This window comes from Sphingomonas sp. CFBP 13733 (assembly GCF_014841795.1).
Classification (GTDB): Bacteria; Pseudomonadota; Alphaproteobacteria; order Sphingomonadales; family Sphingomonadaceae; genus Sphingomonas; species Sphingomonas aerolata.
This window is the reverse complement of sequence record NZ_JACYUP010000002.1, coordinates 858892-916562: the sequence shown is the minus strand read 5'-3', so window position 1 is coordinate 916562 and position 57671 is coordinate 858892. Positions and strand designations below refer to the sequence as shown.

Below are 57671 nucleotides of genomic sequence, written 5' to 3'. Positions count from 1 at the left end.
TCGAACAACGGCGTATTGATCGGCAACACGGTGACATTGCCGGCCGCGTCGACCGACGTTGGGAAGACGGCGGTCGGCAATGGCTTGGTGATGCCGAACAGGCTGCCGATCTGCGCGTAGATGGTCGGGCGAAGCCCCAGTTCGCGCGCGCCAGAGCCCAGCGGAATCTCGATTTCGGCACGAGCCAGATAATAAGCCCGGCCGCCAAGCGCGTCGTCGACGATCTGGTTGCGATCGGTCACTACCGTCTGCGTACCATCGGCCGCAGTGACATATTGCTGGCGCAGGACCCGCGGACCGACGCCGCGAATGTCGAAACCACGGAACTGCGGTTCGCCGAGATAGAAGCGGTCGGTGATGCGGACGCGGTCGACACCCTCGCCACGGCTCTTCTCGAGCGAGTGGATATAGCCGCCCTCGGCGATGATCGAGCCGATAAAGCCGCTGCCGAGGTTCCAGAACTTCGATCCTTCGGCGCGCGTACGGATATACTTCACGTCGCCGCCCAGACCGGCAAAGTCCTGGCTGAACGAGAAGCGCTGCCCGGCGGTCGGACGCAAACGGCTGTTCAGCGTATCGTAGATCAGCGAATAGCCGATCGACGACGTCCAGCGATTGCCGAGCGCTTCGCAAAGATAGCGCCCGGCCTTGAGCGGATCGCAGACGCCGTTGGTGAAATAGGACGCCTGGTCGAGGCCGACCTCGTCATAGGACAGGCCGTAGCGGCCCGACAGCGACCAGAATTCGGTCAGCGGCACACCGGCACGGATCTGGAAGCCCGTCGAGACCTGTGAATAGGTCGTTTGGCGGTCGTTCCCGACATAGTTGAACGAATTGTAATCACGCCGGAATATGTCGCCACCGAGCGCGATGTTCTTGTCGAATAGATAGGGCTCGGTGAAGCCAAGCTCGATCGACTTGGAATAGCTCGAATAGTTCACGCCGGCGCGCAGTTCCTGGCCCTTGCCGCGGAAATTGCGCTGCGTGATGTTCGCCTGGATGATGAACCGCTCGAGGCTCGAATAGCCCGCCGACAGCTGCAATTCGCCCGTCGAGCGCTCTTCCAGATTGGTTTCAAGGATGACGCGGTCAGGCGCGGAGCCTGGCGTCTGCTTGATTTCCATCTTGTCCTGGAAATAGCCGAGCGAGTTGATGCGATCCTGCGAGCGCTTCACCTGAAAGCTGTTGAACGCGTCGCCCTCGGCAAGACGGATCTCGCGACGCACGACCTTGTCCTGCGTCTGCGAATTGCCGTTGATCTCGACCCGCTCGACATAGGTGCGCTTGGCTTCGGCGATGTTGAAGTTGATACCCATGGTCAGGGTATCGACGTCCTTCTGGAACTCCGGGTTCACCTCGGTGAACGCATAGCCGAAGAGGCCCGCGGTCTGGCTCAAATTGTCGACCGAATCCTCGACGAGCTTCGCGTTATACCACTCGCCCTTCTTGAGCGGCAGCGTCGAGGCGAGCTTCTTGTTGTCGAAGTCGCGGATCTGGCTGTCGACGGTGACGTCACCGAATTTGTAGCGCTTGCCCTCCTCCACCACGTACGTGATGATGAAGTCCTTCTTGTCCGGCGTCAGCTCGGCGACCGCGGACGTTACGCGGAAATCGGCATAGCCCTCAGTCAGGTAGAACTGGCGCAGCTTCTGCTGGTCGTAGCTCAGGCGATCCTGGTCATAGCTGGTCGCCGAGGACAGAAGGCGGAACAGCCGCGCCTGCTTGGTCGCCATCTGGCCGCGGATCTTGTCGTCCGAGAACACCTCGTTGCCGAGGATGTTGATCTGGCGGACCTTGGACTTCGGCCCTTCGCTGATCTCGAACACGACATCGACGCGGTTCTGGTCGAGATTGACCATCTTGGGATCGACCACCGCGGCGAAGCGGCCCTGGCGGCGATACAACTCGATGATCCGCGCGATGTCCTGACGGACGGCGGTGCGCGTGAAGATCTGGCGCGGCGCGAGCTTGATCTCCTTGGTGATCTTGTCCGCCTTGAGCGCCTTGTTGCCCTCGAGAATCACGCGGTTGATGATCGGATTCTCGCGGATGCGCAGGACGATATTGCCGTCCTCGACCCCGGCGATCGAATAATCCGCAAACAGGTCGCTCGCCTGCAGGTCCTTGAGCGCCTGGTCGAGCGTTTCCGCCGTGTACGGAATGCCGACGCGGAGCTTGGTGTAGCTCAACACGGTCTCGGGCTCGATGCGCTGCGAGCCTTCGACACGCAAAGTCTTGATCAGAGTCTGGGATACAGGCGCCGCTACGGGCGTTGTAGGAACAGATGCAGGGGCAGCCGCCTGTGCACGCGGCGGGCCGGATCGTGCCTGAGCCGCGGGCGCGGCGCCCGCAGGCGCGACCTGTGCCCAGACCGGCACGCCGGACAGCATCGTACCTGCCAGGAGCAGGGCGCCGTTACGCGCCAAAGTGTAACCGTTGATTGCTGTCACCAAACCCACCCCAAGAAACTTGCATACGCAAGGGCGCGCCCGCCCTGCCCTAACCGCGTCAGCCGATCAAGCCGGCCAGATTCTTCCACAACCCGAAATTGCCGAGATCGTTGAAGGTCACGAGAAGCATCAGTGCGAGGATCGCCGCAAGCCCGCCGCGATACGCCCATTCCTGAACGTCGGGACCGACGGGCTTTCGTCGGACTGCCTCTATCGCATAAAATAGCAAATGTCCGCCATCAAGCATCGGCACTGGCAGCAGGTTGATGAACCCCAGATTGATGGACACCAGCGCAATCAGAAAGACATAGGCATCGAGGCCGAGCGACATCTGCTCGCCCGAGACCTTGGCGATACTGAGCGGTCCGCCTAGCTCCTTGACGGAGCGACGGCCCGAAATCACCTGGCCCAGCGTCTCGACCATCATCGAGACGATCTCGCCGGTCCGCTTCACCGCGACGGCCGGTGCTTCGAGCAAGCCGACGCGAACGACGACGGGTTTGCCACCGGCGATCCCGAGCCGGCCGATCCGATATTCATTCCCGAACCGGTCGCGCTGTAGCTCGGTACCGATCACGACATCGCGCGACACCAGTCGTCCATCACGCAGTACATCAATGCTGGTGCGCTCTCCCGCACGGATCCGGGCGTAGCGTGCCATGTCGTCGAAGGTTTCGACCGAACGCCCGCCCAGCGCGGTGACCCGGTCACCCTGTTGCAGACCAGCGAATGCCGCCGCGCTGCCCGGAACGGTCGCCCCGATCACCGGCGGCATCCGGACGTCGCCATAAGCGAGCGCGAATCCCGCGAGGATGACGATTGCGACGACGAAATTGACCACCGGACCTGCGGCAACGACGATTGCGCGCTGCCAAACCGGTTTCGACTGGAATGTCCGCTGACGTTCGTCGGCAGGCAAGGCGAGCCACTCGGCGGAGGGCTGGCTTGCGGGGGTCATGTCCCCGGCGAATTTCACATAACCACCAAGCGGCAGCCAGCCGAATTTCCAGCGGGTGCCACGACGATCGGTAAAGCCGGCGATCTCGCGTCCGAACCCGATCGCAAAGGCGTCGGCCTTGATCCCGAATATCCGTCCAGCAAGATAATGGCCCATCTCGTGAACGAACACGAGCGGTCCGATGACGAGCATAAAGGACAGGATCGTCAGCAGGATACCGGGCGTTTCGATCAAACCACGCAATCCTTCACACGCTCGCTCGCAAGGCGCCGCGCCTCGGCGTCGATGGCCAGAACGGCATCGACGCTATCCGGTGCGGCCGGATCGTAGCGTATCAGCGTATCCTCCACGATTGCGGCAATTTCGAGGAAGCGGATCCGGCGGCTGAGAAAGGCGTCGACCGCCACCTCGTTCGCCGCGTTGAGGATCGCCGGGCGCGCCCCGCCCGCGTCCAGTGCTTCGCGTGCCAGCCGCAATGCGGGAAACCGCACCGGATCGGGCGCCGCGAAATCGAGTCGGCCGATGCCGACGAGATCGAGCGGCGCCATCGGTGTCGCCATCCGGTTGGGCCAGGCCAGGGTATGTGCGATCGGCGTGCGCATGTCGGGCGGGCCGAGCTGTGCCAGAACCGAGCCATCGACATAGTCGACCAGGCTGTGGATCACCGACTGTGCATGGATGACGATCTCGATCCGGTCGGGCGCGATCGGGAACAGCCGGGCCGCCTCGATCAGTTCGAGCCCCTTGTTCATCATCGTCGCCGAGTCGACCGATATCTTGGCGCCCATCGACCAGTTAGGATGCTTGACCGCCTGTTCGAGCGTCACGCCGCGCATCTGATCGGTCGTCCAGTCGCGGAAAGGCCCGCCGCTGCACGTCAGGATAATCCGCCTTATGCCTTCGGGCCGCGCGGCATCAAAGCATTGGAAAATTGCGTTATGCTCGGAATCTGCCGGGAGCAGGGTCGCCCCGGACCGCGCAGCTGCGCGCAAGATGACGTCGCCCGCGGAGACCAGCGGCTCCTTGTTCGCGATGACGACCGTCCCGCCCTGCTCGATGGCCGACAGGACGGGCTTGAGGCCCGCACAGCCGACGATCGCCCCCATCGTCCAGTCGGCGCCCGATGCGGCGGCCTCGGCGATCCCGTCCGCACCGCCACCGGCGCGGACACCCGTTCCCGCCAGCGCCGCCTGCAGATCTGGCAGGCACTGCTCGTCGGCAACCACTGCGAATTCGGCGCGGGTCCGGATCGCGGCCGCGGCGAGCCGCGCGACGTCACAATTTGCGGTCAGCGCGACGACGCGAAAACGATCGGGCTCGCGTTCCACGAGATCGAGCGTCGACGTACCGACCGACCCGGTCGCACCGAGAATCGTGACGCTTTTCATGAGTATAAGCTCGGCAACATGATGAGTAACGCCGCGACCGGGGCGACCGGGACAAGCCCGTCGAGACGGTCCATCACGCCGCCATGACCGGGCAGCGTATTGCCGCTGTCCTTGACGCCTGCGACGCGCTTCAACCAGCTTTCGTACAGGTCCCCCATCTGCGCCAGCGCCGCGAGAAACGGCGTGGCGAGCGCAAGGTGGAACGGCAGCTCATATTCGACGTGAAGGATCGCCGCGACGATGCCCGCGAGCACCACGCCGCCAATCAGGCCCGACCAGGTCTTGTTCGGGCTGATCACGGGTGCAAGCTTGGGTCCGCCGAGTGAGCGTCCGGTGAAGAACGCGCCGATATCGCACGCCCATACCAGCGACAGCGCCCAAAGCGTCAGGAGCACGCCGTCCTCCTGACGCCGGATGATCATCAGCGCGAGCACGGGCAGCCCGCAATAGATAATTCCGAGCGCCAGCGGAGGCTTACGCGTGGTGATGACGACGAAGAACGCCGCCCCCGCGAGCAGGCCCAGCGTGAAGAAGTCGTGCACGACGAGGATCAGCGAGGCCGGCGCCATCAGCGCGAGCGGCACGGACAGCGCGAACTGCGTCATGCGCCTGGTTTTCGCGTCGGCGCCCTGCAGCATCGCCCATTCGGCCATCATGAACAGCGCGGCCACCACGCCCAGCAGCCAGAAGGCGATCCCGCCCAGCGTCAGCGCGATGCTCGCGACGACGATCATGCCGACGCTCGCGATCATCCGGAGCTTGAGGTTGGACGGTGTGCGAAGCGCCTGATCGGGGGCCCGTTCGGGATCGGTAAGCGTCACAGCCCACCGTAGCGGCGTTGCCGCACGCCAAAGGCCGCGACGGCCTCGGCGAGCGCGTCGCCGTCGAAATCGGGCCAGAGCGTGTCGACGAACAGCAGTTCGGCATAGGCCGCCTGCCACAACAGGAAATTCGACAGGCGTTGTTCACCCGAGGTGCGGATCATCAGGTCGAGCGGGGGAAGATCGCGCGTGTCGAGTTCGCCCTCGACCATTGCCGCGTCGATGCTCGCCGGATCGAGCACCCCGTCGCGCGCGCGTTCGGCCAGGCGGCGGGCGGCGAGCACGAGTTCGGCATGGGCGCCGTAGTTGAGTGCGATCGCGAGCAGCGGACCGGTATTGGCCGCGGTCCGCGCGATCGCATCATCGACCATCGCGACCAGATCGGGCGAGAAGGCGTGGTAGTCGCCGATGACGCGCAGACGGACATTCTCGCGGGTCAGCTCGTCGAGATCGCTGCGGATGAAATGCCGCAGCAACCCCATGAGATCGCTGACCTCTTCCGCAGGACGGCGCCAGTTTTCCGACGAGAACGCATAGAGCGTGAGCGCCTCGATCCCCATCGCGCGCGCCGCGCGGGTGACGTTTCGCACCGCATCGACGCCCGCCTTGTGGCCGGCAAAGCGGGGGAGGAAGCGCTTCTTCGCCCACCGCCCATTGCCGTCCATGATGATCGCGACATGGCGCGGCACCGCGCCGCCCCCAGGAACGGCGACTAGCGACGCAGCCTGGGAGGCTCCGGCCGAAGCAGCGCCAAGCGGCCTCACTTGCCCAGGATTTCCTTTTCCTTGGCGCCCGCGGTCGCATCGAGATCGGCGATCGTGCTGTCGGTGAGCTTCTGCACCTCGACTTCGTGACGCTTGCGCTCGTCCTCGCCGAACACGCCCTTCTTCTCATCGACCTTCAGCGAATCCATCCCGTCGCGGCGGACGTTACGGACTGCAATGCGGGCCTTTTCAGCATATTGGCCGGCGAGCTTGGCGAGTTCTTTGCGACGCTCCTCGGTCAGATCGGGAATCGGCAGACGCAGCGTCTGACCGTCGACGATCGGGTTGAGACCCAGCCCAGCGGAACGGATCGCCTTGTCGGTCGGGCCGACATTCGACTTGTCCCAGACCTGCACCGACAGCATCCGCGGCTCGGGTGCCGACACGGTCGCGACCTGGTTGAGCGGCATCGACGAGCCGTAGACCGTGACCATCACCGGATCGAGCAGCGCGGTCGACGCGCGGCCCGTGCGAAGGCCCGCCAGATCATGCTTCAGCGCTTCGACGGCACCCGCCATGCGGCGTTCCAGGTCGCTCTTGTCATACGCTGCCATCTTAACTCTCCTGCTCGTTCTGGACGATCGTCGACACGCCATCACCCGCCAGCACCGCGGCAAGATTGCCGGGTTCGCGGATGTTGAAGACGACGATTGGGATATCATTGTCGCGGCACAGAGCGATCGCGCTCGCGTCCATGACCTTGAGGTCCTCGGACAGCACCGTGCTGTACGAGATCGTCTCGTAGCGCGTTGCGTCCGGGTCCTTTTTCGGATCGGCGCTGTAGACGCCGTCGACCGACGTGCCCTTGAACAGCGCGTCGCACTTCATCTCGGCAGCACGCAGCGCGGCGCCCGAATCGGTGGTGAAATAGGGGCTGCCGACACCGGCGGCGAAGATCACGACGCGGCCCTTTTCGAGGTGCCGTTCGGCGCGACGCCGGATGAAGGGTTCGCAGACGCTCGCCATCGGGATCGCCGACTGGACTCGCGTGTCGATGCCGATCTGCTCGAGCGCGTTCTGTACCGCGAGCGCGTTCATCACGGTCGCGAGCATGCCCATATAATCGGCAGTCGCGCGCTCGAAGCCCTTGGCGGCAGCGGCGAGGCCACGGAAGATGTTGCCACCCCCGACGACGATGCAGATCTCATAGCCCTTGGCGCGGACGTCGGCGATCTCGCCGGCGACACGTGCGGTGACGGTGGGATCGATCGAAAGACCGGCGGGTCCCATCAGGACTTCGCCCGACAGTTTGAGCAAAATGCGTTTGAAGCGCGGAGGCGTCATAAATCTCGAATTGTGATTGGCGGGGCGGCGCGGACCTTAGGCGGCGAGGCCGGGGATGTGAAGCGCTGCGACGTGCCTGTGTGGACTCTGAGCGGTCAGGAGACGGAAAATCGTCGACCGCAGGAGGGCGCGCGAGGGGAAATGCCGTCATTTTCGCGGATATTGAGGGGCTGGCGTCGCGAGCGACACCGACCGCCTAGGGTCTGGATCCCCGCCTGCGCGGGGATGACGGAGTAGCGCACGGCTACTCCGTGATCCTTCTCCCCTCGGGGAGACGGTTGCCCGGCGGGGGACGGGCGAGGGTCTAGACCTCGCCACGCCACTCACCCTTCCCGCGGCCAGGCGACCGCGGGCTCCCTCTCCCCGGAGGGGCGGGGGAGAGTGGGGTTACGCCTGCGGAACGCCCGAGGCGGCAGCGACTTCGGCGGCGAAGTCGGACTGTTCCTTCTCGATGCCTTCGCCAAGCTGGAAGCGGACATAGTCCACCAGCTTGATCTCGGCGCCCGCGTCCTTGCCGGCCTTGGCGACGACGTCGGAGATCTTGGTCTTGCCGTCCATCACGAACAGCTGGCTGACCAGAGCATGCTCCTTGCGGTACTTGGCGATGCCGCCTTCGACCATCTTTGCAATGATATCGGCAGGCTTGCCCGATTCGGCGGCCTTCTCGGTCGCGATCGCGCGCTCACGCTCGATCTCGGCTTCGTCGAGATCAGCCTCGTTCAGCGCCTTCGGGAACGCCGCTGCGATGTGCATCGCGAGCTGCTTGCCGAGCGTCTGGAGCACTTCGTCAGACGCCTCCGACTCGAGCGCGACGAGCACGCCGATCTTGCCGAGGCCCGGCGATGCCGCATTGTGGATGTACGGAACGACCGCACCCTTGCTGACTTCGAGCGTGCGCGAACGGCGCAGCGACTGGTTCTCGCCGATCGTCGCGACGTTGTTCGTCAGGACTTCTTCAACGGTCTTGCCCGATGGCATCGCCTGCGTCTTGAGCGAGTCGATGTCGCCGCCGGTGGCGAGCGCGATCTGCGTCACGTCACGGACAAACGACTGGAACTGATCGTTCTTTGCGACGAAGTCGGTTTCCGAGTTGACCTCGACCGCAGCACCCTTGGTGCCCGAAACGGCGACGCCGACCAGACCCTCGGCCGCGGTGCGGCTGGACTTCTTGGCGGCGGCGGCGAGACCCTTGGTCCGCAGCCAGTCCATCGCCTGCTCCATGTCGCCGGCGTTCTCGCTGAGCGCCTTCTTGCAGTCCATCATGCCCGCGCCGCTCTTTTCGCGCAGATCCTTGACCATTGCTGCCGTGATATCAGCCATGTCCGTAAATCCTCTTTAGTCTGAATGTAGTTGCGGGCGAGGTAAGGCCAGATGCCCTACCCCGCCCGCATGACGGTTCGGCGACGACGCTTATGCGTCGATCTGGCGCTCACCCTCGGCCGCGAACTCTGCGGCGGTCTCGGCATTCGCCGCAACCTGCGTCGTGTCGGCGGTCGGCTCGACGGTCGGCTCGGCGATCGCCTCTTCCTTCGGCGGCTCGACCATCGCACCGATGTCGGCACCGGTCCGGCGCTGCTGCTCCTGGCCTCCACGAGTCGCTGCAATTGCAATGGCTTCGCAGTAGAGGCGGATGGCGCGGGCGGCGTCGTCGTTCGCGGGCACCGGGAAGGCGATGCCGTCCGGCGAGACGTTCGAATCGAGGATCGCGACGACGGGAATACCCAGCGTGTTGGCTTCCTTGATCGCCAGCTCTTCCTTGTTCGCGTCGATCACGAACATCACGTCGGGAATGCCGCCCATGTCGCGGATGCCGCCGAGCGAAAGCTCGAGCTTGTCCTTCTCGCGGGTGAGCTGGAGCACTTCCTTCTTGGTCAGGCCGACAGTGTCACCCGACAGCATTTCCTCGAGCGTCTTCAGACGCTTGATCGAACCCGAGATGGTCTTCCAGTTGGTGAGCATGCCGCCCAGCCAGCGATGGTTGACGAAGTGCTGGCCTGCGCGACGTGCGGCGTCGGCGACGGGCTCCTGCGCCTGGCGCTTGGTGCCCACGAACAGGACCTTGCCACCGCCGGCGACGGCCGACGAGACGAATTCGAGCGCGCGCGCGAAGAGCGGCACGGTCTGCGAGAGGTCGAGGATGTGGACGCCGTTGCGGTCACCGAAGATGTAAGGCTTCATCTTGGGGTTCCAGCGATGCGTCTGGTGACCAAAATGTGCGCCCGTTTCAATGAGCTGCTGCATCGAGACGACTGGTGCCGCCATAGGATATGTCCTTCCGGTTGTGCCTCTGGGAAGCGGATGACGTGCCGGCCGAATGACCGAAACGCACCGGGCTATGATGCCTCCCATGCGGGGTTAGAGGCGCGGCCCTTAGCCGGGGATCGCGCCAAATGCAACGGCTTACCGCCGACTTGACAAAAGAACGCAATAAGAACATAACGGGGTCAGAACAGAACAGAGCTTCGACTCGGCGCAGAATCACCCCGGAACGGCGGTGATCCAAATGCGACGAACGGAACGATGTTTTCGACCGGGTGTTGCGAACCTTAACACAATGTTCGCATTTGCAGGGAAGGCGAGCGGGAAGATGAGCGGGATGATGATAGTGAGCTTCATGGTGTTCTCGGGGTCGTTCGCAGTCGCGACCGCGGTGATCCTGACGTCGATCGCACCGCAATGGTCGCGCATCGTCAGCCTGGCATCGGGCAATGTCGAGCCGGCCTTCGCCCCGCTGCAGACGCTCGCGCGCGCCGAGCGCCGGATCGCGGTCCGCCGCTGGTCTTCGACCGGCATGCCGCAGCCGTCGCAGCGCTGGAATGCTGCCGCCTGAACTTTGGCGGTTTGACCTGGGCGCCTGATCGACAGGCGCCTTGCTGATCCACGGGCGTGGCCGGCTAGCGGATTACACGGGGTCCGCCTGGGGATCGAACGCCCCGGGTCAGCAGTCCCGGGGCTTGATCGGCCGGATCAAAGACCCGGCTTGGCGGACGTCTCGCCGCTACGGACGCCGGCGCGCTGGCGGCGGACCTTGGCATAGCTGGCGATGCTGAACGGCATCGAGACGATATAGAGAAGGCAGATGACGCTGAGCGTGTGCCAGGGAGCGCTGACGAGCGCGGCACCGAGCAGGACGACGAGCGCGATCGCCTCGAACCGGACGTTGCGACGCAGCTTGAGCGAACTCCACGACCAGGTCGCGATGCTCGACACCATCAGCAGCGCGACGAATGCGATCCAGGGTGCGACGATATAGGGCGAGGCGAAGAACGGTTCGTCGGTCCAGAACCAGAAGAACATCGGCATCAGCGCGAGCCCTGCGCCGGCGGGCGCGGGCACACCGGTCAGGAAGCCCGCGGATTTGTGCGGCTGATGGCTCTCGTCGATCTTGGCGTTGAAGCGTGCGAGGCGGAGCGCGCAGAACACGGCGAAGATCAGCGCGCAGATCCAGCCCATCCGCGGCAGCGCAGCGAGCGACCAAAGATAGACGATCAGTGCAGGCGCGACCCCGAAGGAGATCGCATCGGACAGCGAATCGAGTTCCGCGCCGAACCGGCTCTCGCCGTGGAGCATGCGTGCGATCCGGCCGTCGAGCCCGTCGAGCACGCCGGCGACCATGATCATCGCGACCGCGCTTTCCCATTGGCCGCCGATCGCGAACCGGACGCCGCTGAGACCCGAGCAGAGGGCGAGCGCGGTGACCGCATTGGGTGCGACCGCGCGGAGCGGCAGACCGCGACGCGGCCGGCGCGCCCGCATCGCGCGGCCCGCCGCCTGCGACTCGTCCGCACGGTTGGCGGACCCGTAAGACGTCCCGTCCCGATCGTTCACCGGACCATCATTCAAAGGACCATCATGCTCTGGTCGATCATTCGAAGGACCATCGATCGCAGGACCATCGATCGCAGGACCATCGATCACTGGGCAATGCCGCCGACGGGCACGCCGCCGACCCGGCCGAGCACGGTTTCGCCGGCGATGCTGCGCTGGCCGAGACAGACCTGGGGGACGACATGATCGGGAAGATAGACGTCGACGCGGCTGCCGAATCGGATGAGCCCGATCCGCTGGCCGACCGCGACCATGTCGCCCGCCTTGACGAAGCCCAGGATGCGCCGCGCGACGAGCCCGGCGATCTGGGTGAAGCCGATCCGCATACCGTTGCGATCCTCGACCACGAAATGCTGGCGCTCATTCTCCTCGGACGCCTTGTCGAGATCGGCGTTAAGGAACTTGCCCGAGATATAGACGACCTGGCGGATCGTGCCCGCGATCGGCGTGCGGTTGATGTGCACGTCGAACACCGACATGAAGATCGACACGCGCACCAGCGGTGCGTCGCCGAGACCATTCTCGCCGGCGAGTTCGCGCGGGATGGGGACGCGCTGGATCATCGTGATCAGCCCGTCGGCGGGGGCGACGATCAGCCCCTCGCCCTGCGGCGTGGTGCGGACGGGGTCGCGGAAGAAGGTCGCGACCCAGATCACGACGCCGACCATCGGCCAGAACAGCACATGGCTGAGCATCGTCAGCAACAATGTGATGCCGGTCGCGATGGCGACGTATTTATAGCCTTCCGGATGGACTGCGGGAAATCGCCATTTGACCGTGGAGGTCGTGACGGGCGGCTTGTCGAGCGATGCCATAGCGTGCGGGTCTATCCGTGCCGGACGCGCGATACAACGATGAACAGCCTTTTCCCGACAGCACCGGGGGTTGCGCGAGGTTGCTCAAGGTTGCTTCGCGCGACATTCGGCAGTCGATCGGGGCGCGCCCGACGGTTGATCGGCGGGGCCGGCTCCCCTAGACGCTCCCCCAACCCCCTCCCCCGAAGGACGATATATGGCGAAGATCAAGGTTAAGAATCCGATCGTGGAGATCGACGGCGACGAGATGACCCGGATCATCTGGGAATGGATCCGCGAGCGCCTAATCAAGCCGTATCTCGACATCCAGCTCGATTATTACGATCTCGGCGTCGAGCATCGCGACGCGACCGACGACCAGGTGACGATCGACAGCGCGCTCGCCACGCAGAAGCACGGCGTCGCGGTCAAGTGCGCGACGATCACGCCCGACGAGCAGCGCGTGACCGAATTCGGCCTGAAGAAGATGTGGAAGTCGCCGAACGGCACGATCCGCAACATCCTGGGCGGGACGATCTTCCGCGAGCCGATCGTGATCAAGAACGTCCCCCGCCTGATCCCGGGCTGGACCCACCCGATCGTCGTCGGCCGCCATGCGTTCGGCGACCAGTATCGCGCGACCGATTTCCTCGTCCCCGGCCCCGGCAAGCTGCGCCTGGTGTTCGAAGGCGATGACGGCGCGACGATCGACCGCGAAGTGTTCCAGTTCCCGTCGGCGGGCGTCGCGATGGCGATGTACAATCTCGACGACTCGATCCGCGATTTCGCACGCGCCTCGATGCATTACGGGCTGAACCTGAAATGGCCGGTGTACCTGTCGACCAAGAACACGATCCTGAAGGCCTATGACGGCCGCTTCAAGGACCTCTTCGCCGAGGTTTTCGAGAGCGAATTCAAGGACAAGTTCAAGGAAGCGGGCATCGTCTACGAGCATCGCCTGATCGACGACATGGTCGCATCGGCGCTGAAGTGGAACGGCGAGTTCGTGTGGGCGTGCAAGAACTATGACGGCGACGTCCAGTCGGACCAGGTCGCGCAGGGCTTCGGCTCGCTGGGCCTGATGACCTCGATCCTGCTGACCCCGGACGGCAAGACCGTCGAGGCCGAAGCCGCGCACGGCACGGTCACGCGTCACTTCCGCATGCACGAGCAGGGCAAGGCGACCTCGACCAACCCGATCGCGTCGATCTTCGCCTGGACCGGTGGTCTCAAGTATCGCGGCAAGTTCGACGACACGCCGGACGTGACGAAGTTCGCCGAGACGCTCGAGCGTGTCTGCGTCCAGACGGTCGAGAACGGCCACATGACCAAGGATCTCGCGATCCTGATCGGGCCGGACCAGCCCTGGATGACGACCGAGCAGTTCTTCGAGCAGGTCCGCTCGAACCTCGAAGCCGAAATGGCCAACTGGGCGTGACGGACGGCCCCTCCCGGAAACGGGAGGGGCCTTTTTTTTGGGTGCGGGTTGGGGTGTCAGCCTTCCGTGACGCCGCGCGCTCGCGGCTCTGCGAGGCTCGGCCGGCCCGGCGTCCAGGGCCCTCCCGGCTCTCCGACTCCCCTGCTTTAGCTTTCCGGTCCTGGCCCTCTCCGCCGTCATTCTGACGAACGTCAGGACCTAGGGTTACGGGCGGCGCGCTGCTTGGCTCTGGATCCTGACTTTCGTCAGGATGACGGGTTGGGGGATGAGGCGTGGGTGGTTGCCGAGTAGCGGGGCTTGGCTTTGCGCAGCTTCGGTTTGCGCTGGTCAATCGCTGCCTGCTCGGCGCCGCGCCCCCACCCCGCCCCGCCCCGCCCCGCCCCGCGTCCCGCCCTGGGCCCCGCCGCCGCCGTCATCCTGATGAACGTCAGGACCCAGGGTTACGGGCGGCGCGCTGCTTGGCTCTGGATCCTGACTTTCGTCAGGATGACGAGTGGTGGTGGTGTGGATGTTCCATACCTGGCATTGCTCGGCTGGGCCCGCCTCGACCTAACCCAGCCCGGCTCGCCCCGCCCCCCGCGCCCGCCGCACTCAGGAGCACGAACCGCGCGGGCGGTGGGGCGGTATTATTCCCTGACGAATCGGGGAGGCGTCGCCTAAGGTCGGGGGATGGCATTACGGCTCGACAATCAGGGTTTCAGCGACACACTCGTCATTCTCGGGGCGGCGGGGCTGGTGATCCCGGCGTTTGCGCGGTTCAGGGTCAGTCCGGTGATCGGGTTCATCCTGGTCGGGCTGCTGGTCGGGCCGGCGGGGCTGGGTTCGCTCACCGGGGCGGTGCCTTGGCTCTATTACCTGACGATCTCCAACCCCGAGGCGATCGAGCCGTTCGCCGAGTTCGGGATCATCCTGCTGCTGTTCTCGATCGGGCTCGAGCTGTCATTCCGACGGCTCTGGTCGATGAAGCGGCTGGTGTTCGGGACCGGGGCTGCCGAGCTGATCGGGTCGGCGATGATCATCGCGGTCGCGCTGCATTTCATCGGGCAAGGCTGGGCAGGCGCGATCGGCCTGGGCTTTGCGCTGGCACTGTCGTCGACCGCGCTGGTGCTGCCGCTGGTCGGGACGACCGGCGCAGTCGGGCGCGGGGCGTTTGCGATGCTGTTGTTCGAGGATCTGGCGCTGGTGCCGCTGATCTTCGTGCTGGGGGCGCTCGCCCCGACCGCGACCGCGGACGGGTGGAGCAACCTGGCAGGCGTGGCGCTGCGCGGCGCTGCCACGGTGGTGGCGATGTATGTCGGCGGGCGGCTGATCCTGCCGCGGCTGTTCGGGCAGGCAGCGCGGACCAAGAGCCCCGAACTGTTCCTGGCGGCGTCGCTGCTGGTGGTGATCGTGGCGAGCGTGGCGACGACCGCGGCGGGGCTGTCGCCGATCGTCGGCGCGCTGCTCGCCGGGCTGCTGATCGCGGAAACCGAATATCACAGCGAGGTCGAGGTGATCACCGCGCCGTTCAAGGGGCTGGCGCTGGGCGTGTTCCTGATCACGGTGGGGATGAGCCTGGACCTGCGGCTGATCGCGCAGAACTGGCCGTCGCTGCTGCTCGCGGTGACGGGGGTGGTGGCGACCAAGGCGGTCGTGACGTTCCTGTTCCTGCGCGTCGCCAATTCGCGGCGCGGGGTGGCGGCGGAGACCGGGCTGCTGATGGGCAGCCCGTCCGAGACGACGCTGATCGTGCTGGCGACCGCGGCGCAGGCGCAGCTGATCCTGCCGTCGACCGCGAGCTTCTGGCAGACGGTGACCGCGATCGGTCTGACGATCACGCCGCTGCTCGCCAAGCTCGGGCGCACCGTGTCGCGTCAGCTCGAGAGCCGGTCGACCGCGGATACGGGCGATATCGAGATCGACGAGGAGGGTCCGGGGACGGTCGTGATCGGCTTCGGCCGGGTCGGACGGATGGTCGCGGACATGCTCGCGGTGCACGGTCAGCGCTATGTCGCGGTCGAGGCGGATATCGATTCGGTCGAGGCCGCGCGGGCGCAGGGGCATCCGGTGCTGTTCGGCGACGTCGCGCGGCCCGAGCTGGTCGACCGGCTGAAACTGGATACCGCCAAGGCGCTGATCCTGACGATGGACGACCCGGTGCTGACGGTGCGGCTGGCGCGGCGGGTGCGGCTGCTGGCGCCCAATTTGCCGATCGTCGCGCGCGCGCGCGACACCGCGCATGCCGCCGAGCTGTACCGCGCAGGCGTGACCGATGCTGTGCCGGAGACGCTGGAGAGCTCGCTGCAGCTGGCGGAGGCGGTGCTGGTCGACCTGGGCGTCGCGATGGGGCCGGTGATCGCGTCGATCCACGAGAAGCGCGACGAACTGCGCCAGGAGATCAAGGCGGCGGCGGACATGCTGGTCGAGCCGCGGGTCCGCAAGGCCAAGCGGACGCCGCGGAAGGTTTAAGGGGGCGTCAGGCGTCGGTGAGGGTGAAGTCCCTGAACCGTTCGCGCAGTGCGGTCTTCAGGAGTTTGCCCGTCGCGGTGTGGGGCAGTTCGTCGACGAAGACGATCGCGTCGGGGAGCCACCATTTGGCGACGTGCCGGGCCAGGTGATCGCGGATCGCGGTGTCGGTGACGGTGCTGCCGGGCTTGCGGACGACGATCAGCAGCGGCCGCTCGTCCCATTTGGGGTGGTGGATGCCGATCGCCGCAGCCTCCGCGACGCCGGGGCAGCCGATCGCGGCGTTTTCGAGATCGACCGAACTGATCCATTCGCCGCCCGACTTGATGACGTCCTTCGACCGGTCGGTGATCTGCATCGTGCCGTCGGTGTGGAGCATCGCGACGTCGCCGGTGTCGAACCAGCCCTCCGCATCGACCGCGTCGCTGTCCGCGCCGAAATAGCGCTGCACCACCCAGGGGCCGCGGACCTGGAGCGAGCCGGCGATCGAGCCGTCGCGCGGGAGCACCTGCCCCTGATCGTCGACGATGCGCAGTTCGATGCCGAAGGGGACGCTGCCCTGTTTGGTGACGAGATCGAGCTTCTCGTCATGCGTCATCATGTCCCAGTGCGGCGGCGCGAAGCCCGCGGTGCCGATCGGCGAGGTCTCGGTCATGCCCCAGAGATGCTTGACCGACGCGCCCATGGTCATGATCCGGTCGATCATCGCGCGCGGGGCGGCCGCGCCGCCGATCGTGACGAGTTTCAGATGCTCGGGCGCCTCGCCAGTCGCGTCGATATGCCCGAACAGCGCGAGCCAGACGGTCGGCACGCCCGCGGAATGCGTGACGTGCTCCTGGTTCATCAGCCGGCACAGCACGCCCGGATCGTTGATCGCCGAATAGACGACCTTCGCCCCCGACAGCGCGCAGGCGAAGGGCAGCCCCCAGGCGGCGGCGTGGAACATCGGCACGACCGGCAGCACGACCGCGCTGGGGGATAGATCAAACACCCAGGGCGCGACCTCCGCCATCGCGTGGATCAGCGTCGAGCGGTGCGTGTAGAGCACGCCCTTGGGATTGCCGGTGGTGCCGCTGGTATAGCAGAGCATGCACGGATCGCGCTCCGGCCCCTCGACCCAGGCATAGTCGCCATCCTGCTCGTCGAGCAGCGCGCTAAAGCCGTCGGGGCCGAGATCGTCGAAACAGACATAGTGGCGGATGCTCGACCATTGGCCGCGCAGCCGGTCGACGATCGGCTGGAAGGCCTTGTCGTAGAGCATCACGCGGTCTTCGGCGTGGTTGGCGATATAGACGAGCTGTTCGTCAAATAGCCGCGGGTTGATCGTGTGGATCACCCCGCCCATCCCGATCGTGCCATACCAGGCGATCAGGTGGTGTGCGTGGTTCATGGCGAGGGTCGCGACGCGGTCACCCGGACGGACGCCAAGGTTCTCAAGTGCTTGCGCGAGTTTCTTCGCGTCACGTGCGATCCCGGACCAGTCGGTGCGGGTCTCGCGGCCGTCCGCCCAATAGCTGACGATCTCGCGGCGGCCATGTTCGCGTGCGGCATGGTCGATCAGCCGGGGGACGCGAAGCTCGAAGTCCTGCATTCCACCCAGCATTCTCGCTCTCCCAAGCAATTATCCGACGAGAGCCAGCCGCGTTTCCGAGGTCTTGAGCTCCACCTTTGTCACACCGTGCAACGACTCGATGTGCTCTGCAAGCTCGCCGTCGAGCAGGAAATCGCGGCCGAGCAGGATGCTGACCTCGCCGTCGGGAAGCATCGCGCGGACGCGCACCTCGCCGCGCGCGCCGCGGTGATCGGCGAGCAAGGACGCGAGCCCGGCGAAGGCGGCCATGTCCGAGATGGTCACGACGACCTGGAAGCGCGCGATGTTGGCGAGCCCCTCGAACGGCTGGATCCGCTTGATGCTGACGCGCGGCGTGTCCTCGCCGGGCTTGCGGTCGAGCTCGACGGTGATGAGGCCGCAGCCGCCCGCCTTGGCGGCGTCCTCAAGATCCTTCGAGACCTGATCGTCGAAACAGGTCGCCATGAACTGGCCGCTGGCGTCCGAGCATTGCGCCATCATGAATCGCTTGCCGCGGGCGGAGGTGCGATAGCGCGCATCCTCGACCAGCACCGCCATCGTCGCGCCGGCGCGGCTGCCGTCGTCGGGAATGTTGAGCTCCGACAAGGCGGTATAGGCGCGCGCGCCGTGGCTGTTGGCGATGTGGCGGTGGCGGTCGACCGGGTGCGCGGAGAAGTAGAAGCCGAACGCCTCCTTCTCCTGATCCATCCGCTGGCTGAGCGTCCAGCGGACCGACGGCGGCAGCTTGATCGCGTCGCCCGCGGGTTCCGCATCGCCGAACAGACCGCCCTGCCCGCTGGTCTTGGCGGCGTGGGTGCGCGCGGCGATCGCGAGGATCGTCTCGGCGGTGGCGTGGATCCCGGCGCGGTTGGGCTCGAACCCGTCGAACGCGCCCGCGGCGGCGAGCGTCTCGAGCTGGCGCTTGTTGAGCAGGCGCGGGTCGACGCGCTTGGCGAGATCGTCGAGCCCGGCGAACGGGCCGTTCTGGACGCGCTCGACGATGAGCTTCTCCATCGCGCCTTCGCCCACGCTCTTCAGCGCGCCGAGCGCATAGCGGACCGCCAGATTGTTTCCCCGCGAAGGCGGGGACCCAGTCTGGGCACCCGCCTTCGCGGGTGAACAGTCTTCTTCCTCGGTGTCGGGCAGCACCTCGACGTCGAACTCGGCCTGGCTCGCATTGATGCAGGGCGGCAGCGTGGCGATGCCGAGACGGCGCATGTCGTCGGTGAAGATCGCGAGCTTGTCGGTCTGGTGCAGGTCGTAGCACATCGACGCAGCGAAGAATTCGTGCGGGTGATGCGCCTTCAGCCACGCGGTCTGGTAGGCGAGTAGCGCATAGGCGGCGGCGTGGCTCTTGTTGAAGCCATAGCCGGCGAACTTGTCGATCAAGTCGAACAGCTCATTGGCCTTGGCCTTCGGGATGGCGTTCACCTTGGCGCAGCCCTCGACGAAGATCGCGCGCTGCGCGTCCATCTCGGCCTTGATCTTCTTGCCCATCGCGCGGCGCAGCAGATCGGCGCCGCCGAGCGAGAAGCCGGCCAGGATCTGCGCGGCCTGCATGACCTGTTCCTGGTAGACGAAGATCCCGTAGGTCTCCGACAGGATCGATTCGAGCGCGGGGTGCGGATATTCGATCGTCTCGGTGCCGTTCTTGCGGCGGCCGAAGGACGGGATATTGTCCATCGGGCCCGGTCGGTAGAGCGAGACGAGCGCGATGATGTCGCCGAAATTGGACGGGCGGACCGCGGACAGCGTGCGGCGCATGCCCTCCGATTCGAGCTGGAACACGCCGACCGTGTCGCCCTTCTGAAGCAGCGCGTAGACGCCGGCGTCATCCCATTCGAGCGCGTCGAGATCGACCTTGATCCCGCGCTTGGCGAGCAATTGCACGCCCTTCTGGAGCACCGAGAGCGTCTTGAGGCCAAGAAAGTCGAACTTCACGAGGCCCGCGCCCTCGACATATTTCATGTCGAACTGCGTGACGGGCATGTCCGAGCGCGGATCGCGGTAGAGCGGGACGAGCTGCGCGAGCGGGCGGTCGCCGATCACCACGCCGGCGGCATGCGTCGACGAGTGGCGCGGCAACCCCTCGAGCTTCATCGCCAGATCGAGCAGCTTTCGCACGCCATTGTCGTTGGCATATTCCTTGGCGAGTTCGCCGACGCCGTTCAGCGCGCGCTCGAGCGTCCAGGGATCGGTCGGGTGGTTGGGGACGAGCTTTGCCAGCCGGTCGATCTGGCCATAGCTCATCTGGAGCACGCGGCCGGTGTCCTTCAGCACCGCGCGCGCCTTCAGCTTACCGAAGGTGATGATCTGCGCGACCTGATCGCGGCCATATTTCTCCTGGACGTAGCGGATCACCTCGCCGCGGCGGGTTTCGCAGAAGTCGATGTCGAAATCGGGCATCGACACGCGTTCCGGGTTCAGGAAGCGCTCGAACAGGAGCCCCAGCTTGATCGGATCGAGATCGGTGATCGTCAGCGCCCAGGCGACGACCGAGCCTGCGCCCGAGCCACGGCCCGGACCGACCGGAATGTCGTGATCCTTCGCCCATTTGATGAAGTCGGCGACGATCAGGAAATAGCCGGGAAAGCCCATCTGGACGATCACGTCGACCTCGAAGGCGAGACGCGCGCGATAGACGTCGCGCCAGCCGTCCTCGGCCTCTCCGTGGAGTTCGGTGATGCGCGCGAGACGCTTTTCGAGCCCGGCCTCGGCATCGTCGCGGAGCAGCTTCGCCTCGCCCTCGATATCGCCGGCGAGGCTGGGGAGGATCGGCTTGCGGTAAGGCGCCATCACCGCGCAGCGCTGGGCTACGACCAGCGTGTTGGCGATCGCCTCGGGCAGGTCGGCGAACATCTCGTGCATCACCGGCGCGGGCTTCATCCACGCTTCGGGGCAGCTGCGGATGCGGTCCTCGGTCTCGACATAGGTCGAATGCGCGATGCAGAGCATGGCGTCGTGCGCGTCGCCGAACGCGCTTTCGGTGAAGCAGCACGGGTTGGTCGCGACGAGCGGCAGGTTGCGTTCGTAGGCGATGTCGATCAACGCGTCCTCGGCGGCGATCTCGGTCGCGTCGCCGCGGCGTGACAGTTCGATGTAGAGACGGTCGCCGAACAGGTGCTGGAGGCGATCGAGATAGGCGCGGGCGCGGTCGGGCTGGCCTTCGGCGAACAGCCGGGCAAGACCGCCCTCGCCGCCTGCGGTCAGCGCGATCAGCCCGTCGGCATGGCGCTCGAGCGCTGCGAAATCGACATGGGCTGGCATCTCGATCGGGCGGTCGAGATGCGCCATCGAGACGAGTGCGCAGAGATTGTCATAGCCCTTGGCGTTCTGCGCATAGAGCGCGATCCAGTCGAACGGGGTGGCGATGCCGTCGGGCATGTCGGGGCGGCTGACGCCCAGCATCACGCCGATCACGGGCTGGACGCCGTCCTTCTTGGCGGCGTCCGAATAGGCCATCGCGGCGTAGAGGCCGTTGCGGTCGGTCAGCGCGGCGGCGGGGAAGCCGAGCGCACGCGCCTGCTTGGCGATCGCCTTGGGATCGATCGCGCCGTCGAGCATGGTGTAGCAGGAAAAGACGCGGAGCGGGACGTAACCGGAATGCATGGGTGAGAGGTAGGCGTTGCGGCGTGATTCGACCAGACGCGATGGCGGGGGGTGCGGGGTGGGACGCGATGAGTTGAGTCTGTGCGTGTGGGTTTTTGGTTCGAGGCTGTTCTCCCGCGAAGGCGGGAGGCCAGTCTGGGCCCCCGCCTTCGCGGGGGAACAGTCTTGTGTTCCGGGTGCTGCCTACAGTTACCACCCCGGCGGAGGCCGGGGCCCAGTGGGGGGACGTTGCTCACTGGGGTCTGCGCTTCGTTACTGTGGCCTTTCCAACTGGGCCCCGGCCTTCGCCGGGGTGGTAGGAAAGGAGGTGGGAGTCCGGGCTGGGTCCCTGCCTTTGCGGGGGAACAGTCTTTTCGCGAGGGTGCTCCCCACAAGCACCTCCCCGGCGGAGGCCGGGGTCCAGTTGGGGGACGTTGCTGACTGAGGTCTGCGCTTCGTTACTGTGGCCTTTCCAACTGGGCCCCGGCCTTCGCCGGGGTGGTGGAAAGGAGGTGGGCGCCCGGGCTGGAGTCCTGCCCTTGCGGGGGACCAGTCTTGTGGTGCGGGTGTCGCCCACAATTACCACCCCGGCGGAGGCCGGGGTCCAGTTGGGGGACGTTGCTGACCGAGGTCTGCGCTTCGTTACTGCGACCTTTCCAACTGGGCCCCGGCCTTCGCCGGGGTGGTGGCGCGAGCCGAAGTGTTAGAGCAGTTTTTCGATGTCGGTGCGGATGTCGGCGGGTTTGGTGGTGGGGGCGTAGCGGTCGACCACTTTCCCCGCGCGGTCGATCAGGAACTTGGTGAAGTTCCATTTGATCGCCTTCGAGCCGAGGACGCCGGGGGCGTCCGATTTCAGGCGGTCGAACAGCGGGTCCGCCTCGCCGCCGTTGACGTCGACTTTCGCAAAGACGGGGAAGGTCACGTCGTAGGTGAGCGTGCAGAAGTTCGCGATCTCCGCCGCGTCGCCGGGTTCCTGTGCGCCGAACTGGTTGCAGGGGAAGGCGAGAACCTCGAACCCGCGATCGGCATAGTCGCGGTGGAGCGCCTCGAGCCCTTCATATTGCGGGGTGAAGCCGCATTTGGACGCGGTGTTGACGATCAGCAGCACCTTGCCGGCATAGGCCGCGAGCGACGCGGGGGTGCCGTTGGCGGCCTTCACGGTGAAGTCGGTGATGGTCATGCGCGGTCCTCGTGTCGGGCGAGCAGATAGGTCAGGTTCTGACGGACGCCCGGCCATTCGTGCGCCAAAATGCTGTAGACGATGGTGTCGCGCAAGCGGCCGTCGGCCATCACCTGATGCCCGCGCAACACGCCGTCGCGTTTCGCGCCGAGCCGCTCGATCGCGGCCTGTGAGCGCTTGTTGAGGCTGTCGGTGCGGATCTGGACGCATTCGCAGCCGAGCGTGTCGAAGGCGTGGGTCAGCAGCATCCGCTTGGCCTCGGTATTGACGCCGGTGCGCTGGACCGCGGTGGCGTAGAAGGTGCCGCCGATCTCGAGCCGCTTGTTGGCCGCGCTCATCCGCATGAAGCGGGTGCTGCCGCGGACGATACCGTCCACCACCACCGCGAAGACCCGCGCGCGGCCAAAATCCTGCTGCTCGAACGCCGCCGCGAGCCAGCGATCGGGCGCCTTCATCAGCGCGACATTGGCGTAGAACAGGTCCCACAGGCCGTCCGCCGACGCGGCGGCAACGAGCGCGTCTTTGTCCGCCGCGACCAGCGGGCGGAGCGTGACGTGACGCCCGACGAGCGTCGGTGTCGCGTCCCAGCTCATGCCAGACCGCTCAAGCCAGCCGGCCCTCGTGCAGCCGGAACACGCGGTCCATCCGCGCGGCGAGCCGTTCGTTGTGGGTCGCGACCAGCGCCGCTGTGCCCTGTTCGCGGACCAGCCGGACGAATTCGGCAAAGACGATGTCCGCGGTATGCTCGTCGAGATTGCCGGTCGGCTCGTCCGCCAGCACGAGCGCGGGCTTGTTGGCGAGCGCGCGGGCGACCGCGACACGCTGCTGCTCGCCGCCCGAGAGCTGGCTGGGGCGGTGCGTGAGGCGGTGGCCGAGCCCGAGCTGGGTCAGGAGTTCGGCCGCGCGCGCATCCGCCTGCGCGCGCGTCGCGCCGTGGACGAGCTGTGGCAGGACGACATTCTCGGTCGCGTTGAAATCGGGGAGGAGGTGATGGAACTGATAGACGAAGCCGAGGCTGTCGCGGCGTACCACGGTGCGCTCATGCGCGTTGAGCTTCGACGCCTCGGTGCCGGCGATCTTGATCGATCCCTGGAAGCCGCCTTCGAGCAGCCCGACCGCCTGGAGCAGCGTCGACTTGCCCGAACCCGAGGGGCCGAGCAACGCGACGATCTCGCCCGGTGCGATTCCGAGGTCGATGCCGCGCAGCACGTCGATTGTCGCGCCCCCTTGCGTGAAGCTTTTGGTCAGGCCGCTGGTCTGCAGGACATAGTCGTACGCCTGCGCGCTGCGCCGCTCGATCGGAAGGCCATTATTCATAACGCAGCACCTGCACGGGGTCGGTACTCGCCGCCTTCCAGGCCGGATAGAGCGTCGCGAGGAAGCTGAAGATCAGCGCCATCAGCGCGATCACGATGATCTCGACCGGATCGGTCTTCGACGGGAGTTCGGTCAGATAGCGGATCGAGGGATCCCAGAGATTCTGCCCCGTCACAAGCTGGACGAAGTTCACGACGCCCTGGCGGTAGAACAGGAAGACGAAGCCGAGCCCGAGCCCGGCGAGCGTGCCGAGCGCGCCGATCGTCGTGCCGACGACGATGAAGATCCGCATCAGCCCGCCGCGCGTCGCGCCCATCGTCCGGAGGATCGCGATGTCGCGAGTCTTGGCGCGGACCAGCATGATCAGCGACGACAGGATGTTGAACACCGCGACGAGGATGATGATCGACAGCACGGTGAACATCGCGACGCGCTCGACCGCCAAGGCCTCGAACAGCTGCGCGTTCATCGTCCGCCAGTCCTGGATGACCGCGCGGCCGCCGATCTTCTCGGCGAGCGGCCGCAGGATCTCGCCGACCTTGTCCGCATCGACGGTCTTCAGCTCGACCATGCCCGCGGCGTCGCCCATCAGGAGGAGCGTCTGCGCATCCTCGATCGGCATGATGATATACGCCTTGTCGTAGTCATAGACGCCGATCTCGAAGATCGCGCCGACCTTGTAGCTGACGATGCGGGGGACGGTGCCGAACGGCGTGGTCTGGCCCTGCGGGCTGAACAGCGAGATGTCCGAGCCGACCTGCGCACCGAGCGACTCGGCGAGCCGCGAGCCGATCGCGATCCGGCCGGACCCTTGCGTGATCGACTGGAGCGACCCCATCAGCACCTTGTCCTGGATCGTCGAGTTGCGGCGGATGTCGTCGACGCGCATGCCGCGGACCAGCACCGCCTCCGCGCGGCCGTTATAGGTGGCGGCGAGCGGCTGTTCGATCAGCGGTACCGCGCTGGTGACGCCCGGAGTCGCTCGCGCCTGTGCGACGATCTCGCGCCAGTCGGGCATCCGGCCGCCGAGCGGCTGGACCACCGCATGGCCGTTGAGCCCGACGATCTTGTCGAACAGCTCGGCGCGGAAGCCGTTCATCACGCTCATCACGATGACGAGCGCGGCGACGCCGAGCATGACGGCGACCAGGCTGATCGAGGCGACGAGGAAGATGAACGCCTCGCCCTTGCCCGGCAGCAGATAGCGCCGGGCGATCATCCGTTCATAGCGTGACAGGATCATGGGTGCGGGGGTTCGATCGTTAGAAGAGATGTCCATCGGCTCTAGGACGCGGCCCCGCGCGAGGCAACCATGGCCGCGTCTGGATTGGTCTGTTGCGGATTCGACACAGCCCCCTGCCAATCGTGTGGCGCGCCCCGCAAACAGGGTGACAAACACCACGCAATTACTTAGCAAAAACCTCGCTGAGACACAGGCAACGGCCGTGGTTCGGGGAATGCTTTGACGCCGCACCGAAGGTGCAGAGCGGAAGCGACAAAATGGGGGCTGACGAGCGATCGTCACGCAGGCGCCCGGATCGGAAACGGTCCGGGCGTTTGCTTGTCCGGGCCATTTTCCTTACAACGAATACACTATTCGCCGTTCCCGGAACCCCCGAAGTGCAACAGGCACCGGACGAAGAGTGGGAGCTTCCAATTCTCACCCTTCGCCCGGATCTCTCTTTATAGCAGATAGAGTAGAGCAGCGTTTGTGAACCGTATCAGAACGAGCGCGAGATCGTGACGCCGTAGGTGCGCGGATCGCCCGGCTGGCCGACGACAAGCCCCGTGCTGCCCGATTGCAGCGCGAGCAATTCGTAATAATCCTTGGCGAAGACGTTGCGGACCCAGCCGAAGACGTTCAGCCGGTCCTCGCCGCGGAACCCCAGCCGGACATTGCCGAGCGCATAGCCCTTGATGTCGGTATAGGCCGAGGCGGACGGGTTGGACGAGAAGGTCGAGCGGTAGCTGCCGTCATAGCCCAGATAGACCTGGCCATCGAGACCGCCGATCCGCGCGGGCAGGTCGTATTCAGCGCCGTAGGAAAAGGCCCATTTGGAGATGCCGGGCAGACGCTGGCCCGAAATGTCGCAGTTTGCGGGGCTGATCCCGCCCGGGGTCCCTGCCGGGCTTGGGCTCTGGCCAGCGGTCGCGGTGGTGCCGCCCGACAGTTCCGGCGGGCATGGCGCATCGACGAAGCGGACATATTTGGCGTCGGTATAGGCGCCGTTGACGTAGAGGTTGAAGCGCGAGGTCGGGCGGAACGCCGAGTCGAATTCGAACCCGCGCGTCCGCACCTTGCCCGCATTCGCCAGATAGCCGCGCAGGACGCCGAGCTGGCCGTTGGTGACGGTCGCCTGGTAATCGTTGATCTCGGTCCAGAAGCCAGCGAGGTTGAGCGTCACGCGGCGGTCGAGGAACTGGGTCTTGAGGCCGAGTTCGTAATGGTTGACCGTCTCGGGCTTGACCGTCGCCGAGGCGAGGATCGGGTTGTTCGCGCCGTCGAGCGGGAGCCCCGACAGGTTGATGCCGCCCGATTTGTAGCTGCGCGCATAGGTCGCATAGGCGTGGATGTCGGGCGCGACGTCATAGGCGAGTGTCGCGTCGCCCGACACGTTCCAGTCGTCGAAGGCGGGGGTGTAGACCTGGGGCGCGAGCGTGCTGCAGCGGTCGCGCGTGACCGAACTGGCGGCCTGCGCGGTGGTCGAACAGTTGAGCACCGCCCCTGCCCCCGCCCCCGTCCCTGTCGTCACGACCGAGACGTAGGAGCCGGTCTTCCTGTCGTAATTGACGCGCAGGCCGGGGGCAAAGGACAGCTTGTCGGCGATGTGCCAAGTCACCTTGCCGAATCCGGCCGCGGACGTGTTCTTGAAGCCGATCGTGTTGGTCGCGGTCAGGCCGTCGAGTACCGCGGGGTTGGATGCGTTCGCGCTGGTCGGGTTGAGCAGATAGCGGCTCGCGGCCCCCCCCTGGACCTGCAACCCCTGCGTGTCGATCGTCTGGTGGAAGTAGAACAGCCCGGCGACGTAATCGACGGTGTTGCGGCCGTTGGACGAGAGGCGGACCTCCTGGCTGACCTGTTCCTGCTGCGAGGGATTGGCGGAGACCGAGGTGATCGGCAGGCCGATGAAGTCGCGGTCGTTCGACGGCTTCCAGTCCCAGATGCGCCATGCGGAGACCGAGGTCAGCGACACGGGTCCGAGATCCCATTCGGCGAGCAGCGCGGCGCCGCCCAGCTCCTGCCGCGCGCGCAGCGGGGTGTCGAGATCGGTTACGCGGTCGAACGCGTCGCGCGACGGCGGGGTGTAGTTGAGCGCGGCGGCGAGCGCGTCATATTGCCGCGACACGGGCCGCTGCGTGGTGCCGACGCGTGCGAAGATCTGCGCGCAACAATCGGGGTTCTGGTGATTATAGTCGCCCGACAGCGTGAGATCGAGATTGCCGGTCGCGTGCCAGAAGAGCTGGCCGCGCAGGCTCTGATTGTCCTGCGCGTTGACGTCCTTGCCGGTGCGGAGATTGCGGATCGTGCCGTCGCGCCGGGTGATCGACGAGGACAGGCGGATCGCGAGCCGGTCGTCGACGAGCGGGCCCGATACCGACGCCTTGGCCTGGACGAAGCGGAGATTGCCGGTGGTGAGCTCGATCCGCGCCTCGGGGGTGAAGCTGGGCTTGCGCGTGTAGATGTTGATCGCGCCCGCGGTGGTGTTCTTGCCGTAGAGCGTGCCCTGCGGCCCGCGCAGGATCTCGATCCGTTCGGTGTCGGTGAAGTCGAACGTCGCCGACGCGATGCGGCTGTAATAGACCTGGTCGACATAGATGCCGACCCCCTGTTCGATGCCGTCATTGGTAAGGCCGAACGGCGCGCCGAGCCCGCGGATGTTGGCGGCGGAGTTGCGCGGGTTGGTCGAGTAGAATTGCAGCGTCGGCTGAAGCTGCGTGATGCGGTTGACGTTGTACGCGCCGGTGTCGGCGATCGCCTGGCCGCCGATCACCGACATCGCGATCGGCACGCTCTGGATCGTCTCCGCGCGGCGGCGTGCGGTGACGACGATGTCTCCCCCGCCCTGCTGTGCCGCGCCGAGCCGGCCGGTGTCGCGCTGTGCGTCCTGCGGCGCGGGTGCGGCCTGATCGGCGGGTGTGGGCAGCGGTGATGCGGCCGCCTGTGCGGCGACCAGCATCGCGAAAATATGGGCCATAATCGTCTCCCTTGAACCTTGGCGCTAAAAGTCCATTGATTTGGTGGGATTTCAATCGGGAACGGCTTTGCGGGCGCAAAGCTGCGCTATCGGGGGCCTGGAAAAAATCTTGGCGGGGCGATCTTGAAGGTTTTTGCGGGGTGACCAGATCACTGCCGCACGGCGCCTGATGGGCCGTGTGCCCGGGCCGCGCACAAGCGGGCCAGGGCTGATGTTGGATTGCTCAAGACGAGGATTTGACCATGCGACTCGACCTTACCCCCTATCGCCGCTCGACCGTCGGGTTCGACCGGCTGTTCGACATGATCGAGACGAACGCGCGCGCCACGACGTCCGACAATTACCCGCCGTTCAACCTCGAGCGGATCGCGCAGGACCGTTACCGCATCACGCTGGCGATCGCCGGCTTCTCGCGCGACGAGATCGCGATCACCGCGCAGCAGAACCTGCTGCTGGTCGCGGGCAAGAAGGAGGAGCGCGCGCCCGAGGGCCAGCTGCTCCATGTCGGCATCGCCAACCGCTCGTTCGAGCGGCGGTTCGAGCTGGCGGACTTCGTGCTGGTGGAGGATGCGCGGCTGAACGACGGGCTGCTGGTGATCGACCTGGTCCGCGAGGTGCCCGAGGCGATGAAGCCGAAGAGCATCGCGATCAAGACCGGCGCGCCGCTGGCTGCGGTCGATACGGTTGCTGTCGATCAGGCTGCCTGATTTCTGGTCAGCGCTGTGGGGCGTCCGGATCCTTGGGGTCCGGGCGCCTTTTTTGTGTCTGGGGTTCGGAGTTGGAAGAATTTGTTCGCGCGGAGGCGCGGAGGCGCGGAGGCGCGGAGGCGCGGAGATTTTCTTGGCCGCGTTGCGGCCCTCATGAATTCCTGCGCGAACCGGAGTGAGGCCGACTGCGATAGGCCAAAAATGCACTCCGCGTCTCCGCGTCTCCGCGTGAACACATTCTTCTGTTCGGATCGGGCGCAGCGAGTTTTGTTCGCGCGAAGGCGCGAAGGCGCGAAGGCGCTAAGAGTTTGGGTCCCTTTGCGCCTTTGCGCCTTCGCGTGATCGATATTTCTCTTTGGCGGGCGCCCGTGAGGGCGCCCGGTCGGGTCAGACGAGGCGGCTCTGTTTGACCGCGGCTTCGATGAAGCTGGCGAACAGGGGGTGCGGGTCGAAGGGTTTGCTTTTGAGTTCGGGGTGGAACTGGACGCCGACGAACCAGGGATGGTCGGGACGCTCGACGATCTCGGGCAGCGTGCCGTCGGGCGACATGCCCGAGAAGACCAGACCGCCCTGTTCGAGCACGTCCTTGTAGCCCGTGTTCACCTCATAGCGGTGACGATGGCGTTCCGAGATGTCGGTGCCGCCATAGATCGCCGCGACGACGCTGTTGCCGTCGAGCTTGGCGTCATAGGCGCCGAGCCGCATCGTGCCGCCGAGATCGCCCTCGGCCGCGCGCGTCTCGAGACCCTCGCGGCCCATCCATTCGGTGATCATGCCGACCACCGGCTTGTCGGTCGGGCCGAATTCGGTCGACGAGGCGTCGGGCACGCCGCCGAGACCGCGCGCGCCCTCGACGCAGGCCATCTGCATCCCGAAGCAGATCCCGAAATAGGGGATCTTGCGTTCGCGCGCGAACTTGACCGAGGCGATCTTGCCCTCCGCGCCGCGTTCGCCGAACGCACCGGGGACGAGGATCGCGTCGCAGGGCTCGAGCTGGCCGGCGATGTCGCTCTCGGCATTCTCGAACAGCTCGGCGTCGATCCAGCGGACGTTGACCTTGACGCGGTTGGCGATGCCGCCGTGGACGAGCGCCTCGTTGAGCGACTTGTACGCATCCTGCAGCCCGACATATTTGCCGACCACGCCGATCGTGACCTCGCCCTGCGGATTGGTCAGCCGGTCCATGATCTCGGTCCAGCGCGACAGGTCGGGCGCAGCGGCGGGTTCGATCCCGAACGCGCGCAGCACTTCGATATCGAGGCCCTCGCCGTGATACTGGAGCGGCACCGCATAGATGCTCTTCGCGTCGAGCGCGGGGATGACCGCGCTGGCGGGGACGTTGCAGAACAGCGCGATCTTCGCACGCTCCGACGGCGGCAGCGGGTGTTCGCAGCGGCAGACGAGCACGTCGGGCTGGACGCCGAGGGCGGCCAGTTCGCGGACCGAATGCTGGGTCGGCTTGGTCTTCAGCTCGCCCGCGGCGGCGATATAGGGGACGAGCGTGACGTGGATGCTGATCGCCTTGCCGCGCCCTTCCTCGTTCTTCAGCTGGCGAATCGCCTCGATGAAGGGGAGCGATTCGATGTCGCCGACGGTGCCGCCGATCTCGCAGAGCACGAAGTCGACATCGTCGGTCTCGGCGCGCGCGAACGCCTTGATCGCGTCGGTGACGTGCGGGATGACCTGCACCGTCGCGCCGAGATAGTCGCCGCGGCGTTCGCGGGCGATGATCTGCTGATAGATGCGGCCGGAGGTGACGTTGTCCGACTGGCGCGAGGGCACGCCGGTGAAGCGTTCATAGTGACCGAGGTCGAGATCGGTCTCGGCGCCGTCGTCGGTCACATAGACCTCGCCGTGCTGATAGGGCGACATCGTGCCGGGATCGACGTTCAGATACGGATCGAACTTCCGGATCCTGACGCTGTAGCCGCGTGCCTGGAGGAGGGCGGCAAGCGATGCCGCCATGAGACCTTTACCGAGCGACGATACCACGCCCCCGGTGATGAAAATGTACCGAGCCATGGGAAGAGTCTCGTAGCGTGTGTTGGGGACGAACGACAAGCGCCCGCGGATCACGCAGGGCGCTTTTGTCGGCGAATGGAGTGTTTAGCGGGCGAGCGGGACCGCGCCATTGTCGGCAGGCGCCGGTGCGGCGGCGCCGGCATTCTCTGCACCACCGGCGAAGGGTGCCGCATCGCCCTTGGGCTCCGCGGTCGGAACCGCGGTGGCGGCGGCGGCGGGCGTGCGGGCGAGCGACGTGTCGATGTCGGTGCTGCGGTGATTCGCCGCGAGGATCGCGAGCAGGATCGAGAACAGCACGAACATCGTCCCAAGCACGCCGGTTGCGCGCGTCAGGAAATCGGCGGCGCCGCGGGCCGACATCAGCCCCGAGGGACTGCCGCCCATGCCCAGACCGCCGCCTTCCGACCGCTGCATGAGGATCACGGTGACGAGGGCGGCCGCGATGATCGCGTGGATGACAAGCAGGAAGGCGAACATTGCGCGGAAAACCCCGGAACTTTTACGAAGCCGCGCACATAGGCGAGCCGGCGGCAACGATCAACCGCATCCCGGGCTCCGGATATCGCACGCGACACCGAAACACACGGAAACAAGCCGTGCGGGCGGGCGTTGTGACAGCGTAATGACGTTCCTTAACGGGACGTAGACCCTGAAATTCAGATGGCGGATCAACGCTGTGGCATCAATGGCAGTCAATACTCTATCGACGTGGATGACGGCTCTGGTCGATTATGTCCGTTCGGGTGAACCGGATCTGACCAATCGCCAGATGGCGCTTTTGCTGCTCGTCTATCTCAAACCCGGCCCGCATACGGTGCGCGGTCTGGCGCGTGCACTGAACGTATCGAAGCCGGTCGTCACGCGCGCCTTGAACAGATTGGGTGCCCTCGGCTATCTGCGCCGGCAACGCGACGATAGCGACAAGCGCAACATCTTCGTCGCGCGGACGAGTGAAGGGGCAGATTTTCTTGAAGAATTCGGGCAGTTCATCGGCGATAACGACGCCGCGCCCCGCGCCGCGACAGCCTGACGGCGTCATTCAGCCGCGTGATTCTGCCGACTCGCGTCGCCAGAGTTTCGCGCTGACCGGGCGTTCGGTCGATCTCGACCTGCGCACGCACGCGGTCCGCCGCGACATTGCCGACATCCGCCTCGCCGAGCATGTCTTTGCGCCGCATTATGCGGTGCCGATGATCCGGCTGGTCGCGCGCACCGCGACGCTACGCGCGGGCCGCGACACGGCGAGCGAGCCGGTCACCGCGCTGGCGGTCGGCGACACGATCGAAGTGCTCGAGATTGCGGGATCGTCCGCCTGGGGGGTCGCGCAGCCGCACGGCCTGGTCGGCTATGTCGAGATCGACGCGCTCGACCTGCCGGACAGCAAGGCGGTGGCGGCATGACCGCGACGGTGTTCATCGACGGTGCGGCAGGCACCACCGGGCTCGAGATCCGCGACCGGCTCGCCGGGCGGTCCGACATCCAGATCGCGTTGCTAGACGAGGCGAACCGCAAGGATCCCGCGGCGCGGCGCGCGGCGCTCAACGATGCCGATTTCGTCATCCTCTGCCTGCCTGACGATGCCGCACGCGAAGCGGTCGCGCTGATCGACAATGACCGCACGCGGGTGATCGACGCGTCGAGCGCACACCGCGTCGCGCCGGGCTGGACCTATGGGTTCGCCGAGCTGCCGGGACAGGCGGCGCGGATCGCCGCGGCGACGCGCGTGTCCAACCCCGGCTGCTATCCGACCGGCTTCCTCGCGCTCGTCGCGCCGCTGGTCGCGGCCGGGCTGCTGCCGGCGGGCCATCCGCTGAGCGTCAATGCGACGTCGGGCTATTCGGGCGGCGGCAAGGCGATGATCGCCGAGTTCGAGGGGGCCGACGCCACCCCGACCGCGTTCCGCGCCTATGCGCTGGGCCTTGCGCACAAGCATATCGCCGAGATGACGCAGCATGCCGGGCTGACGCATGCGCCGATCTTCGCGCCCGCGGTCGCCAACGCCTATCGCGGGATGGTCGTCGAGGTGCCGTTGCACCTTCATGCCCTGCCCGGCCGGCCGACGCTGGCGGCGGTCGAGGACGTGCTGCGGCACGCCTATGACGGCGCGGCGCTCGTGAGCGTGGCGGCGGGCGATGCGGCGGCGATCGCGATCGAGGAAAATGCCGGAACCGACCGGTTGACGTTGCGCGTCTGCGGCAACGATGCGACCGGTCATGCGCGGCTGGTCGCGACACTCGACAATCTGGGCAAGGGCGCCGGCGGCGCCGCGGTCCAGAACCTCAACATCATGGCCGGGGTCGACCCGGTCGCCGGTCTGGTTTCGTAAGACCGACTGACCCAGGAGCTCTCATGCACCGTAATCCCGTAGCCAAGCTGCTCCTGTTCGGCGCCACCGGCGATCTCGCGCAGCGGATGCTGTTGCCCTCGCTCTATGGCCTGCACGCCGACGGGCTGCTGCCCGAGGGGCTGACGATCACCGGCGCGGCGCGTCACGATCATGACGACGCAGCGTATCGCACCTTCGCGAGGGCCGCGCTCGACGAGTATCTGAAGGACGATCGCAAGGATGCGGGGACGATCGACGCGTTCCTCGAGCGCGTGCATTACCAGCCGACCGACCTGTCCGATCCGGCGAGCTTCCAGCCGCTGGCGGACAAGATCGGCGACATTTCGGGCGGGCTCGCCATCTATCTGTCGACCGCGCCGTCGCTGTTCGAATCGGCGATCGAGGGGCTGCACAAGGTCGGGCTGGCGGGCGAGACGGTCCGCGTCGGGCTGGAAAAGCCGCTCGGTTACGACCTGCCGACGAGCCGCGAGATCAACGACGCGGTCGCCAAGGCGTTTCCCGAGAACCGGACCTACCGGATCGATCATTATCTGGGCAAGGAAACCGTCCAGAACATCCTGGCGCTGCGCTTCGGCAACTCGTTCTTCGAGCCGGTGTGGAATGCGCAAGGGATCGACAACGTCCAGATCACGATCTCCGAGACGGTCGGGCTGGAAGAACGTGCGGGCTATTACGAGAGCGCGGGCGCGTTGCGCGACATGGTGCAGAACCATATCCTGCAGCTGCTCGCGCTGATCGCGATGGAGCCGCCGGCACGGTTCGAGGGCACCGACGTCCGCGACGAGAAGTCGAAGGTGTTCCGATCGCTCCGGCTGATCAAGCCCGAAGAGGCGCCGCACGTCACCGTGACCGGGCAATATGCCGAGGGCGCGGTCAACGGGAAGTTCGTGAAGAGCTATTCGGAGGAGCTCGGCCAGACGTCGACCACCGAGACGTTCGTCGCGATCAAGGCGCATGTCGACAACTGGCGCTGGCAGGGCGTGCCCTTCTACCTGCGCACCGGCAAGCGGATGGCGGCACGCGGCAGCGAGATCGCGATCCAGTTCAAGGCGGTGCCGCATTCGATGTTCGCAGGCCGCGGCGGGCTGCTCCAGCCCAACATGCTGATCATCCGCCTGCAGCCCGAAGAGCATGTCCAGCTGCTGGTGATGGCGAAGGAGCCGGGTCTCGACCGCGAGGGCGTGCGGCTGCGCGAGGTGCCGCTGAACCTCAGCCTCGACGCCGAGTTTGCGGGTACGCGCCGGCGCATCGCATATGAGCGGCTGCTGCTCGACCTGATCGAGGGCGACCAGACACTGTTCGTGCGGCGTGACGAGGTCGAGGCGCAGTGGACCTGGATCGATGCGATCCGCGAGGGCTGGAAAGCGAACGGAATGAAGCCCAAAAGCTATCCGTCGGGCAGCTGGGGCCCGTCCGCCGCGATCGCGCTGACCGAGCGCGACGGCGTGACCTGGCAGGACGACTGAGCATGTTTTCCTCCGTTCGTCCCGAGTAGCCGTCGAGCTTGTCGAGATGGCGTATCGAGGGATCGGCCCGGTTGTGGCATTGTACCTCGATACGGGCTCTCGGCTTCGCTCGATCCCTACTCGGCACGAACGGGACTGGTTGGTACGAACGGGCCGCTGAGTACGAACGGGACTGCTGGGTGCGAACGGGACTGGCGGATACGACCTGAACTGTTGGGCACGAACACTAATTTCTAAGTGAGTTTGAGCATATGACCGAGATCGAATGGTGGGATTACGAGGACACCGAGGAGCTCGCAGCCGCGGTTGCCGGGGACATCCAGTTCGTCATCGAGAGCGCGCTCGACGCGCGCGGCTCGGCGGTGATCGCGCTGGCGGGCGGCAAGACGCCGATGGCGGCGTATGAAAAGCTCGCCCAGGCCAAGCTCGACTGGAAGAAGGTCACGATCATCCCCGGCGACGAGCGGATCGTGAAGCTGGGCGATCCGATGTCGAACGTCACCGCGCTCGCCAAGATCTTCCTGCCCAAGGGTGCGCGGGTGAAGCCGATCGTCCCCGACGCGATCTCCGACTACAAGGCCGCTGGCCGCTCGGCGGATGCGCTGATGCAGGACCTGCACTGGCCGCTCGACTTCTGCCTGCTGGGCATGGGCACCGACGGCCATACCGCGTCGATCTTCCCCGGCCCCGATTTCGACGAGGCGCTGAGCGGTCCCAAGGAACGCCGCGCGGTGGGCGTGATGCCCGAGCCGCTGCCGCCCGAGGCGCCGGTCGCGCGCGTGACGCTGTCCGCGGCGGCGATCGCTTCGTCCAAGGCGCTGATGATCATGATCACCGGCGAGGAGAAGAAGACGCTGCTCGAACAGGCGATCGAGCAGGGTCCGTCGTCCAAGTATCCGATCGGGCGCGTGCTGGCCGAGGTCGAGCTGCCCGTCGACATCCACTGGGCCGCCTGAGATGCTGAACGCCGTTGTCTCCGCGGTCACCGACCGGATCATCGAACGGTCGCGCGACAGCCGCGCCGCCTATCTCGCGCTGATCGACCGCGAGGGCGAGGCGCAGGTGCGTCGGCCGTCGCTGGGCTGTGCGAACCTCGCGCATGCCTATGCGGGGACCGAGGAGGACCGCGATGCGATGAAGGCCGATGCCGGCATGAACATCGGCATCGTGACGGCGTATAACGACATGCTGTCGGCGCATGCGGTCTATTACCGCTATCCCGAACTGATGAAGGTCTGGGCGCGCGAGGCCGGCGCGACCGCGCAGGTCGCGGGCGGCGTGCCGGCGATGTGCGACGGCGTGACGCAGGGCTATCCGGGGATGGAGCTGTCGCTGTTCAGCCGCGACACGATCGCGCTCTCCACCGCGATCGCGCTGTCCCACGGCACGTTCGAGGGCGCGGCGCTGCTCGGCATCTGCGACAAGATCGTACCGGGGCTGCTGATGGGCGCGCTGCGCTTCGGGCACCTGCCGATGGTGCTGATCCCGGGTGGGCCGATGCCGACCGGGCTGCCCAACAAGGCCAAGGCCGCGGTGCGCGAGAAGTTCGCCGAAGGGCTGGTCGGGCGCGAGGAACTGCTCGAGGCGGAGATCGGCGCCTATCATTCGAAGGGCACCTGCACCTTCTATGGCACCGCCAACACCAACCAGATGATGATGGAGGTCATGGGCCTCCACATGCCGGGCGCGGCGTTCGTCAATCCGGGCACGAAGCTGCGCCAGGAACTGACGCGCGCGGCGGTCCATAGGCTCGCGAAGATCGGGGCACGCGGCGACGACTACCGGCCGCTCGGCCGCTGCGTCGACGAGCGGGCGATCGTCAATGCGGCGGTCGGCCTGCTCGCGACGGGCGGGTCGACCAACCACCTGCTCCACGTCCCCGCGATCGCGCGTGCGGCGGGGATCGTGATCGACTGGGAGGATTTCGATCGCCTGTCAGCGGCGGTGCCGCTGATCGCGCGCGTCTATCCCAATGGCTCGGCGGACGTGAACGCGTTCGAGGCGGCGGGCGGCATGCCCTATGTGGTCCGGGAGCTGCTGGGCGAAGGGCTGCTCCACGGCGACATCATGACGATCGGCGGGCAGGACCTGTCGGCCTATGCGAAGACCGCGGTCGTCGCGGACGGCGCGCTCGAATGGCGCGATACGCCCGACAGCGGTGACGAGACGATCCTGCGTCCTGCCACCGCGCCGTTCTCGGCGGATGGCGGCATGCGGATCCTCGCGGGCAATATCGGCCGCGCGTGCATCAAGGTGTCCGCGGTCGAGCGCGATCGCTGGATCGTCGAGGCACCCGCGATGGTGTTCGACGACCAGCTCGACGTGATCGAGGCGTTCAAGCGCGGCGAGCTGGAGAAGGACGTCGTCGTCGTCGTCCGCTTCCAGGGGCCGCGCGCGAACGGCATGCCCGAGCTGCACAAGCTGACCCCGCCGCTGGGCGTGCTGCAGAATCGCGGGTTCAAGGTGGCGCTCGTCACCGATGGGCGCATGTCGGGCGCGAGCGGCAAGGTGCCGTGCGCGATCCATTGCTCGCCCGAAGCGCTGCTCGACGGCGCGATCGGGCTGATCCGCGACGGCGACATGATCCGCGTCGATGCGGTCAACGGCACGCTGGAAGCGCTGGTCGATGCAGACGTGTGGGCGACGCGCGAGATGGTGACGCTGCCCCCCGCGGTCAGCGGCATGGGCCGCGAGCTGTTCGGCATGTTCCGCGGGCTGGCCGACGAGGCCGAAAAGGGCGCGTCGGCGATGCTGGCGGGCGCGGGGCTCTAGAGCCCGCGCCTACCGTTCGTTCCGGGCGATGTCCTTCGACGTCGCCCAGGACGAACGGCGATAAGAGATCAAGGATCGGGAGAGACCAATGGAAATCGTAGCGGCAGATATCGGCGGGACGCATGCGCGCTTTGCGATTGCCGAGGTCGAGAATGGCCGCGTCGTCAAGCTGGGCGAGCCGGTGACGATGAAGACCGCCGACCACGCGTCGCTGCAGACCGCCTATCAGGCGTTCGAGGCGGGGCTGGGACGGCCCCTGCCCCGCGCGCTGGGCATCGCGGTCGCGTCACCGGTCGCCAACGACGTGATCCGCCTGACCAACAATCCGTGGATCATCCGCAAGTCGCTGATCACCGAGCGGCTGAACGCGGACCAGTGGGTCGTCGTCAATGATTTCGGCGCGGTCGGCCATGCCGTCGCGCAGGTCCCCGACAGCGACTTCATCCATCTGTGCGGCCCCGACACGCCGCTGCCGTCCGAGGGGATCACGACGATCTGCGGGCCGGGCACCGGCCTGGGCGTCGCGCAGCTGCTGCGGCACCGCGACCGGTACCAGGTGCTCGAGACCGAGGGCGGTCACATGGACTTCGCGCCGCTCGACGGGATCGAGGACGCGCTGCTCAAGCGGCTGCGCAAGACCTTCACGCGCGTGTCGGCCGAGCGCGTCGTCGCCGGGCCGGGGATCGTCGCGATCTACGAGACGCTGGCCGAGATGGAGGGGCGTTCGGTGCCCAGCCGCGACGACCGGACGATCTGGACCGAGGCGATCGACGGCACCGATTCGATCGCGCTCGCAGCGCTCGACCGCTTCTGCCTCGCGCTTGGCGCGGTGGCGGGCGATCTCGCGCTCGCGCAGGGTGCCAAGGCGGTGGTGATCGCGGGCGGGCTCGGCTTCCGGATCAAGGACCGCCTGGTCCGCTCGGGCTTCGACCAGCGCTTCGTCGCCAAGGGCCGGTTCCAGACGATGATGGCGGCGATGCCCGTCAAGCTGATCACCCATCCCCAGCCCGGCCTGTTCGGCGCCGCGGCTGCCTTCGCACAGGAACACACGCAATGACCGCAACCATCGCAGACATCATGCAGACCAGCGCCGTCATCCCGGTGCTGGTGATCGAGGACGCGGCGCTCGCCCGTCCGCTCGCCGAGGCACTGGTCGCGGGCGGCCTGCGCGTGCTCGAGGTGACGCTGCGCACCGGTGCCGCGCTCGAGGCGATCGCCGAGATGAAGAAGGTCGAGGGCGCGATCGTCGGTGCGGGCACCGTCGTCAACACGCGCCAGTTCGCCGAAGTGATGGACGCGGGCGCCGAGTTCATCGTCTCGCCCGGCCTGACCGAGCGGCTCGCGACGCCGATCATCGAGAGCGGCGTGCCGTTCCTGCCCGGCATCGCCAATGCGGCGGACATCATGACCGGGCTCGACCTCGGCCTCACGCATTTCAAGTTCTTCCCGGCGGAGGCGAGCGGTGGGCTGAAGGCGCTGAAGGCGCTGGCGGCGCCGTTCTACCAGGCGCGGTTCTGCCCGACCGGGGGGATCACCGAGGCCAGCGCGCCCGAGTGGCTGGCGTTCAAGCCGGTGCTGTGCGTCGGGGGGAGCTGGGTGACCGGGGGCACGATGGCCGAGATCGAGATGAAGGCGCGCGCGGCGAACGCGCTGCGGGGGTAAGGATCGGACGTGCGGCACTGGTGCCCACGTCCCCCCTTCCCGTTCGTGCCGAGTAGAGACCGAGTAGCCCCGATGGGGCGTATCGAGGGCTCGTATCGAAGCACCGCTTATCCGAAGAGGGGGTATCGACGGAGGGGGCCCGTGCGCCAATTGTCCCTCGATACGCCGCTTCGACTTCGCTCAGCAGCTACTCGGGACGAACGGGGTGGCTGAGCGACCCGGCGCCATGGTGTCAGGCGCCAAGGGGGCGATTACATCTCGCCGCGGGCCTTGCGGATCGCGTACCATTTGCGGACGTTGGCGTTGTGCTGGTCGAGCGTGTCGGCGAACACATGGCCGCCGGTGCCGTCCGCGACGAAATACAGCGCCTGGGTCTGCGCCGGGTCGAGCACCGCGTCGATCGAGGCGCGGCCGGGATTGGCGATCGGGCCGAGCGGCAGGCCAGGGCTGGCATAAGTGTTGTAGCCGTTCTTCGCCTGCAGTTCGGAGCGCAGGATGCGACGGCCGAGCGGGCGGCCCTTGGTGATCGGGTAGATGACGGTCGGATCCGCCTGGAGCGGCATGCCGACGCGCAGACGGTTGCCATAGACCGCGGCGACCATGCGACGCTCGGACGGCTTGCCGGTTTCCTTCTCGACGATCGAGGCGAGGATGATCGCCTGTTCGGGGGTCGCCACCGCGATGCCCGGCTTGCGCGCCGCCCAGGCCTTGGCAAGGTACGCCGTCATCGCCGACTGCATCTGCGCGACGACCGTGGCGCGCGTGTCGCCGCGTTCGAACGCATAGCTGTCGGGCAGGATCGAGCCTTCGGCGGGGACGGGCACGGTGCCGGTCAGGCCGTCGGCCTTCATCAGCGCGTCGTGGACGAGGACCGAGGGATAGCCTTCGGGGACCGCGACCAGCCGCTGGACGACCTTGCCGCCCTGCATCAGCTTGAGGATGTCGGACGGGCTGGCCTTTGCGGGGATGCGGTATTCGCCCGCCTTGATCGGATCGCCCGAGCCGAAGATGCGCGCGTAGAGCCGGAAGCGGCTGGCGGAGCGGATCGCGCCGGCCTTTTCGAGTTCGGTCGCGGCGGCGGCGAGACTCGACCCCTGCGCGACCTGGACGGTGAGCGTGCGCGCGGCCGGGCCGGCGCCGCCCCAGCCCTGGACGACGAGGAACAGCGCGACGATCGCCACGAGGGCGAGGATCACTCCGAAACAGCCGACCTTGCGCATTCTCACCCCTTGTTTCCCCGCGAAGGCGGGGACCCAGTCTGGGCCCCCGCCTTCGCGGGGGAACAAACTCTTACTTGACCAGCGTCATCACCAGCGAGGCGTTGGTGCCGCCGAAGCCGAACGAGTTGTTCAGCACCGCGCGGACTTCGCGCTTCTTGGCGACGTGCGGAACGAGGTCGACGCCGATGCAGCTGTCGCTCGGATTGTCGAGGTTGAGCGTCGGCGGCACGATCTGGTCGCGCAGCGCGAGGATGCAGAAGATGCTCTCGACCGCGCCGGCGCCGCCGAGCAGATGGCCGATCGCCGACTTGGTCGACGACATCGACAGACCCGAGATCGCATCGCCGAACAGCCGGCGGACTGCGCCCAGTTCGAGCTCATCGCCCATCGGCGTCGAGGTGCCGTGCGCGTTGATGTAATCAATGTCCTCGAGCTTGAGGCCCGACTTCCTGATCGCCATCTGCATCGAGCGGAACGCGCCGTCGCCTTCGGGATGCGGTGCGGTGACGTGATAGGCGTCGCCCGACAGGCCATAGCCGATCACCTCGGCATAGATCTTCGCGCCACGCGCCTTGGCGTGTTCATATTCCTCGAGCACGAGCACGCCCGCGCCCTCGCCCATCACGAAGCCGTCGCGGTCCTTGTCATAGGGACGCGAGGCCTTTTCGGGCGAATCGTTGAAGTTGGTCGACAGTGCGCGCGCCTGGGCGAAGCCGGCGATGCCGAGCGGGCAGACAGTGCCCTCCGCGCCGCCCGCGAGCATCACGTCGGCATCGTCCATCGCGATCATCCGCGCGGCGTCGCCGATCGCATGCGCGCCGGTCGAGCAGGCGGTGACGACCGCGTGGTTGGGTCCGCGCAGGCCGTATTTGATCGAGACCTGACCCGAGATCAGGTTGATGAGGCGGCCATGGACGAAGTGCGGCGAGACGCGGCGCGGCCCCTTGGTGTGGAGGACGATCGATTCGCTCTCGATGCCCGGCAGGCCGCCGATGCCCGAGCCGATCGACACGCCCGCGCGCCAGCTTTCCTCGACCGTCATCTCGGTCAGGCCGGCGTCTTCGAGCGCCTGGCCCGCGGCGTCGATGCCGTAGATGATGAAGGGATCGACCTGGCGCTGGACCTTGTGGTCGACGCGCTTGGCGGGATCGAAGCCATATTCATGGTCTGCGGGCTTCACCTCGCAGGCGATGCGACAGACCTGGTCCGACGCATCGAACCGGGTGATCGGGCCCGCCCCCGACTTGCCGGCGAGAATGTTCGCCCAAGCCGTTTCAACATCGGCCCCCAGGGGGGTGACCAGGCCTAGCCCGGTTACGACGACACGCCGCATGACCTCAAACTCCACATGCTTCCAAAACGAAACGGCTCCCCGCCCTCTTAGCCCAAGGACGGGGAGCCGCTCAGATCATAGCCACCAGGGCAAGCCCGACGGATCGGACCTCAAGCCCTGATCAGGCCTTGTGCTCGTCGATATAGGTGATCGCGTCCTTGACGGTCGCGATCTTCTCAGCCGCGTCGTCAGGGATCTCGACGCCGAATTCTTCTTCGAACGCCATGACCAGCTCGACGATGTCGAGGCTGTCGGCACCCAGATCGTCGATGAAGCTCGCATCTTCGGTCACCTTGTCGGCTTCGACGCCGAGATGCTCGACGACGATCTTCTTCACGCGGTCTGCGGTCTCGCTCATGTTCGTTCCCTCTATCTTTGGGGGTTTTTACCAGTTCCTGAACGCCCGTAGAACGGGGTCCGTTTCGTGGCAAGGGTCAGTTCATCGCCTTGCCGGGTCGCTTTGCGCGATTGCGGGCGAAAACCGGGCGTTAGCCCGGCTCATGCCGCGGATCCGTGACGTCAGATCATCGCCATCCCGCCATTCACGTGCAGCGTCTGCCCGGTGACATAGCCCGCCTCGCGGCTGGCGAGATAGACGATCGCGGCGCCGATGTCCGCACCCTCGCCCAGCCGGCCGGCCGGAATCTTCGTCGTCAGCGCGGTCTTCTGCGCGTCGGGGAGCGCGTCGGTCATCGGCGAGGTGATGAAGCCGGGGGCGACGCAGTTGACGGTGATGCCGCGGCTGGCGAGCTCCTGCGCCATCGATTTCGACATGCCGATCAGCCCCGCCTTCGACGCGGCGTAATTGGCCTGGCCGGGATTGCCGGTGACGCCGACGATCGAGGTGACCGAGATCATCCGGCCGAAGCGCGCCTTCATCATCGGCTTGGCGGCGGCGCGCATCAGGCGGAACGCGGCTTCGAGATTGACGCGGATGACGCTGTCCCACTCGTCGTCCTTCATCCGCATCGCGAGATTGTCGCGGGTGACGCCGGCATTGTTGACGAGGATGTCGACCTTGCCGAGCTTCTCGACCGCCTGGGGGACGAGCGCGTCGACCGCGGCGGGGTCGGACAGGTCGCAGGGCAGCGCGACGTGATCGCCGCCGAGGGTGGCCAGAAAGGCGTCGAGCTTGGCGGCGTTGGAGCCGGATATGGCGAGGCGCGCGCCCTGTGCGGCGAGGGCTCGGGCGATCTCGGACCCGATCCCGCCCGATGCGCCGGTGACGAGGGCGGTCATGCCTGTGAGGTCGAACATTCTAGTCTCCAGTAGATTGGTTCACGCGGAGACGCGGAGACGCGGAGGGGCGATGGTCATTGACGATCCGTCGCACCCCTTCCTTGAGCGTCGCGCCACCGAAGTTGATAAGCAGCCCGACGGGCTGTTTGGTGAGGCGTAGATAGGTGAGCAATTGCTTGCCGTGGACTGCGTTCAGTTGCTCTACCGATTTGATTTCCACCAAGAGGCGCTCGTCGACGAGGAGGTCGATGCGAAAGGCCGCTTCGAAGCGGGTCCCGTCGAATTCGATGTCTACCGGTCGCTGCCGCGCCACTTGGTAACCCAGACTGGCGAGCCTACCCGCCAGCACCAGTTCGTAGACGCTTTCGAGAAGACCCGGACCCAGAGCACGGTGAATCCGAACGGAGAGATCGAGCACATCGCCGCTGATCTGATCGATCTCTCTCAAATCTTCTCTCCGCGGCTCCGCGTCTCCGCGTGATTACATCTTCTTCACGAATTCCTCGATGTCGTCCATCGTGATGACGCTGGTGGTTTCGGCGTCGGGGGCGGTGCGTTTTACCATGGGGGCGAGGACCTTGCCGCCGAATTCGACGAAGTGGCCGACGCCCGCTGCGTGCATCGCGAGCACCGATTCGCGCCAGCGGACCATGCCGGTGACCTGCTGGACGAGCAGGTGGCGGATCGCGCCGGGGTTGGCGACGGCGACCGCGTCGACATTGGCGAACACCGGCACCAGCGGCGCGCGGAGGTCGGCGTCGAGGAGCGCGGCTTCCATCGCCTCGGCAGCGGGCTGCATCAGCGGGCAGTGGAACGGCGCGGAGACGGGGAGCAGGACCGCGCGCTTGGCGCCGAGATCCTTGGCGAGGCCGATCGCCTTCTCGATCGCGAGGCGGTGGCCCGAGATGACGACCTGCGACGGGTCATTGTCGTTGGCGACGGTGCAGACCAGCTCGGCCCCGCCCTCGGCGAGGATCGAATCGACCGCGGCGCCCGCGATCAGCTGCGCCTTTTCGAGGTCGGTGCCGAGCAGCGCGGCCATCGCGCCCTCGCCCACCGGCACCGCCGCCTGCATTGCCCGGCCGCGCAGCTTGAGCAGCCGCGCGGTGGTCGACAGGTCGAGCGCGCCCGCGGCGCACAGCGCGGTATATTCGCCGAGGCTATGCCCGGCGACGTAATCGGCCTTGTCGGCGAGGCGCAGACCGCCCTCCTTCTCGGCGACGCGCAGCGTGGCGATCGCGTTCGCCATGATCGCGGGCTGTGCATTCTCGGTGAGGAGGAGGTCGTCGGCGGGCCCCTCGCTCATCAGCCGGAACAGATTCTGGCCGAGCGCCTCGTCGACTTCGGCGAAGACCTCGCGCGCGGTGGCGCTGGCGTCGGCGAGCGCCTTGCCCATGCCGACAGACTGGCTCCCCTGGCCGGGGAAGATGAACGCGCGCATGACCTCTCCTCTTTGAAGCGGGCGGACTAGAAAGGTGTGGCCCGAGTTGCAACCGCGCGAACCTGAACGAAGCTGGCGGGTTTGCGACAAAATGCGACCAATTCGCGACCCCTGCGACAAGCGCCTGCGACAAGCGGCCCCCAGATTATGGAGGACGCCGCAGCATCGGCGCCGTGTTTCAACGGGAGAGTATCATGAAGAAGTTCATCCTCAGCGCGCTTGCCGCCACCCTCGTCGCCAGCCCGCTGCTGGCCGCCGCTCCGGCCGAGGCGCAGCAGCGCCGCGAAGTGACCACCGTGCGCCAGAACAATAATGGCCGCACCGTCGTCACCAAGCGGACCACCGTCCGCCCGAACCAGTATCGCAATTTCCGCACCGGCCAGCGGTTCGACCGCCGTTATGCACAGAACTACCGGGTGATCACGACGTACCGCAACTATCGCCTCGCCGCCCCGCCGCGTGGCAGCCAGTGGGTCCGTTCGGGTCGTGACGCGCTGCTGGTCAACGGCCGCGGCAACGTGGTCCAGGTGCGGGGTGGCGCGTTCCGGTAATCGCGCCGTCAGGGTCGTAACCAACCTTGCCTTTCCCCGATAATCGGGTAAGGGCCATCACAACCGGGGTGAGGGATTCGCGTCCCTTGCCCCGGTTTGCATTCTAGACGACAGCCGGAGGGGTGCACGCATGGGGCGTGTATCAGCGATCGGCCAAGACGAAGGACAAGACATGGCTCTTTACGAGCACGTGTTCCTTGCGCGCCAGGATCTGGCACAGGCGCAGGTGGACGCTCTGGCGGAAATCGCCACCAAGATCGTGAACGACAACGAAGGTCGGGTCGTAAAGACCGAGAACTGGGGCCTGCGTTCGCTGGCGTACAAGATCGCCAAGAACCGCAAGGCGCACTATGTGATGCTCGAGATCGATGCCCCGGGCAACGTGATCGCAGAGCTGGAGCGCCAGACGCAGATCAACGAAGACATCATCCGTTACATGACGGTCAAGGTCGACACGCTCGAAGAGGGCCCGACCGTGATGATGCGCAAGTCGGACCGCGACCGTGAGCGTCGTGGCGACCGCGAAGGTGGCCGCGAAGGCCGTCCTGACCGCGGCGATCGTCCGGACCGTGGTCCCCGTCGTGACCGCGAAGAGGGAGCTGAATAATCATGGCACGTCCATTCTTCCGCCGCCGCAAGAGCTGCCCGTTCTCTGCCAAAGACGCTCCCCGGATTGACTATAAGGACGTCCGGTTGCTGCAGGGCTTCGTGTCCGAGCGTGGCAAGATCGTCCCGTCGCGTATCACTTCGGTGGCCGCAAAGAAGCAGCGCGAACTGGCCCAGGCCATCAAGCGTGCGCGTCATCTGGGCCTGCTGCCCTACATCGTTAAGTAAGGAGCGCCCCCATGGACGTCATTCTGCTTGAGCGCGTCGAAAAGCTCGGCGCCATCGGCGACGTGGTGAAGGTCAAGGACGGCTATGCCCGTAACTTCCTTCTCCCGAACAAGAAGGCGCTTCGTTCGAACGAAGCCAACCGCAAGGTTTTCGAAGCGAACCGTGCGCGGATCGAGTCGGACAACGCATCGCGCCGTGCCGATGCCGAGACTGAAGCGAAGACCTTCACCGACGCGAGCGTGACCCTGATCCGTCAGGCGTCGAACACCGGTCAGCTCTACGGCTCGGTCGCGGTTCGCGATCTGGTCGATGCGCTGGTGGCCGACGGTCACAAGGTCGGCAAGTCGGCGATCGTGCTCGACAAGCCGATCAAGGCAATCGGCGTGTACACCGTCAAGGTTGCACTCCACCCCGAGGTGTCGGTGTCCGTCAAGGTCAACGTCGCCCGGTCGCCGGAAGAAGCCGAGATGCAGGCTCAGGGCGTCGACGTCATGTCGTCGATGTTCGAGCGCGACGAGGCTGGCTTCGTCGAGGATTACGATCCGAACGCAGAGCCCGGCGCGACCGCCGAAGCCCCGCGCGACCAGGAGGAAGAGGCACAGGGCTAACCCCCTCGCCTTTCCTGGCCAAATCGAAAAAGGCCCGTCCGGAGCGATCCGGGCGGGCCTTTTTCATGTCCGCGGCAGGAACGCCAGCGGCTCAGGGGCAGGTGACGCAGGCACCGACCATCGCGGCGAGGGGCACGAGCGCGAAGATGACGGGGAGGATCTGTTTCATGGCCGGCGAACTCTTTGAGATGGGACGCGGCGATAATGCCCAAGGCCTGCAAAAGGTTGCGGGCAGATGAACCGCGCGGCGCGGCGAACCGGCGGCATTCACCCCGCCCCCTGCTCCACCGCAGAAGACGCACATTCTGGCCAAAATCGATAGTCAGCGCGCGATTGTGATCGCTGAGTGCAGGTTCCAGTTTTTGGAAAGGTTAAGAAAATGCGTACGAGTCTCCAGAAATATCCGACGGTTGCCCTCCTGCTGATCGGGTCGATCGGGCTGGGCGGTTGCGCCACCAAGGGCTTTGTCCGCGAGCAGATCGCGACCGTCAACACGCGCATCGACGGCATGGACGGCCGCCTGCGGACCGTCGAGGGCACGTCGGGCGAGGCGCTGACCCAGGCCCAGGCCGCAGCCGGCCAGGCGCAGCAGAACGGCCAGCGGATCGACCAGATCAACGGTCGCGTCGACGGCATGGAGCAGAAGATGCAGCAGCAGATGCAGCAGCGCCAGCGCAAGCCGCGCGGCTGAGCCTGACCCTGCTCCATGCCAATACCCGGGACGGCTTTCGCCGCGCAGGATCGCCATCGTGAGAGGATCTTGCGCGTGAGAGGGCTGTTACCGGGACGGTACCGGGCGGCGGCGCTTGCCGGCCTGGCGCTGGCGCTCGTCGCCGTGCCGGTGCCGCTGGCGGCCGCTGCCGGTGCCAAGGTCGCCGCGAAGACTGGTGGCAAGGCGGGTGGCAAGGCCGCTGGCAAGACGCGCGCGAAGCCGCGGCGCGGGGCGGCGGTGGCTGCCCCGGTCGTGCCGCTCGCGCTGCCGCTGCTGTCGCCGGCCGCGGACCAGATCGTCGCCTGGGTCGCGGCGGCGAAGGACAATGCCGGCCTGCCCTATGCGGTGATCGACAAGCAGGCGGCGTCGCTGCTGCTGTTCGATGCGAAGGGCGCATATGTCGGGCAGACGCCGGTGCTGCTCGGCGTCGGGATCGGTGACGATTCGTCGCCGGGCGTCGGCGCGAAGGATCTGGCCGAGATCGGCCCCGCCGAGCGGACCACGCCCGCGGGCCGGTTCGTCACCAGGTTCGGGCGCGCGTTCGGACGCCAGTCTGTGCTGTGGGTCGACTATGCCAATTCGGTCGCGATCCATGCGGTGATCACGACGCACAAGAAGGAACGCCGGGTCGAGCGGCTGGTGTCGCCGAGCCCGGAGGACAACCGGATCAGCTTTGGCTGCATCAATGTCGGCAGCAAATTCTATACCGGCCAGCTGAGCCCGCTGTTCCGCCGCAAGGGCGGCGTGGTGTATATCCTGCCCGAGAGCCGGACGCTCGACGACGTGTTTCCGCGGGCGCGGCTGCTGCCCTATCTGAAGCCGACGCCGGTCGCGGCGACCCCTGGTGCGGAAAGCGAACCGACATGATCCTGCTCTGGCTCGCCGCGGTGGCCGCTGCCCCTGCTCCTGCCCCCACTCCCCGCACCCCCGCTCGCGCCGAGCGGCCCGTGGTGGTGAGCGCGCTGACGACCGAGGACCTGATCGCGCAGTGCCGCGGCAAGGATGCGGACCCCGCGCCGAGCTTCTGCACGGGCTATATCCTCGGCGCGTTCGACACGCTGTCGATGGCGCGCGAGATCTGCCCGTCGGCGACCAAGGGGTCGACGATCGACGCGGTGGCGACGACGCGCAAATATCTGCGCACCAAGGGCAAGAAGGCGAAGGCCGCACCGATCTTCGTGGTCCGCGACGCGCTGCGCCGATCCTTTGCGTGCAAGCGGAACGCCAAACGCTAGCCTGTCCGCCGGACCGGTAGCGGTACGGCCCTATGACAATCCGCCGAAGTGCCACCCGCGACGATTCGTCGGCGGGCGGCCTGCCAATATGCGGCGCCACGGTGAACGGCGATGGCTTTCGATAACCGAAATAGTGCCTATTCTGAATGTCGTCGCAACATTCGTATGAATCGGTCATATTTGGGTATTGTCATATAAGTCAGAATGGAGAATTCATGTCCCCGGAACCGGACCAAGCGCGAACGCGCAGCCGGACAAGGGGGCCTTCATGAACTTCAGACATACCACGTCCTATATTGCACTTGCCGGATCGCTGTTGCTGACGGCGATCCCCGCTGTGGCGCAGACCGCGACGGACAGCCCGGCGACGCCGGCCCAGGCCAAGGTCGAGGCCGATGCGCAGACCGCGTTCGCCGCGGGCGATACGGCCAAGACCGTGTCCGACGACCTGATCGTCGTCACCGGATCGCGGATCCAGCGGCCCAACATGACATCGGCCGCGCCGATCACCTCGGTCACCGCGCAGGACATCCGCGCGCAGGCGGCGATCACCGTCGAGGACGTGCTCAACCGCCTGCCGCAGGTGTCGCCCGACAGCCAGCAGACCTATCAGGATTCGGACGGCCGCCAGCGGATCAAGCTGCGCAGCCTCGGCTTCGAGCGGACGCTGGTGCTGGTCGATGGCAAGCGGCTGGGCACGCAGAACGGCCAAGACGTCGGCATCATCCCGCCCTCGCTGCTCGAACGCGTCGACGTGCTGACCGGCGGCGCGTCGTCGGTCTATGGATCGGACGCAGTCGCGGGCGTGGTGAACTTCATCCTGAAGAAGGATTTCGAGGGGATCCAGCTCGACGGCAATTACAGCTTCTACAATCACGAGAACAAGGACACGATCGTGTCGCCGCTGGCGCGCGCGAACGCGTTCGAGGCGCCGCGCGGGCTGACCAATGACGGCGGCCGGTCCGACGTCACGCTGACCGCGGGCACCAAGCTGTTCGACGGCGCGCTGCGCGTGTCGGGCTTCGTCAATTACCGCCAGGCCAATGACGTCCCCTATGACGCACGGTCGAGCTCGGCATGCCAGCTGGTCCAGACCGGCAAGGACGGCCCGCTGTCCTGCTCGCTGTCGACCTATTCGCCGAGCGGCTATATCTCGCCGCGCAGCGGGGCGAACAGCGGCGTCGGCTATGTCAACGATCCCGCCGGCACGCGCAGCTTCGTGCCCTACGGCGCAGGCGCGGGCAACGCGGCCAACCCCTATGACGGCTATTCCTACCAGCGCGAATTCGAACGCTATACGGCGGGCGGCTTCGTCAGCGCGAAGATCGCGCCCGAGCTCGAGCTCTATGGTTCGGGAATCTGGTTCCGCGACAGGTCGGTGAACCCCTATCCGACGCGCGTCTACAGCTACACCGCCTATGGCGACACGCCGTACCAGGTGAACTGCAACAACCCGTTCCTGTCGACGTCGCAGGCCAGCACGATCTGCGGTGCGCAGGCGGGGACGTCGGCGCTCGCGCCGCTCGACGTGCGCTATCGCTTCAACGACCTGCCCTTCTCGCCCGACGTCTATCTGAACAAGGGGATCCGCGCGACCGCGGGGATCCGCGGCACCGTCGGCGAGGCGTGGACCTATGATCTGGGCGGCGTGTTCTCGCGCAACCAGCAGGACATCACCTTCGGCAATTTCGCCGATTTCGACCGGGTGAACCGCTCGCTCAACGTCGTCAGCGTCAACGGCACGCCGACCTGCGCGGCGACCGTGTCGGGGGTCGACCCGGCCTGTGTCCCGTTCAACGCGTTCAGCGCAGGGACGCTCGGCGGACCGCTGGCCGATTACCTGTTCACCGCGCGCAGCGGCACCTCGACCGGCGTCGCCAAATTGTGGGACATCGTGTCGTCGGTGACCGGCGACCTCGGCAAATACGGGATCACCTCGCCCTTTGCGAACCAGGGCGTCGCGATCGCGCTGGGCGGCGAATATCGCAAGGACAGCTATGCCTCGTCCGCCGATGCGATCTACCGCGAGCAGAATGGCGGCGAGGATTTCAACCTGAGCCAGGACGTGTGGGAATCGAACATCGAGGTCCAGGCGCCGCTGATCGAGGAGCGCCGCTTCGCGCATCTGCTGCAGGTCACGGGCGGCTACCGTGTGTCGAAATACAGCAGCAATCCCAAGACCTTCAACACGTGGAAGCTCGAGGGCACCTATGCCCCGGTCAGCGACCTGACGTTCCGCGCGTCGTTCAACAAGGCGCAGCGTGCACCGACGGTGTTCGAGATCCGCCAGGCGACCGCGATCAATTATAGCCGGCAGGGCGGATCGCAGAACGACTTCTGCGCCCCCGTGCCGCGCCAGATCGCGGACCCCGCCAATCCCGGCCGGACGATCACCACGACCACGCCGATCGCCTCGCGCGAGGTGTGCGCGGCGACCGGGCTGTCCGACGCACTCTATGGCAGCGCGACCCTGCTGTGCCCCAACGACCAGTGCACGGTGCGATCGGGCGGATTCACCGCGGATCCGGAAACCGCCTATACCCAGACCTATGGCCTGGTCGTGAAGCCGAGCTTCCTGCGCGGGCTGGTCTTCTCGGTCGATCGCTACCGGATCAAGATCAACAACTCGCTCGGCTATAACGACGACAGCTATTACACCGATGGCTGCCAGCGTTCGAACGGCGACCCGTTCTTCTGCTCGGGGATCGTCCGCCAGCCCGGCACCGGCATCCTCTACGCCGCCGCCGCGAACAACCCGACCAGCGGCTTCATCCGCGCGGGCACGACCAATTATTATTTCTCGATCGCGCGTGGCTGGGACTTCCAGAGCCAGTATACGCTGGGTCTCGGCGGGGCCGGCAAGATCGACTGGAACTTCAACGGGTCGCTGACCACCTTTGCCGGCGGGCAGGATTCGCCGCTCCAGCCCAAGCGCAATTGTGCGGGCTATTATGGCAATGGCTGCGGCCAGCTGCTGCCGAAATGGTCGCACGGGCTGCGGACGACCTATACGACGAGCGACGGCATCTTCAGCACGTCGTTCAACTGGCGCTATGTCGGGTCGCTGACGAGTGCGGACAATTCGGGCGATCCGGCGATCGGCGGCACGCCCGACCGGGCGCGGACGACCTTCTACAGAATCGCGCCGGTGAATTATTTCGACCTGGCGCTGACCTTCGCCGTGTCGCGCGATTTCTCGCTCCGGCTGATCGCGAACAACCTGCTCGACAAGACGCCGCCGATCCTGGCGAATTCCTATGACATCAGCCTGGCGCGCAGCAACACGATCCCCGCGCGCTACGACGCGCTGGGCCGCAACCTTGCGGTCGGGGCGACCGTGCGGTTCTGATCGAACCGGGGCGTATCTCGGGGGGCTCGTCGTTCGCGACGGGCCCCCTTTTTTTTGGGTGCGGGAGCCGGCGACGTCCGCCCGTCGCTCCGCCCTCAAAACGCGTTAAGATCCGCGTGCCGGGCGCCGGCAATTTCGACGTCATGACGCAAACGGAACAAGACTGCGTCGAGAGTGTTCGAACCTGTTGTAAGTACAGGGAGAGTTAAATGTCAGATTATCGGGGCGGCGAGCCAATTCGTCAGAAGAGCGGCGCAGGCAAGACGATCGTCATCGTCCTTGTCGTCATTGCGGCCATCGTCGGTGTCCTCTTTGCGACCGGGTTCTGGAGCGCCAACGTGAAGGAAGGTTCGCTTCCGGAGGTCTCCGTCAAGGGCGGTGACATGCCGAATGTCGATCTCGACTCGAAGGCGGTCGTCGTCGGCACGAAGAAGACCGAAGTCGAGGTCCCCAAGGTCAAGACCGAGACCGAAACGGTCGACGTGCCCACCGTGGGCGTCAAGGACAATGGCGAGAAGTAAGACTTCGCCTGACGTCACGAGCCCTCACCTGATGGTGGGGGCTTTTTTTGTGACGCGGATGTGAGGGCGCGATCGGGTGGCGTTATCGCCGGGTGCCGGGCGGCCGGTGTCAACGGCTCAACTTGGTGGAAACTCGATTTTCAGCCTATAAAGCGAGCATGAGAATCCTCATGCCGAGAAGGTGCAACGCCGGCAGTGCGAGCGCAGTGACGAAGCGCCATTTCGTCAATCGGCGATAGCAGAGAAAGCCCGCCGTCACAGCAGCGACGAGCATGACAGGCTGAGCGAGCAAGAACAATACCAGCGCCCACGCGCCGACGGACTGTCCACCGTCCATCACCATCGGCGAAACTAACGCGAGCATTGCCGCTCGACCCAATAGAGTGCCAGACAGCAGCGATGCCGCGAGCGGAAGCATACGCGTCACGGTAATTGCCAGATGTTTTGCCGGGCATGAACGCTCCTTTGCTTCCAACCTCGCTAAGCTTCGAATGTCTGCAATTACGCGAAGGTGGAAGTGTCAGCTTAATCCATCTGCCAAGTTAACCTGTTACGAACAAAGTTGACAATGGCCATGGACGACGCTCGCAGCAGATAGCATTCCTGCCACGAAAGTACTGAAGTATCTCGTCGAATCAGGGTATGCAGAAGCACAAAGAAGTCGATCTAAAAACATAACTTATGTTATGCATTCTGTGATTTATCCATGTCCGCATTAGCCGTGAGGTACGTCTTAAAGGTGTATTTTCCATAAATCGTAGTATCAATAGTTAATTGTGGATACTGGGATCAAACTTAATAATAGTCCTGAGCAGCCTGTTTTATTACACGCCGGTGCGTTCGGCAGGCGGTTCTGCTGGGGGGGGGGGGGTACCGTGAGCAGTGCCTGTCGAACACCATCGTTGGTCAAAGCTCTTGTATCTACGATAAGCACGAACGGGAGTGTGGGGGGCCGTGGGAGATGGCGCCCGCCCCCCCCCCCCTCGCTGTACCGTTTACTTGCGGCCGAACAGTTTCTCGATGTCGCCGTGCGCGAGCTTTACCCAGGTGGGGCGGCCGTGGTTGCATTGGCCCGAATGGGGGGTGATCTCCATTTCGCGGAGCAGCGCGTTCATCTCGGGGACCGAGAGGATGCGGCCGGCGCGGACCGAGCCGTGGCAGGCCATCGTGCCGGCGACCGCGTCGAGCCGTTCCTTCAGCGACAGCGCCTCGTCGAACGCGGCGAGTTCGTCGGCGAGGTCGGTGACGAGCCCTTTGGGATCGCTCTGGCCGAGCAAGGCGGGGGTCGCGCGGACCAGCATCGCGCGCGCGCCGAAGCGTTCGAGGTCGAGCCCGAACTCGGACAGCTCGGCGGCGCGCGCCTCGAGCCGGTCGCAGGCGGGTTCGTCGAGTTCGACGACCTCGGGGATCAGCAGCGCCTGACTCGCGACCGTGCCGCCGGCGAGCGCGGCGCGCATCCGTTCGAGGACGAGGCGTTCATGCGCGGCATGCTGATCGACGAGGACGAGACCGTCCTCCGCCTCGGCGACGATATAGGTCTTGGCGACCTGGCCGCGCGCGACGCCCATCGGGAAGGCGCTGGTCTGTGGCGGCGGTGTCCAGGCGGGTTCGGCTCTTGCCTGTGGGGGCGCGGCGAAGAAGGTGGGGCGGGCGTCGTTTACCGTGGCGTAGCTGCGGGATTCCAGCGGCAGTCTTTGGGGCGTGCCCTCACCTTCCCACCCGCTTTGCGGGCGGGCCCCTTCCTCTCCCCCGGGGGGAGAGGAGGCTTCTGGTTGCCACATGGCGAGCGCGGTGTCGCTGGCGCGCTGGCTGCGGTGGCCGGCGGCGTCGAGGGCGCGGCGGAGGCCCGAGACGATCAGGCCTCTTACCATCGCCGGGTCGCGGAAGCGGACCTCGGTCTTGGCGGGGTGGACGTTGACGTCGACCTGATCGGTGGGGACGTCGAGGAACAGCGCGACGACCGCGTGCCGGTCGCGCGGGAGCATCTCGGCATAGGCGCCGCGGATCGCGCCCATCAGCAGCCGGTCCTTCACCGGCCGGCCGTTGACGAACAGATACTGGTGATCGGCGATGCCGCGATTGTAGGTCGGCAGGCTCGCGACCCCGCCGAGCACGAGCATGCCCGAGTCGACCGGGCGTTCGAGGTCGATCGTGACCGCATTGTCGGCGAGCGCGCGATCGGTGAGCGTCGCGACCCGGCCCGGCCGGTCCTCGACCTGCGTCGCCGCCAGCGTGCGACGGCCGTCATGCTCGATCGTGAAGCCGATATCGGGACGCGCCATCGCGAGCCGGCGGACGACGTCGAGACAGGCGGCATATTCGGCGCGTGGGGAGCGCAGGAACTTGCGGCGGGCGGGGACGCGCGCGAACAGATCCTCGACCACGACGCGCGTGCCGGGGGGCAGCGCGGCGGGCCCCTCGCGCTCGACGCGGCCATTGTCGACGATCCGCGACCAGCCCTCGGCCCCCCTCACCCGGCTTTCGATCGTCAGCCGCGCGACGCTGGCGATCGAGGGCAGCGCCTCGCCGCGAAAGCCGAGCGTCACGACCGATTCGATGATCTCGTCGGGCATCTTCGAGGTCGCGTGCCGTTCGAGCGCGAGCACCATGTCGGCGGGCGTCATGCCGCATCCGTCGTCGGCGACTTCGATGCGCGATGTGCCGCCTTCGACGAGGAGAATCGCGATGCGTCCGGCGCCTGCGTCGATGGCGTTCTCGACTAACTCCTTCAACGCGCTGGCGGGTCTTTCCACCACTTCACCGGCGGCGATACGATTGACGAGATGCTCGGGGAGACGCCGTATTGACATGGGTTTGCGTCTAGACCAAGCGACGGCATCCCGCGACCCGCAAACGCCCGCTTATTAGGCACCCGGTGCTCGAAAACACCGGCGGGGCCCGCGAGATGATGTGCGAAATGCCGCCCGTCCGGCGGCCAGGATTACGGGACCCTGATTGAATGGCCTTCTACTCGCGTTTCTTCAAGTTCATGTCGCACGACATGGCGATCGACCTCGGCACCGCGAACACGGTTGTCTATGTCCGTGGCCGCGGCATCGTCCTGAACGAGCCGTCGGTGGTCGCGGTCGAGACGATCAACGGCATCAAGCGCGTCAAGGCGGTCGGTGACGACGCGAAGCTGATGATGGGCAAGACCCCGGGCAATATCGAGGCGATCCGCCCGCTTCGCGACGGCGTGATCGCGGACATCGACGTCGCCGAGCAGATGATCAAATATTTCATCCAGAAGGTGCACGGCCCGCGCCGCTTCGCCCGCTGGCCCGAAATCGTGATCTGCGTGCCGTCGGGGTCGACCAAGGTCGAGCGCCGCGCGATCCGCGACGCCGCGTCGAACGCGGGCGCGAGCACGGTGTGGCTGATCGAGGAGCCGATGGCGGCCGCGATCGGCGCCGACATGCCCGTGACCGAGCCGATCGGCAGCATGGTCGTCGACATCGGCGGCGGCACGACCGAGGTCGCGGTGCTGAGCTTGCGCGGTCTGGCCTATACGACGTCGGTCCGCGTCGGCGGCGACAAGATGGACGAGGCGATCGTCAGCTATGTCCGCCGCAACCATAATCTGCTGATCGGCGAAGCGACCGCCGAGCGGATCAAGCAGGAGGTCGGCATCGCCAAGCCGCCGGTCGACGGCATCGGCACGATCATCCACATCAAGGGCCGCGACCTGGTCAACGGCGTGCCCAAGGAAATCCAGATCAACCAGGGCCAGATCGCCGAGGCGCTGAGCGAGCCCGTCGCGACGATCGTCGAGGGCGTCCGCGTCGCGCTGGAGAACACCGCCCCCGAGCTGGCCGCGGACATCGTCGACCAGGGCATCGTCCTGACCGGCGGCGGCGCGCTGCTGCAGGGGCTGGACGAGGTGCTGCGCGACGAGACCGGCCTGCCGGTGACGGTCGCCGAGGACCCCTTGACCTGCGTCGCGCTGGGCACCGGTCGCGCGCTCGAGGACCCGCTGTTCCGCGGCGTGCTGATGAGCGGCTGAGAAGCGTGTAGGTGGGAAACGGGTCAGTGGAAATCGCATCGACCGAGTCGCGGGGATAGGGCCCCGGACCCGGCGATGCCCGAGAACGAGGGGACAGGCGCATGGCGCCAGCCCGCGACCGCCGGACGGGGTTTTCCCGACGGCGTCAATATGGGGTGTTCGTAGGCTATGTGCTCGCCATCGCCGGTGCGGTGGTGGGCGCAGCGTTGCTCGTCGTCTCGACCTTCAACCCGCCCGCCTTTGCCGGCGCGCGGATGGGCGTGGCGGGCCTCACCGCCCCGGTCTCGTCGGGTCTCGCCTGGGTCGTGGGCGGGGTCGCCGCCGTGCCCGAGGCGATCGGGACCTATTTCTTCGTCCGCCAGGAAAATGGCGCGCTGCGCCGCGAGCGTGACCAGACGCGCGCTTTGCTGATGCGTGCGCGGACGATCGCCTATGACAATCGCCGGCTGCGATCGCTGCTGAAGGTCCGCGACCGGATCGCCGAACCGGTCGTGACCGCGCGGCTGGTCAGTTCGAGCGCGTCGAGCGGACGCCGCTTCGCCTTGCTCAACGCGGGCCGCTGGAGCGGGGTGCGGCCGGGCATGGCGGTGCGCGGCCCCGACGGGCTGGTCGGGCGCGTCGTCGAGACCGGCCCGAATGCGGCGCGGGTGATGCTGCTGACCGACGGCGACAGCATCGTGCCGATCCGCCGGACGCGCGACGGGCTGCCTGCGATCGCGGTCGGGCGCGGCGACGGCATGCTCGACGTCCGGTCGGTCAACGCGACCAACGTCAAGTTCAACGCGGGCGACCTGTTCGTCACGTCGGGCGTCGGCGGGCTCTATTCGCCCGGCATCCCGGTCGCGCGGGTGATGACCGCGGGGGCGGATTCGGTGATGGCACGGACCTTCGCCAACCCCGACACCTTCGATTTCGCGGTGGTCGAGCCCGGCTTCATGCCGGTGCCGCCGCCGCGCGCCCTTGCGCCGTCCGACAATAGCGCCAAGTGACTGCCAAACCACCCTATCCCGTCTTCCCCCAAATGATCGACCAGCCGTGACCACCCGCAACAGCGTCGACTATAAGCCGTTCGAACCGAAGGTCGCAGGCGGCCGGGCGCGGGCGATCCCGTGGCTGACCGTCATGGCGGGATCGCTGATGACGATCGTGCCGCTGATCGCGACGATCCCGATCCTGCCGCCGTTCGGCTTCGTCATGCTGCTCGCATGGCGGCTGCTCGCGCGTTACGCGCTGCGCCCCTGGGCGGCGGCACCGCTAGGGCTGTTCGACGACCTGCTCAGCGGGCAGCCGCTGGGCAGCGCGGTGCTGCTCTGGTCGCTCGCGTTCGTGGCGATCGACATGATCGAGCAGCGGCTGGTGTACCGCGATTTCTGGCAGGACTGGCTGATCGCGAGCGGCGGGATCGCGTGCTGCGTGATCGGCGGGCGATTTCTGGGCGTACGGGTCGGCACGCATGTCGACACCGTGCTATTGGCGCAGATCGTGATCACCATGATGCTCTTCCCGCTGGCGGCGCGGATCGTCGCGACGATCGAACGACGCAGGGTCCAGGAATGAAGCGGGTTTCCGAATGAGACGGCCGCCGCGTGTCGTGACCGAGATGTCGCAAGCCTATAGTTTCTCGCGTC

53 protein-coding genes (2 of these 53 only partly in view) are annotated in these 57671 nt (G+C 66.3%); 25 read left to right on the top strand and 28 right to left on the bottom strand.

Annotation, left to right across the window (positions count from 1 at the left end; genetic code table 11):
• From bamA to rpsB, 9 genes are all read right to left on the bottom strand, one after another.
• Positions 1–2453: the 5' portion of an outer membrane protein assembly factor BamA gene (gene bamA, locus IFT71_RS08455; RefSeq protein ID WP_446740755.1), read on the bottom strand. It extends 331 nt beyond the left edge of the window; 2453 of the gene's 2784 nt are visible here — the first part of the coding sequence; it begins with the start codon at positions 2451–2453; its stop codon lies beyond the left edge, outside the window.
• Positions 2454–2508: 55 nt separating this feature from the next.
• Positions 2509–3642 (bottom strand): RIP metalloprotease RseP, encoded by a 1134-nt coding sequence (rseP, locus tag IFT71_RS08450; RefSeq protein WP_192140166.1) that lies wholly within the window; start codon positions 3640–3642, stop codon positions 2509–2511.
• The gene (locus tag IFT71_RS08445; RefSeq protein ID WP_192140165.1) at positions 3639–4796 is read right to left on the bottom strand and encodes a 1-deoxy-D-xylulose-5-phosphate reductoisomerase; all 1158 of its coding nucleotides are present in this window, start codon (positions 4794–4796) and stop codon (positions 3639–3641) included. Before IFT71_RS08445 ends, rseP begins: the two co-directional genes overlap by 4 nt.
• The gene (locus tag IFT71_RS08440; protein ID WP_192140287.1) at positions 4793–5548 is read right to left on the bottom strand and encodes a phosphatidate cytidylyltransferase; all 756 of its coding nucleotides are present in this window, start codon (positions 5546–5548) and stop codon (positions 4793–4795) included. Before IFT71_RS08440 ends, IFT71_RS08445 begins: the two co-directional genes overlap by 4 nt.
• 65 nt (positions 5549–5613) lie before the next feature.
• Entirely contained in the window at positions 5614–6306 is a 693-nt protein-coding gene (locus tag IFT71_RS08435; protein ID WP_037533279.1) for an isoprenyl transferase, read from the bottom strand.
• Positions 6307–6377: 71 nt separating this feature from the next.
• Complete coding sequence (frr, locus tag IFT71_RS08430; RefSeq protein WP_031394213.1) at positions 6378–6935, bottom strand: ribosome recycling factor; 558 nt, start codon at positions 6933–6935, stop codon at positions 6378–6380.
• Position 6936: 1 nt separating this feature from the next.
• The gene (pyrH, locus tag IFT71_RS08425) at positions 6937–7665 is read right to left on the bottom strand and encodes a UMP kinase (protein WP_031394212.1); all 729 of its coding nucleotides are present in this window, start codon (positions 7663–7665) and stop codon (positions 6937–6939) included.
• A gap of 387 nt (positions 7666–8052) precedes the next feature.
• Entirely contained in the window at positions 8053–8985 is a 933-nt protein-coding gene (gene tsf / locus IFT71_RS08420; RefSeq protein ID WP_031439366.1) for a translation elongation factor Ts, read from the bottom strand.
• Between the two features lie 90 nt (positions 8986–9075).
• Complete coding sequence (rpsB, locus tag IFT71_RS08415; RefSeq protein WP_031394210.1) at positions 9076–9927, bottom strand: 30S ribosomal protein S2; 852 nt, start codon at positions 9925–9927, stop codon at positions 9076–9078.
• Positions 9928–10261: 334 nt separating this feature from the next.
• Here rpsB and IFT71_RS08410 point away from each other — a divergent pair, with 334 nt between their 5' ends.
• Positions 10262–10495 (top strand): hypothetical protein, encoded by a 234-nt coding sequence (locus IFT71_RS08410; RefSeq protein WP_197975102.1) that lies wholly within the window; start codon positions 10262–10264, stop codon positions 10493–10495.
• Positions 10496–10632: 137 nt separating this feature from the next.
• Here the strand turns inward: IFT71_RS08410 and pssA are convergent, their stop codons facing one another.
• Both pssA and IFT71_RS08400 read right to left on the bottom strand, forming a co-directional pair.
• Complete coding sequence (gene pssA / locus IFT71_RS08405) at positions 10633–11421, bottom strand: CDP-diacylglycerol--serine O-phosphatidyltransferase (RefSeq protein WP_192140285.1); 789 nt, start codon at positions 11419–11421, stop codon at positions 10633–10635.
• A 158-nt stretch (positions 11422–11579) separates the two neighbouring features.
• Complete coding sequence (locus IFT71_RS08400; RefSeq protein WP_031440639.1) at positions 11580–12308, bottom strand: phosphatidylserine decarboxylase; 729 nt, start codon at positions 12306–12308, stop codon at positions 11580–11582.
• 196 nt (positions 12309–12504) lie between these two features.
• On the opposite strand from IFT71_RS08400, the gene IFT71_RS08395 reads away from it, so the two are divergent.
• Positions 12505–13725, top strand: coding sequence for an NADP-dependent isocitrate dehydrogenase (locus IFT71_RS08395; protein WP_031394019.1), 1221 nt, complete (start codon positions 12505–12507; stop codon positions 13723–13725).
• A 669-nt stretch (positions 13726–14394) separates the two neighbouring features.
• Positions 14395–16173, top strand: a complete 1779-nt coding sequence (locus IFT71_RS08390; protein ID WP_192140164.1) for a cation:proton antiporter domain-containing protein — start codon at positions 14395–14397, stop codon at positions 16171–16173.
• A gap of 7 nt (positions 16174–16180) precedes the next feature.
• Here IFT71_RS08390 and IFT71_RS08385 read toward each other — a convergent pair whose 3' ends face one another.
• The 7 genes from IFT71_RS08385 to IFT71_RS08355 form a co-directional block, all read right to left on the bottom strand.
• The gene (locus IFT71_RS08385) at positions 16181–17773 is read right to left on the bottom strand and encodes a long-chain fatty acid--CoA ligase (RefSeq protein WP_192140163.1); all 1593 of its coding nucleotides are present in this window, start codon (positions 17771–17773) and stop codon (positions 16181–16183) included.
• Between the two features lie 18 nt (positions 17774–17791).
• On the bottom strand, positions 17792–21349 hold the full coding sequence (gene dnaE, locus IFT71_RS08380; RefSeq protein WP_192140161.1) for a DNA polymerase III subunit alpha: 3558 nt from the start codon (positions 21347–21349) through the stop codon (positions 17792–17794).
• Between the two features lie 682 nt (positions 21350–22031).
• The gene (locus tag IFT71_RS08375; protein WP_183935409.1) at positions 22032–22508 is read right to left on the bottom strand and encodes a glutathione peroxidase; all 477 of its coding nucleotides are present in this window, start codon (positions 22506–22508) and stop codon (positions 22032–22034) included.
• Positions 22505–23101, bottom strand: coding sequence for a GNAT family N-acetyltransferase (locus tag IFT71_RS08370; protein WP_192140160.1), 597 nt, complete (start codon positions 23099–23101; stop codon positions 22505–22507). The genes IFT71_RS08375 and IFT71_RS08370 overlap by 4 nt, the downstream gene beginning before the upstream one ends.
• A gap of 10 nt (positions 23102–23111) precedes the next feature.
• Entirely contained in the window at positions 23112–23825 is a 714-nt protein-coding gene (locus tag IFT71_RS08365) for an ABC transporter ATP-binding protein (RefSeq protein ID WP_042467156.1), read from the bottom strand.
• Positions 23818–25068 (bottom strand): lipoprotein-releasing ABC transporter permease subunit, encoded by a 1251-nt coding sequence (locus IFT71_RS08360; protein ID WP_031396032.1) that lies wholly within the window; start codon positions 25066–25068, stop codon positions 23818–23820. Before IFT71_RS08360 ends, IFT71_RS08365 begins: the two co-directional genes overlap by 8 nt.
• A 478-nt stretch (positions 25069–25546) precedes the next feature.
• A complete protein-coding gene (locus IFT71_RS08355) occupies positions 25547–28021 on the bottom strand; it encodes a TonB-dependent receptor (RefSeq protein WP_192140158.1) in 2475 nt (824 codons plus the stop codon).
• A 242-nt stretch (positions 28022–28263) separates the two neighbouring features.
• Here IFT71_RS08355 and IFT71_RS08350 point away from each other — a divergent pair, with 242 nt between their 5' ends.
• Entirely contained in the window at positions 28264–28728 is a 465-nt protein-coding gene (locus IFT71_RS08350; RefSeq protein ID WP_192140156.1) for an Hsp20 family protein, read from the top strand.
• 387 nt (positions 28729–29115) lie between these two features.
• On the opposite strand, the gene IFT71_RS08345 is transcribed toward IFT71_RS08350, so the two are convergent.
• Both IFT71_RS08345 and secG read right to left on the bottom strand, forming a co-directional pair.
• Positions 29116–30750: a CTP synthase gene (locus IFT71_RS08345; protein WP_031395051.1), complete on the bottom strand. Its 1635-nt coding sequence runs from the start codon at positions 30748–30750 to the stop codon at positions 29116–29118.
• An 84-nt stretch (positions 30751–30834) separates the two neighbouring features.
• Positions 30835–31227, bottom strand: a complete 393-nt coding sequence (secG, locus tag IFT71_RS08340) for a preprotein translocase subunit SecG (RefSeq protein WP_031395050.1) — start codon at positions 31225–31227, stop codon at positions 30835–30837.
• 235 nt (positions 31228–31462) lie between these two features.
• On the opposite strand from secG, the gene IFT71_RS08335 reads away from it, so the two are divergent.
• From IFT71_RS08335 to eda, 8 genes are all read left to right on the top strand, one after another.
• Entirely contained in the window at positions 31463–31780 is a 318-nt protein-coding gene (locus IFT71_RS08335; protein ID WP_031395049.1) for a MarR family transcriptional regulator, read from the top strand.
• Entirely contained in the window at positions 31719–32150 is a 432-nt protein-coding gene (locus IFT71_RS08330) for a hypothetical protein (RefSeq protein ID WP_244654805.1), read from the top strand. The genes IFT71_RS08335 and IFT71_RS08330 overlap by 62 nt, the downstream gene beginning before the upstream one ends.
• The gene (gene argC, locus IFT71_RS08325; RefSeq protein ID WP_192140154.1) at positions 32147–33076 is read left to right on the top strand and encodes an N-acetyl-gamma-glutamyl-phosphate reductase; all 930 of its coding nucleotides are present in this window, start codon (positions 32147–32149) and stop codon (positions 33074–33076) included. Before IFT71_RS08330 ends, argC begins: the two co-directional genes overlap by 4 nt.
• A gap of 23 nt (positions 33077–33099) precedes the next feature.
• The gene (zwf, locus tag IFT71_RS08320) at positions 33100–34563 is read left to right on the top strand and encodes a glucose-6-phosphate dehydrogenase (protein WP_037528659.1); all 1464 of its coding nucleotides are present in this window, start codon (positions 33100–33102) and stop codon (positions 34561–34563) included.
• A 251-nt stretch (positions 34564–34814) separates the two neighbouring features.
• A complete protein-coding gene (gene pgl, locus IFT71_RS08315; RefSeq protein WP_031396120.1) occupies positions 34815–35519 on the top strand; it encodes a 6-phosphogluconolactonase in 705 nt (234 codons plus the stop codon).
• A gap of 1 nt (position 35520) precedes the next feature.
• The gene (gene edd / locus IFT71_RS08310) at positions 35521–37335 is read left to right on the top strand and encodes a phosphogluconate dehydratase (protein ID WP_192140152.1); all 1815 of its coding nucleotides are present in this window, start codon (positions 35521–35523) and stop codon (positions 37333–37335) included.
• Positions 37336–37423: 88 nt separating this feature from the next.
• Positions 37424–38392, top strand: a complete 969-nt coding sequence (gene glk / locus IFT71_RS08305) for a glucokinase (RefSeq protein WP_031396123.1) — start codon at positions 37424–37426, stop codon at positions 38390–38392.
• Positions 38389–38997: a bifunctional 4-hydroxy-2-oxoglutarate aldolase/2-dehydro-3-deoxy-phosphogluconate aldolase gene (gene eda, locus IFT71_RS08300; protein WP_031440818.1), complete on the top strand. Its 609-nt coding sequence runs from the start codon at positions 38389–38391 to the stop codon at positions 38995–38997. Before glk ends, eda begins: the two co-directional genes overlap by 4 nt.
• A gap of 251 nt (positions 38998–39248) precedes the next feature.
• Here the strand turns inward: eda and mltG are convergent, their stop codons facing one another.
• From mltG to fabD, 6 genes are all read right to left on the bottom strand, one after another.
• Complete coding sequence (mltG, locus tag IFT71_RS08295; RefSeq protein WP_192140281.1) at positions 39249–40217, bottom strand: endolytic transglycosylase MltG; 969 nt, start codon at positions 40215–40217, stop codon at positions 39249–39251.
• A 70-nt stretch (positions 40218–40287) separates the two neighbouring features.
• Positions 40288–41550 carry a beta-ketoacyl-ACP synthase II gene (fabF, locus tag IFT71_RS08290; RefSeq protein ID WP_037528671.1) on the bottom strand — a complete coding sequence of 421 codons (1263 nt, stop codon included), beginning with the start codon at positions 41548–41550 and terminating at the stop codon, positions 40288–40290.
• 121 nt (positions 41551–41671) lie between these two features.
• Positions 41672–41908, bottom strand: coding sequence for an acyl carrier protein (locus tag IFT71_RS08285; RefSeq protein WP_031393971.1), 237 nt, complete (start codon positions 41906–41908; stop codon positions 41672–41674).
• A gap of 161 nt (positions 41909–42069) precedes the next feature.
• Positions 42070–42807, bottom strand: coding sequence for a 3-oxoacyl-[acyl-carrier-protein] reductase (fabG, locus tag IFT71_RS08280; RefSeq protein ID WP_056681273.1), 738 nt, complete (start codon positions 42805–42807; stop codon positions 42070–42072).
• Position 42808: 1 nt separating this feature from the next.
• Positions 42809–43237: a GxxExxY protein gene (locus IFT71_RS08275; RefSeq protein WP_159511069.1), complete on the bottom strand. Its 429-nt coding sequence runs from the start codon at positions 43235–43237 to the stop codon at positions 42809–42811.
• 33 nt (positions 43238–43270) lie between these two features.
• A complete protein-coding gene (fabD, locus tag IFT71_RS08270; RefSeq protein WP_159511070.1) occupies positions 43271–44230 on the bottom strand; it encodes an ACP S-malonyltransferase in 960 nt (319 codons plus the stop codon).
• Between the two features lie 194 nt (positions 44231–44424).
• Between fabD and IFT71_RS08265 the strand changes: the two genes are divergently transcribed.
• The 9 genes from IFT71_RS08265 (at position 44425) to IFT71_RS08225 (ending at position 52040) form a co-directional block, all read left to right on the top strand.
• Positions 44425–44781 (top strand): RcnB family protein, encoded by a 357-nt coding sequence (locus IFT71_RS08265; RefSeq protein ID WP_031393976.1) that lies wholly within the window; start codon positions 44425–44427, stop codon positions 44779–44781.
• 172 nt (positions 44782–44953) lie between these two features.
• A complete protein-coding gene (gene rpsF, locus IFT71_RS08260; protein ID WP_031393977.1) occupies positions 44954–45388 on the top strand; it encodes a 30S ribosomal protein S6 in 435 nt (144 codons plus the stop codon).
• A 2-nt stretch (positions 45389–45390) separates the two neighbouring features.
• Entirely contained in the window at positions 45391–45615 is a 225-nt protein-coding gene (gene rpsR / locus IFT71_RS08255) for a 30S ribosomal protein S18 (RefSeq protein ID WP_031393978.1), read from the top strand.
• Between the two features lie 11 nt (positions 45616–45626).
• Positions 45627–46223 carry a 50S ribosomal protein L9 gene (rplI, locus tag IFT71_RS08250; RefSeq protein WP_031440825.1) on the top strand — a complete coding sequence of 199 codons (597 nt, stop codon included), beginning with the start codon at positions 45627–45629 and terminating at the stop codon, positions 46221–46223.
• Between the two features lie 379 nt (positions 46224–46602).
• Complete coding sequence (locus IFT71_RS08245; RefSeq protein ID WP_031393980.1) at positions 46603–46914, top strand: hypothetical protein; 312 nt, start codon at positions 46603–46605, stop codon at positions 46912–46914.
• Between the two features lie 75 nt (positions 46915–46989).
• Positions 46990–47802, top strand: coding sequence for a hypothetical protein (locus IFT71_RS08240; protein ID WP_192140150.1), 813 nt, complete (start codon positions 46990–46992; stop codon positions 47800–47802).
• Positions 47799–48170: a Rap1a/Tai family immunity protein gene (locus IFT71_RS08235; RefSeq protein WP_192140148.1), complete on the top strand. Its 372-nt coding sequence runs from the start codon at positions 47799–47801 to the stop codon at positions 48168–48170. Before IFT71_RS08240 ends, IFT71_RS08235 begins: the two co-directional genes overlap by 4 nt.
• Before the next feature lie 268 nt (positions 48171–48438).
• Positions 48439–51519, top strand: a complete 3081-nt coding sequence (locus IFT71_RS08230; RefSeq protein WP_192140146.1) for a TonB-dependent receptor domain-containing protein — start codon at positions 48439–48441, stop codon at positions 51517–51519.
• A 209-nt stretch (positions 51520–51728) separates the two neighbouring features.
• Entirely contained in the window at positions 51729–52040 is a 312-nt protein-coding gene (locus tag IFT71_RS08225) for a hypothetical protein (protein WP_031440198.1), read from the top strand.
• Positions 52041–52185: 145 nt separating this feature from the next.
• Here the strand turns inward: IFT71_RS08225 and IFT71_RS08220 are convergent, their stop codons facing one another.
• Both IFT71_RS08220 and mutL read right to left on the bottom strand, forming a co-directional pair.
• Positions 52186–52467 carry a hypothetical protein gene (locus tag IFT71_RS08220; protein ID WP_192140144.1) on the bottom strand — a complete coding sequence of 94 codons (282 nt, stop codon included), beginning with the start codon at positions 52465–52467 and terminating at the stop codon, positions 52186–52188.
• Positions 52468–53035: 568 nt separating this feature from the next.
• Positions 53036–54850 (bottom strand): DNA mismatch repair endonuclease MutL, encoded by a 1815-nt coding sequence (gene mutL / locus IFT71_RS08215; RefSeq protein ID WP_192140142.1) that lies wholly within the window; start codon positions 54848–54850, stop codon positions 53036–53038.
• A 149-nt stretch (positions 54851–54999) separates the two neighbouring features.
• Here mutL and IFT71_RS08210 point away from each other — a divergent pair, with 149 nt between their 5' ends.
• The 4 genes from IFT71_RS08210 to mrdA all read left to right on the top strand — a co-directional run.
• Positions 55000–56043: a rod shape-determining protein gene (locus tag IFT71_RS08210; RefSeq protein WP_031439534.1), complete on the top strand. Its 1044-nt coding sequence runs from the start codon at positions 55000–55002 to the stop codon at positions 56041–56043.
• A 101-nt stretch (positions 56044–56144) separates the two neighbouring features.
• A complete protein-coding gene (mreC, locus tag IFT71_RS08205; RefSeq protein ID WP_056681251.1) occupies positions 56145–57032 on the top strand; it encodes a rod shape-determining protein MreC in 888 nt (295 codons plus the stop codon).
• A gap of 46 nt (positions 57033–57078) precedes the next feature.
• Complete coding sequence (gene mreD, locus IFT71_RS08200) at positions 57079–57600, top strand: rod shape-determining protein MreD (RefSeq protein ID WP_031440173.1); 522 nt, start codon at positions 57079–57081, stop codon at positions 57598–57600.
• A gap of 13 nt (positions 57601–57613) precedes the next feature.
• Positions 57614–57671: the 5' portion of a penicillin-binding protein 2 gene (gene mrdA, locus IFT71_RS08195; RefSeq protein ID WP_192140140.1), read on the top strand. Its footprint extends 2015 nt past the window's final position; only the first 58 of its 2073 coding nucleotides appear in the window; it begins with the start codon at positions 57614–57616; the stop codon falls past the right edge of the window.

Coding starts and splice junctions, on each gene's coding strand:
- IFT71_RS08445 (WP_192140165.1), bottom strand. CDS start 4,796: ATGAAAAGCGTCACGATTCTCGGTGCGACCGGGTCGGTCGGTACGTCG.
- IFT71_RS08440 (WP_192140287.1), bottom strand. CDS start 5,548: ATGATCGCGAGCGTCGGCATGATCGTCGTCGCGAGCATCGCGCTGACG.
- frr (WP_031394213.1), bottom strand. CDS start 6,935: ATGGCAGCGTATGACAAGAGCGACCTGGAACGCCGCATGGCGGGTGCC.
- pyrH (WP_031394212.1), bottom strand. CDS start 7,665: ATGACGCCTCCGCGCTTCAAACGCATTTTGCTCAAACTGTCGGGCGAA.
- tsf (WP_031439366.1), bottom strand. CDS start 8,985: ATGGCTGATATCACGGCAGCAATGGTCAAGGATCTGCGCGAAAAGAGC.
- rpsB (WP_031394210.1), bottom strand. CDS start 9,927: ATGGCGGCACCAGTCGTCTCGATGCAGCAGCTCATTGAAACGGGCGCA.
- IFT71_RS08410 (WP_197975102.1), top strand. CDS start 10,262: ATGATGATAGTGAGCTTCATGGTGTTCTCGGGGTCGTTCGCAGTCGCG.
- pssA (WP_192140285.1), bottom strand. CDS start 11,421: ATGCGGGCGCGCCGGCCGCGTCGCGGTCTGCCGCTCCGCGCGGTCGCA.
- IFT71_RS08400 (WP_031440639.1), bottom strand. CDS start 12,308: ATGGCATCGCTCGACAAGCCGCCCGTCACGACCTCCACGGTCAAATGG.
- IFT71_RS08395 (WP_031394019.1), top strand. CDS start 12,505: ATGGCGAAGATCAAGGTTAAGAATCCGATCGTGGAGATCGACGGCGAC.
- IFT71_RS08390 (WP_192140164.1), top strand. CDS start 14,395: ATGGCATTACGGCTCGACAATCAGGGTTTCAGCGACACACTCGTCATT.
- IFT71_RS08385 (WP_192140163.1), bottom strand. CDS start 17,773: ATGCTGGGTGGAATGCAGGACTTCGAGCTTCGCGTCCCCCGGCTGATC.
- dnaE (WP_192140161.1), bottom strand. CDS start 21,349: ATGCATTCCGGTTACGTCCCGCTCCGCGTCTTTTCCTGCTACACCATG.
- IFT71_RS08375 (WP_183935409.1), bottom strand. CDS start 22,508: ATGACCATCACCGACTTCACCGTGAAGGCCGCCAACGGCACCCCCGCG.
- IFT71_RS08370 (WP_192140160.1), bottom strand. CDS start 23,101: ATGAGCTGGGACGCGACACCGACGCTCGTCGGGCGTCACGTCACGCTC.
- IFT71_RS08365 (WP_042467156.1), bottom strand. CDS start 23,825: ATGAATAATGGCCTTCCGATCGAGCGGCGCAGCGCGCAGGCGTACGAC.
- IFT71_RS08360 (WP_031396032.1), bottom strand. CDS start 25,068: ATGATCCTGTCACGCTATGAACGGATGATCGCCCGGCGCTATCTGCTG.
- IFT71_RS08355 (WP_192140158.1), bottom strand. CDS start 28,021: ATGGCCCATATTTTCGCGATGCTGGTCGCCGCACAGGCGGCCGCATCA.
- IFT71_RS08350 (WP_192140156.1), top strand. CDS start 28,264: ATGCGACTCGACCTTACCCCCTATCGCCGCTCGACCGTCGGGTTCGAC.
- IFT71_RS08345 (WP_031395051.1), bottom strand. CDS start 30,750: ATGGCTCGGTACATTTTCATCACCGGGGGCGTGGTATCGTCGCTCGGT.
- secG (WP_031395050.1), bottom strand. CDS start 31,227: ATGTTCGCCTTCCTGCTTGTCATCCACGCGATCATCGCGGCCGCCCTC.
- IFT71_RS08335 (WP_031395049.1), top strand. CDS start 31,463: ATGACGGCTCTGGTCGATTATGTCCGTTCGGGTGAACCGGATCTGACC.
- argC (WP_192140154.1), top strand. CDS start 32,147: ATGACCGCGACGGTGTTCATCGACGGTGCGGCAGGCACCACCGGGCTC.
- zwf (WP_037528659.1), top strand. CDS start 33,100: ATGCACCGTAATCCCGTAGCCAAGCTGCTCCTGTTCGGCGCCACCGGC.
- pgl (WP_031396120.1), top strand. CDS start 34,815: ATGACCGAGATCGAATGGTGGGATTACGAGGACACCGAGGAGCTCGCA.
- edd (WP_192140152.1), top strand. CDS start 35,521: ATGCTGAACGCCGTTGTCTCCGCGGTCACCGACCGGATCATCGAACGG.
- glk (WP_031396123.1), top strand. CDS start 37,424: ATGGAAATCGTAGCGGCAGATATCGGCGGGACGCATGCGCGCTTTGCG.
- eda (WP_031440818.1), top strand. CDS start 38,389: ATGACCGCAACCATCGCAGACATCATGCAGACCAGCGCCGTCATCCCG.
- mltG (WP_192140281.1), bottom strand. CDS start 40,217: ATGCGCAAGGTCGGCTGTTTCGGAGTGATCCTCGCCCTCGTGGCGATC.
- fabF (WP_037528671.1), bottom strand. CDS start 41,550: ATGCGGCGTGTCGTCGTAACCGGGCTAGGCCTGGTCACCCCCCTGGGG.
- IFT71_RS08285 (WP_031393971.1), bottom strand. CDS start 41,908: ATGAGCGAGACCGCAGACCGCGTGAAGAAGATCGTCGTCGAGCATCTC.
- fabG (WP_056681273.1), bottom strand. CDS start 42,807: ATGTTCGACCTCACAGGCATGACCGCCCTCGTCACCGGCGCATCGGGC.
- fabD (WP_159511070.1), bottom strand. CDS start 44,230: ATGCGCGCGTTCATCTTCCCCGGCCAGGGGAGCCAGTCTGTCGGCATG.
- IFT71_RS08265 (WP_031393976.1), top strand. CDS start 44,425: ATGAAGAAGTTCATCCTCAGCGCGCTTGCCGCCACCCTCGTCGCCAGC.
- rpsF (WP_031393977.1), top strand. CDS start 44,954: ATGGCTCTTTACGAGCACGTGTTCCTTGCGCGCCAGGATCTGGCACAG.
- rpsR (WP_031393978.1), top strand. CDS start 45,391: ATGGCACGTCCATTCTTCCGCCGCCGCAAGAGCTGCCCGTTCTCTGCC.
- rplI (WP_031440825.1), top strand. CDS start 45,627: ATGGACGTCATTCTGCTTGAGCGCGTCGAAAAGCTCGGCGCCATCGGC.
- IFT71_RS08245 (WP_031393980.1), top strand. CDS start 46,603: ATGCGTACGAGTCTCCAGAAATATCCGACGGTTGCCCTCCTGCTGATC.
- IFT71_RS08235 (WP_192140148.1), top strand. CDS start 47,799: ATGATCCTGCTCTGGCTCGCCGCGGTGGCCGCTGCCCCTGCTCCTGCC.
- IFT71_RS08230 (WP_192140146.1), top strand. CDS start 48,439: ATGAACTTCAGACATACCACGTCCTATATTGCACTTGCCGGATCGCTG.
- IFT71_RS08225 (WP_031440198.1), top strand. CDS start 51,729: ATGTCAGATTATCGGGGCGGCGAGCCAATTCGTCAGAAGAGCGGCGCA.
- mutL (WP_192140142.1), bottom strand. CDS start 54,850: ATGTCAATACGGCGTCTCCCCGAGCATCTCGTCAATCGTATCGCCGCC.
- IFT71_RS08210 (WP_031439534.1), top strand. CDS start 55,000: ATGGCCTTCTACTCGCGTTTCTTCAAGTTCATGTCGCACGACATGGCG.
- mreC (WP_056681251.1), top strand. CDS start 56,145: ATGGCGCCAGCCCGCGACCGCCGGACGGGGTTTTCCCGACGGCGTCAA.